Below are 53,023 nucleotides of genomic sequence, written 5' to 3'. Positions count from 1 at the left end.
CAGGATGGCCGTTTCGGCCTCTGTCGGGCTTTTCAGGTCTACCTGACGCTCGTCGGTGTCGCCTTCCATGGCCGGTGCTTCGAGTCGGACCAGCTGGATCATCAGGTGCGTGGTGACCAGCAGTACCAGCGGCGGCGCAGCAGCTGCCAGGGCGGCCACTGTGAAAGTCGAGCTGTAGTCCACCGTCGAGACGTGCACGATGTTGCCCGCGGTCGATGCGATCGACCCGAGAATCAGCAAGGCCCACGCGAACCAGCGGTGTGAGGCGTCGACGACGAGCATGAGTGTTGCGAGGATGACCATTCCGTCGAGCACCAGTGGCAGGACCCATCCCAGTGCTGTCGGGTATCCACTGGCGGTCGCCAGCTGCCACAACGACATTCCGCTCTTGGTGAAGGCGCTGACACCGATCACCGCATTGCCGATTACCGCGCAACGTTTGATGGTCGTCAGATTGGTCATCGGTGTCCTTAGCTGGTGGCGTTCGAGGTGTGGCCGGCTGCTGCCGTCGGGCATGCTCGATCGGAGTGATCGAAGGTGGAAGTGTTTGACAGTCGATAGATCGACCACAGAGCGGTGAACGCGATACACCCGCCGATCACTATCTGAGCCGCGGTGTAGTCACCATTGTTTGCAATGACGAATGCATTCCAAGCTGTATGGGCCAGAACGAGTCCCGTGAGACTGCGGAGTCGATAGTAGACGTAGACGGCCACAGCGCCCCATACGAACGCCGACAACGCTTGCCCTGTTCCCTGGTAGAGATGGATGGAGGCTCGAAACAGAGCTGAGCTCGCGATGACGATGCCGAGCATCCACGGCTGGACGCGCCAGACCAGTCCGACGACCCCGAAGAGCAACAAGACCGGAAGCGCACTGAAGAACGGTTCCTCGGCCGAGCCGGCGACGAGAAGGTGCGCACTGTTCCACCATTGTGCCGGGTTGTCGTAGTCACTGGTGCGCGAGAGGTTTTCGGCATCCTCGGGGGACAGCAACGAGGCCATGCACAGGCCGATGGGGAACAATCCTGCACTCATCAGCGTCCGTGTTCGCCACGTCCCAGGGAAGCTGTTCGGTTCGATCTCGTTCGGTTCGATGAACCGGCGCACCGCCGCGACGAGAGCGAGACCGGCAACTGCGGCGAAGAAGAGAATTAGGAAGCCAATTTGAGCGCCGGGCATCGTCGGTGGGGTCGACTCGGTGACTACCTCGGATCCGGCACCGAGATGCCTCTGAACCGAGACTAGTGCCTCGAAAGGCCAACACACGACTAGGTAGGCGGCAGCAAGCCCGAGCGGAACAGCAGCGATATACAGGCTTGAGTTCCAGTTGTTGTTGCGATTCATCGCGATTCACTCTTTCTTTGACATTCTCTCGTCGCGGCGGCACAGGACAGTCATGGGTGCGGATACGAGTACTGAGCGTGGGTACGGCGGTCGAGGCTGATCAGTTGTCGAGCAGGCCCGCACCGCGGGCAATAGCGGGTAGGTCGATCGGTGGTGCCCATGCGGCCCACACGCGGGTTCGGCCGAGCTCTACGACACGGTCGTCCGGATAGAGACGCCATGGGCCGACGCGGTCGAGCAGTTCACCGACGAGGGCGTCGGCGTGGAAACGGGTGGGAACGGTGACGAAGTCATCGAGCGGGCCCCGCTTGTGTAGTGCCGCGACGGGGCGGGGTGCGCCTCTGGCGATCGCTACCTGCCGCAGGTCCGGAGAGCCGTGGGGACGGAGGATCGCCACGACATGGGGGTCCAGCCAGCGTCGCTCTCGCCATTCCTTGCGGACACCGCGGCCACGGGGAAGATCGAGTCCGGTCAGGACAGTTCGTGCATTGTCGAGGGTCTGCTGTTCGACACGTCGGATTTCAGGAAGGGGAAATTGAAGTTGCTGCAACCGGTGGGCGGGAATCGCTGCTCGAGTACGAGGTGAGCCCTGCAGCCAACGCTGGACGGTTCGGCGAGTAACCCTGAATGCCGCTGCGACATAGTCGATATCGACACCACCGTTGACCGATCGTCCGTAGCACGCGGTGAATGCGACCTCGAGCTGTCGTTTGGTCCACCGCGGTCGCTTCGGGTTCATGTCGCTCTAATTGAGTGGTCCGAGAAAGAAGCTGAATCCCATTTTGGCCTGCACAACCGAGCCGACGAGGATTAGACCCACCAACGCGCCAACGACGCGGGTCTTCCACTGCTGAGACTTGGTCTCGAACATGTCTTTCTGATCCCTCCTGCAGAGCGCTGCCGTGCGCGATTCCACCGATACCGTAGTGGTTGCACCGGACACTCCGAACATCTGAACTCGCAGACTCTTATGGTCAGACCGGGTCGATGGAGATGTTGTCGATGCTCTCGAAGGTCCATCCGTCGACGTACCGGTCGCTGGCGTAGCCGCTGAGCCACTTCGAGAGCTCTTTGTCGCCGCCGCGTTCGTACGCCGACCACATCGACTCGACGTCGGATGGCGACATACCACTCTGATCCGGGGGGATCTGGATGGAACGATTGCGAATGTAGAACCCTCCCCCGCCGGCGACGCCTTGTCGGCCCTTGATCTGTACGCGCGCACCGTATTTGGCGATCGACTTGCCTTGCTTGCTCTCTCGGACAGCTTTGATGGCGGCGCGCCGGCCCTGTTTCGTCGTCGCTGCCTGCCGCGATTTGGTGGTGAGTTTGCTCAGAGTCTCGGCTTTCGGCTTCGAGATTCGCTGGCGTCCCTCGGCGGCGACCCACCGTTCCACCGTACGACGCGAGACTCCGAGATCGCGCGCAGCTGCGGCCGTGTTCACCCCGCCCCGCGTGCCCGGGCCGTACGCGGCGAGGAGCATCCCACGCATGTCAGGGGTGGTACCGGCCTTGCCGGAGACATCGGCACCGCGCCGACCCGTCAAGCCCTGGAACAGTGAGCTGCGTCGGCGTTCGTCTGCTTCCAGGTTCTCTGTGAAGCCGGCATGCTTGCGACCGACCATCGGCTATTCCCCCTTACCTGTCGTGGCATCCCAGTTCATCGTCAACGCTTCCTTGCCCTTGTAGCGGCCGCCGACGAGGAACTCGAGGTGATCGTCGAGCCGAGCGGAGCCCTCCCACTTGTACTGGCCGAACCCCCGACCGAGCTGCTTGTCCTCCCCGGGCCAGGACGCGATCGGATCCGGATCGTTGCTGGTGTAGAGAACCGTGTCGTTCGTGATGGCCACCGGCCACCGGTCGGAGACGGTGCCGATTTTGACGATGCGACGAGTGATGTTCGCCCGCGCTTTGGCGATGATGTGATGGCGTCGCTCCGGCGAGAAACCTGCTCGGCCGGTCATGTGAACCGAGGACCCCATCTGTCCGATCGTGCGCGTGTAGACGCCCTTGAGCAGATCCCTGGCCAACTGAGCGTCGACGTCATCGACGTCCAAAGCTGTTCGTGCGTCACGGATTCGCTCGTACCACGGATCGAGTACTCGGCCATGTTCGTTCCACACGTAGGCCTCGACAGGTTCGAGCTCGTAGCCGAGTTCTCCGGCGACCTGCAGACTCGGTGTGGTCACCCACAGCAGGCCCGGCCGGCCACCGAGAGGCATCAATGGATGTGGGATGCGCCAGTCCCCTGCCTCGGGAACCTCTACCCGCCAATAGCCCGGCAGCTTCTTGTCGAACGCTCGCCCGTCGGGATGATGAGTGGACGATCCGATCGGCATCTCCAAGCCGGCGATTCCCGCAGCGTGCGAGCCGCCACGGTCGTACGCGTGGACGTAGGTCATCGATGTCTCGTCGCTGGTCGGTTTGCGGGACCAGGCGTAATCGTCCTCGAGGGAGCTGATGGTGGCCGGGCCGACGGGGGTCTGCGCCCCGAACATGCGCTCGCGGTCCTTGAATCGAGTCGAGATCATCAGGTCGAAACCGGTGGACTGCGGGGTGATCACCCACGGCATCTTCAACGCGCTGGCGAACAGCGACAGTCGACGCGCGAGTGTGCTCGGGGACGGTCGGTCTCCGAGAATGGGGATATCGCGTGGATCGGCGTTCATGCCTGCAGCCAGAACGACCCACACACCGCGGTGCTCGCCCTGGGTGCGCCACACACGGGTCCAGGCACCGAGCCGGTCACCGGGCTTGCCCAGGGTCCAACCGTCGGCGATGGCATCGGTGACGAACGCTGTGCCGGCAGTGGCCTCGCCGACGTCTTTGCGTCGCTGTGACGGATCCTCGCTCAGCGTGCTCAGATCCACTCCGAACTTCTCGGTCATCGCCGCGGTCACCCAGATCTGTCCCGGTTCGCTCTGCCACGACGAGGTCTGAGTGCCCAGACGCAGCTCCTGCACCAGCTCGGCGACATGCCCGACGTGAGAGATGTTCTGTGGCAGATTGATTCGACTGCCGTCGGGCATCCAAATGCCATCGACGTCGAGGACGGCGGCAGGGGCAGCGAACGGGTCGGCCGCGGTCTTTGCGGGAGCTGAACGCCGAGGCCGCGTGGTCTCGAGCGGCGCACTGGGTTGCTCGACCGTAGGAGTACTCGACTCGGCGGCCTCGGAAGCCGCTCGACGAGCAGGTTCGGTCGACGGCCGCGGGCCAGTGGCGGCGGGTGCAGGCGGCTTCGCTGCGGCTGCGGTATCGGCAACCAGTGCAGCGCGGGAGGCAGCTGTGCTTCCGAACCAGCACTGCGCGTGCAGAACGTGGCCATCGAAGCGAAGGCCCGAGCCCACTCCGCATTTCACGCACGGGACGCTCGGCGAAATATGTTCTGCGACAGCGATATGGCCCTCGGCGTCGGGGTAGCTTCCCACTGGAATGTCCTCCTGTTCGGAGTTGTCAGACGTAGCTTCGGCGTCGTTGGCGCGAGAGCTGTCCGTCGTCGATGAGGTGTCGCTGTTCGATACCGAGAACAACGTCGCGAGGTCGGCCACTGCGGAGGTCGAACCCGGAACGTCGCTCGGTGTCGAACCGTCCGGTGCATCGTCGGGTCCGCCATCAGTGTCGAAGATTCCGATCTGACCGTCGTCGGGACCGTCGCCGAGGATCGCCCATAGACGGAGCGCCGTCATCCGCTGACGGCGTTCCTCACAATGGATGGTGCGTTGGACGGTGTAACGGGGTGTCTTGCCTGCGCGTTCCTCGGCGATCAGAACACCCTCGTCGTAGAGTGCCCGCAGCGCCGTGCCTCGATCGATCTGTGGAGCATCGGACATCGTCGATGCCGCGGCTTTCAGAACCTGTTCGAGGGCAGTCGATTCGATCAACAGCTGCGCTTCGCCGTCGCGTGGCCCGGGGTCGGTGAGCACGTACCCCAACCGGATCCCGCGGGCATCTTCGCGATACTTCTTGACGTCCTGATAGTCCGAGACCAACGTTCGCCGCCACCCCAGCCTGCCGGCGAGCGGGCGGTCGGGTGCTTCACCGGTCCGCACGTCGTCGACGTAGGCCAATCCGGTACGCAGTGCATGCGCAAGGAGCTCGCGCACCCGAGCTCCGGTGCGTGAGGGCAGATCGGGGTCGGCTGCAGCGACGACCGCGTCGTGCAATCCGCCGTCGACGACGTCGAGAACCTGCTCGACCTCATCGGCATCGAGCGCGCCGACATCGAGCAAAAAGGCGGTGAACGCCTGCCATCCTGCCCAGACGGCGCCGACCGCTTCGGCCTGGCGCACGGTTTCGCCCTGCTCACGCAGACCCTCGGCGTAGTGCGCGCCCTCGTTGAACACCTTCTCCCGCAGCTCTTCGAGGCGGGGGCACAACCACTGCAGGAACGAGGCCATCAGCAGGGCGCGCCCATGCCGCGACTGCTCGCTGTCGAGTCGAATCAGCTCGTCGAGTTCGATCTCGTCGGACTGCAACGGCACCACCAACATGCGCTGTGCACCGGACCCTGGTCGAGGCATGACCTCCGAGGTCACCATCGCGGACGAGCGGGGGGCGGTGCCGTCGAGGATGCTCAACCCGTCGCGACTGGAACGGCTCCGTTGTTCGCCGTTGTGGACCATGCGCGCGAACTCTTCGAGCGCTTTCTGTGCAGCTCCCCAGTCTCGTGTGGGCGCGACGTCGTCGGCCCAGTACAGCGCATCTTTCGACGAATTCAGTTTGATCCGAAGCGCATTGAGGGTGTCACCGTTCCCGGACATCGACGATGCCGGTCGTCGTCGATCCCACAGCTCTCCGAAATGATGCATCGCGATCGAGGCGATCGAGGTCTTGTAGGACCCGGGCGAACCGATGAGCGACAGAACCCACGGGTTGGGTCCCAAGGCCGCGCGAAAGACGTGCCCGAGCAACGGAGCCGCGATCCGCACCGGCAGACGCGTCAGCATCGATCCCGAATCGACCATGAAGGCATCACGCAACCGAGGTGCATCGGCGATCGGGCACGGCAGGTCGTAACGCGCGAGCGGGCCACTGAGCAGCACCGGCGCAACACGGGTACCGGCAGCACTGATAGCGCCGCCTGCGTGCACGTAGAACCACTCGTCGTCTCGGTCCTTACGCCAACCGGTGGAACGGAACCGAACCGTCCGGGCGATCGTCACTCCCCCGGCTACTTTCAGAGCGTCGCGAAGTTTGGCGATCCCAGAGGGTTTGGAATCGTACGTCGGTGGCCCGGGAAGAGAATCCACCCAAGTGCAGTCCCGATAGTCCTGGGCGTCCACCCGCATGCGCATGAACTCGCTCGTATCAGGATGGGTGTACCCGATGACGACAGCGGAAAGCTGTTCGGGTGACGGCGGATTGGCTTCCCGTTGCCCGGCGATGTCTTCGCGGCCGAGCAGCGTCGGCGCATCGACGTCGAGGCCGTCGTCCTGCGATTCGAGGTATTCCATCTCGACGATCCGAGCATCGATGCTGAGCACCATTTTGGCGGTCTGCTCGCCATCTCGGTTGGTGACGATTTCGACGAGGCTTCCTTCGACTACCCGATACGTCGGTGCCGAGATGTGAGCGCCGCGAGTGGCCGACCCGACAACGTGCAGTTGGGGTCCTTCGTGGAGCGGAGGGCTCGTTTCGTCGGCATCGACGTGGCTGGATCCAGTCGACGGTGGCGTCGCGGCGTGTTCGTCCTCGTCGTGCAGCAGCGGTGGAATCGGAGTGTGCGAAATATCGTGTGCGGCACGGGCAGCGGTCCGGGCGGTGCGCCAGACGGCGGTAGCGGCGTCCACCGCCTCCTGTGACCACTTCGTGCCTTCGGCGGCAGCGAAACTGCGCACCGTATCGACGGCTTCGCTCAACGGCTCGAACAGGCGCTCCGCCTCGACAGCCCACCGTTGGGCAAGACGCATCTCGTCGGCGCACTCATCCTGGTGACCCGATACTCGCCCGCGCTCGGCGCGTGCGGCCGCTTCCCGCGCTGCCTTCTCGACCTCGGTGGCCTTGCCGCGAAGCTTGGCCAGGGCAGCGTGCGCCGCAACCTCACCGACATGGACGGGGATGAACCCGTTCCATGCATCGTCTGGTTCCCACAGTTGGGCCTCGACATGATCTGTGAAGTCTGATTTGTCGTCTGTGGTGCCGGGTAACAGCAGCTGCACCTCGGCATCGACCGCGCCGAGCAGCGATGCCAATTCGATGCCGCGGTCGTATCCGGCAGCGTCGCGATCGAGAACAACGCGTACGGCGGCACCGGTGAACACCTCGGCGAGCTGTGGCGGAAAGTTCAGGCCACCTTGGGCATTCGTGGTCGCGCAGAGGCCGAGACGCGTTGCGGTCTCGACATCTTTCTCGCCCTCGAGCAGCCATACCGGCTGTCCGGCTGACAGGGCCGCCTGCAGTTGCGGCATCGCGAACAGGACCGGGGTGAACACCGCGGGCTTACGTTTGACATAGGTGCGATTAGGTCCGACGAACAACTGCCGGAATCGTTTGTGTTTGACCCCGCACGAGGTGCACTCCTCGCGGATGACTTCCTGCACCAAGTCGCCGTCGGCATCGGTGTAGGGATAGCGCGTAACTTCCGACCACGAGTGCTCGACTTCGGGCTCTGGTCCCGGGCCGGCTATCCGAGCAGGAAGCCGCCCCAGTCGCCCACGTCGTTTGCCGGCTGCACGTTGTTGCGGGGATCTACCGACACGCGGTGCGCCCGGATCCCGGCTCGGCAACGGCTCGTCGAACAGATCGGACAGGCTGATATCGAGCCGCTCCGCGATTTCCACGGCCGTCGCGGAGCACCCATGGCACCGCAGCAGCACCATTCCGGAACCGCGATGTCCCGGAGTCCACGTGACAGACAGTGAAGCGTGACGGTCGTCGTGAACAGGGCAACGAGCCTGAAACTGGGAACTTGACGTGGCTTTGAAGCCGCCGAGCTGCTCGAGGCGTGGACGGATATTGTCCATCGACCACATGTGGCCGCGGTTGGGAGTCGGTGAGGTCACGACAGGCCACCACGACGAGGTGCGACGCGTGTCCGGTTGGGACCGCAAATCACGGCGAGTCCGGAGTACTGAGCTATGATGTCAATACACCTCCTGTCGTGTTCGTGGTTGTTCCCGGTGGGTGGTTGGAGCGAAGCGATTCGCTCATATGTGAATCTGGAAGACCCCCCTTCTCGCCGCCAAGCACGAGGGGGGTTTTTCGCTGTCTAGGGTTCGGTCATCACGCGCCCAGCTTGTACTGCGCGGGATCGATTCGATCTTGGATGTAGTGCGGGATGGGTAGCTCGTGGTGCATCGCCATGACGTAGACGTAGTAATCGCAGAGGTCGAGGCCAAGGGTGTCTGCCTCGTTCTTGTAATGCAGATATTGCTTTTCGGGAGTGCGCACCATTGCGGGTGTGCGAGGGCCCTTCGACTCTCTTCCCGGTTTGCTTCCAGCCATGCGGCCACGGTAAACGAAATCAGTAACAGAAACAGGGAGGCCGCGACTCCCGGTGTGTCGCCTACCTGTCGTCCGACGTTCACCGTGTCCCTCCCTGCCTCGTCCGTACCGTCGTCATCCCACACATGACAGGTAGATCCATCTCGATCGACCTCTGTGACAGGAGTGGCGAAATCTCCTGACATTCTCTCTGCGGCACCGGACACCACGAACACCCCAACTTGTGGAACGGACTTCCATCGAGCAGCAGTTCTTTCATCTACGCGTGACCTGACCGCAAATTGGTGGGGAGCATGGGGAGCATGGCAATCGACGCAGGTCAAGGCACAAAAATGCTCCCCACCGGAGTGGGGAGCATGGTGGGGAGCATGGTGGGGAGCCAGGAGCAAGACGCCCTGATGGGTCGATCAAGAGGCCAAATAGCTTTCGACCACGGCAGCGATGAGGGCACTTCGCGATGGGATTAGGTGGCTTGCTTCCACCTGCTCGTCGATCCAGCCGGTCTGGGCGACCCACAGATGCGGGCGCACCTCCACTCCCCCACTCGCCACTTTCGGGCGGGCCAGGCGCGGCATCCCACCCCGTGATGATTCGACTGGGCGTGGCGCGAAGAGACGAACCAGGGTCTCGGGGGTGTGCTCGGCGAAGGCGTCCTCGACGATCTCGCCGTAGGACTTCTTCTCCCTCTGGGACCGTGCCTTCCATGCCTCCTTCACCGCTGCGGGAACGTAGACCGCGATCGGACGGACATCCTCGTCGGTGACCACCGCAGCTGCGGCTGCATCCAGGTCGGGTTCGGACTGTTCCGCGGTGATAGCTGCCGTCGCCCGCGTGGCTGGTTCGGGTGTCGGCATGGGCGGGGGCGTGGGTTCTACGACAGCAGCAGCCGTCGTGTCGACGGAAGCGTCGACTGGGGCCACGTGCGGCTCGTCTTTCGAGTTGCCCGCAGCCTCGTCGAGCGAGGCAGGTCCTGTAGGTGCCGGCCGTGTGAGAGCGCCGGTTCCGTTGCGAGGAAAGATATTGGCAAGGCCGGATCCACGTGGAGCGGGCTTCTCGAACTGGTCTGCCAGGCTGGCGCGCTTCTTGCGTTCGACGGCGCTCATGCTGCTCCCCCTTCTTGTGTGCGATTGGTTTCGTCTGCAAGCTCGGCCAGACGATGCAGGACTTCGGCTGCAAGGGCCTCGTAGTCGTCTGCCAGCCCGGTAGCATCCCGCGAAAGTAGCAGGCTTGGCGGCTTTACCTTGTCTCGCAACGCTTTCAGCCGGGCCTTCTTCGCGCTCGCAGTCGCTCCCTCGAGCTCGTGTGCGAGCAAGCCATGCCGCCTCGCATCCGCCGCGGCGCTCTCCATGTACCGGATCGTCGTATTGAAAATGGGTGCGATCGTGTCAGGTATTGCTTGCGTAATACTCTCCCGCACCTGGTCCTGGAGACGTTGCGACCTACTGCCGACCGCAAACAAGAGCATGCCGGCCAATCGCAGCTGCGGATTGTGTTCGCGGGCACGCGCGAAGCGCTCGGCGACACGGTCGAGGCCGTCGAGGCTGCCGTCGTCGGCGCGGGTGGGGATCATGACCGAGGATGTGCAATACAGGACCGCGTCGCCGATGATGACGTCGCCCGGTGGGGTGTCGAAGAGAACGATGTCGTAATCGGGAACGATCGGAGCGAGAACCTTGTCGAGGATCTGTCCCAAGGTCTCTCCCCCGCGGCTGAGCCTGGAGAGCATCATTCCTGCGACGTCAGTAAGAGCAGGACCAGCAGGGATAACGTCGAGACCGTGTCGGACGTCTTTGATGACCGGGGGTCGCCCGCCGGACATCAATGCCATCAGGAGCTCTTCACCGGACTGTTTTTCATAGCCGAAATCGCGGCACAGGTTGCCCTGAGGGTCGAACTCGGCGACCAGAACGCGGTAGCCGGCAGCAGCGAACAGGCCTGCGAGGTTGGCCACGACTGTCGTTTTGCCAACTCCCCCCTTGCCCTGGGTGACTGCAAGTGAATTTGGTATCGCCATCGAATGGAACCTTCCTTCCAGGATTCTGGATCCCGCCATCTGCTCGAGCGCTAAAAGGCGGAGCGGGACCGAAGCGTTCACAGGCCGCATCGCTACGAGTGGCGTGTGTGGCTCGAATCTGCCGCAGCCTTTTACGCGGGTGAATGCGCGGGTTGTCGTGCGTGGTTGTGTGCGCGAGAGTACGCGCAGATAACCGTGTGTGTCAACGCGTATTACACCGGGTGGAGCAACGCGCCCCGGCTCGCGTAGTGGCACGTGTAGTTATCTGCGTAGTTTTACGCGATGAACTACGCGTTGAGCAACGCGAAGTGAACAGTGTTTTGAGGTGCGCTGGAAGACGCAGTATTTGGTGCGTACAACTATGCGGGGAACCACGCATCATGCAACGCGAAGTAATACACGGTGTGAAACACGGTCTGCAACGCGACAGAGTACGCGTACTTAACAGCGAATCAAGACGCGTACCAACACCGGACTACAGGTGCGAAGATCGAAGAGTGCTGACGTACGTACTGGCGTGCGTATTTGCATGGGTTGCAACATCGGGTTTGTAAGGCGAGTTCGGCAGCGCGTTGTGCAACGAAGATCAGTAGGCGTATCGCAACGAGTCAGCGCCGGTAGGAGGGGCGGTATTGGCGTGCGGAGTCTTGTGCGCTTTGACGCACGATTCGGACAGGGATTCGGCCGCTGGCCCGTTATGCGCCGCAGCTCAATGAACAAGCGAGTCACGGACGGTAGGGGAGTGCGAATACGAACGCGTAGTTCAGTGCGAGGACGAGTGCGAGTTCCGTCCAAAGTGCCAGGTCACGGCACTATGCTGCTGCTCCCGATCAGCGTTGAAGTGTGTAGCTTTGACATGGTCGACGGCGGGGATCACCGGGCTCGCCACGGCTCGACCGCTGATCGGATATCCGACGTCTCAATCCGCTTGTCGACGCCATCTGGGTCGCCCACAACAATGCGGCGTTGGGGACTGCTTCCGAGAGCTCGATAGTCAGGTCTACGAGGGTGTCCTCGAGCAGAGTTTCGGCGGCGCGGTAGAGGCTCCACAGATGGCTCAGTTCCCAACTGAGGATGAGGGGACTCCCGAACATCATGCGCTCGCAGGAACGCTGGATGCGCTGGACCTGAGGGTTGCTCATCGCTCTCGGATCGTACGGATCGGCCCAGGTCGCGAGGTAGCTGCTTTGCTCGCATATTCGTGGCGACAGCAAGAGTGCGTCTGATGCGAAGTGCCAGTCTCTCGTGTCCAGAAGGCGTTGTGATTGCTTCAGCGCATGGCCTAGGGCTCGTTGACAGGTCGAGGTGTAGTCGGCGAGAGCTAGCCGCTGTCGTTCCAGGTGCGCGAGGTCGTGCACGGTCTGGAAGTGGTCCTGTCCACGAGTGAATTCTGTGGCGACGAGCGCGGCCTCGGTGTCCCACCAGCGGAACTGGGACTGGCGATGGAACTCGCGATGCCACCGCAGGTCCTCGAGTGCCCGCGCGGCACCCGCGCGGCTCGGCGCGGAGGCAGTGTCGGAGAGGCTCACACGTCGATAGTTGCAGGTAAACGGTGGCATGTCACGACTCCGTTGGCATCAGTTCTATGACTATGCCCACGGCTAGTGCGCCAAACCCGGCAGGGCTCCAATGTCGCACCACAAGGCCTGCCGAGGGCTATCGACAGGGATGCACAGCAATGTTGCCAAGGCACGGCAGAACGAGCACGGCGCAATGCAGAGCACATCAAGGCCACATCAGCCAAATAGCAAGAAGCCATCAGGCCAACATGAGCGCCACACGGTGAGGCACGGATGGCACCGCGATAGTTAGACCACAGGTTCGCAACGTAAAGGTGGTACTGATGCGTCGGTGCGTTGGATGCATGCCGAGAGGCCATAGCAACCGAAGCGTCCGGCTCTCGCCGACAGCGCCGTGAGCGCGATGGGGGATAGATGGTGTGGCACCGACGACCGTTCCATGGAGGACAAGTGCGCAATCGATGATCTTGTTATCGAACTGTTATGTACCGAGCATTGATCGCCACTGCTGTTGCAGTGGAGATAGCCTTTGTGCAGGTCGGGAGGGGGTGGGGTCCTCTCACGTAAGGAACATGGCGTTCGTATTGCGGGGTTCGGTGTGAAACGACGCTGTCCGCGGTGTCCATGAGACCCGGTATATCTCGTACGTCGCACTCAAGGCTGCGACTCATGTGGACGGGGATATCGGAAGGATCGTGAGTGAGGACCGAGAGCGCTGAAGGTGTGGACGTGCCGAAGATTCCACCTGCGCGACCGTCGCTCGGCGCGGCCTTCATGCCACGGCCGCCGGCCGGATCGACAAGTGCTGACTCAGCGGAGGTGGTGGAGTTGGGCTCCAAGGATGAAGAGGAACAGTCTTCTGGCGCAGCAGAATTGGGGCACGACGACACCATTGTGCCGTCCACGGTTCACCTTGCTGTCGCTGTTGCGCAAGGCCTGGTACAGGCGAGTAAGCGGACGGGGAGAACTCACGGAGAGCTGGTCATCACTGCAATCGAAGATGTCCACAGTGACCTCGAAAGCCTGCTGTTCCCCGGCGGCAAGATCGGCGGAAATCTGTTCCGCGCCAGGGGAGTAGGAGGGAAGCCGTCTGAAGGTAAGGCGGAGAAGAAGGGGGTCACGGTCGGGTTGTACGCCGATGACTGGGTCATCATCGATCAACTGAAAGATCAGTTCAAGGCCCGTTCCCGCAGCCATCTCATCGGAACCGCCCTCAAAGCACACCTCGGCCTCGGGGCCACGACACGAACGGAAAGTGATTGAGCATGGCTATGTTCGGCAATCTCAAAGAAAAGACATCGACCGTCGCGGTGGGGGAGACGCGCACCGCAAAAGAGGTGGCCCCCAAGCCCGGCCATGACTTCACCGAAGTCGTATCGACCACCAAAGTTCGTCGCCGACGGTCGTACTGGATCGCTGGAGTAGCGCTCATGGCCGTGGCCATCGTGGGAGCAGTCTTCCTGGTGAACGCCATGCGTGCCACCTCGACAATTCTGGTTCTCGCCCGCGACGTCCCTCAAGGGGAGACGATCACCACCGACGACCTCAAGACCGCAGAGGTCAACAGCGATGCGACGATCGCGACCGTTCCCGCTACAGACAAGGCGTCCGTCGTGGGCCAGAGCGCAGCGGTCCCGCTCCTGAGCGGGTCGGCACTGAACCCATCGTCGGTCACCAACGCCGTAATCCCCAGTGGAGACAACACTTTGGTCGGCATCACCGTAGCAATCGGCAAGCTCCCCGCAGAGCCACTGCTCGCCGGCGACAACGTTCGAATCGTCGACACTCCCCGGGACCAGGATGATTCCCCGGTACAGGGACCCGTCACCGCGAACGCACAGGTCGTTGCTGTCAAGGAGATTCCCGAGACCGGTCAGACGACAGTGGACGTTCTGGTCAAGAACGGAGAGGCCAGCTGGATCGCTGCCCGGGCCGCCACCAACCGCGTCGCCATCGTCCTCGACTCCCGGGAGCGCTGAGCCGATGCTAGTCACACTGACCTCGATCTCGGGCTCGCCAGGCGTCTCGACGACCGGCCTGGGAATCGCTCTCACTGCGGACTCCAGCAAGCTGCTGTACATCGAGGCGGATCCGGTCGGATCGTCACCGACGCTGGCCGGATACTTTCACGCGCGTCGCCGCCACGATCGATCGATCATCCAACTGGTCGAGCCGAACAGGCACGGCCAAATCGGACCGGCCTTCCATAATCAAATAGTCAGGGTCGGCCCCTTCGACCCTGAGAATCCGACAAAGGCGCAGGGATGGTTCGTCCCCGGCCTCGTCAATGCCGCGCAGACGGAATCGATGAAGTCGACGTGGGGCCCGTTGGGGGCGCACCTCGCGTTGCTCTCGAAACAGGGCGGCGGTGACCTACTCGTCGACGCTGGCCGCCTCAATCTACGGTCGGGACATCAAGACCTGATCCGTCACAGTGACGTTATCGGCATCATGCTCAGGCCAACCAGGACCGCAGTGGCGGCAGTTCGCGCTGGGCTGGGCCCACTACAGCAGCATCTGGAGAACACGAAGTCACCGGCCAGCATCGGCCTGATCGTGAGGGGCACCGAGCCGTACAGCGCCGCTGAGGCCGCAGCAGCGACCGGTCTGGACTTGATAGCAGTCGTTCCCGAGTCACCGGTGCACGCGCAAGTCTTCTCCGAAGGTGCCTCGCTCGGTAAATGGCGGCGACGTCGATCGAGCTATCTCCGCGCAATCGACGGAACCTGGCAAAAGATCGAGCGCTTCCAGCAAACCCACCAGCCGGCATGGATCGCCAACTCTCCATACAGCTCACCGCCCGCCTGACGAGCCGATAAGGCCAAAGGGAGACCACCCGCATGACCAACAACGCACCCGACTTCGATGACGACGAGCGACCAGCCCTACCCGACCTACCGATGTTTGCCGCCGACCCGGTCATCCTCGGCGACGGCGACAACGAGATAACTCGTTACAGGAGTGGGCAATACGGTTCCCCTTCTGCAGGGCTGCTCGCCGCAGCAGGCAAGGACGGTCGCCATTCTCATCCGGAACCCGAGCACCTCGAGACGGTCCCGTTCACATCGCCCTCGCCATTTCAGGCGGATCGATCGGACGTCGCGAAGACCGACCATCAATTGGTCAAGCAGCTGACCAAAGAAGCATCCGAGATCCTCTCTCTCCGAAAGACACAACGAGCAGATCAGGCGCTCAACCCTGAGCTGGGCGTGACGGCAATGACGCCGGACGAGGAGCGCGAGTCAGGCAGGCAGATCGTCATCGATCTCGTCAGCAAAGAAGTGCAATCCGCTATTGACACCGGGCACAAACAGTTGAGTGTCCAAGAAGAACAAACACTGGTTAAGGCGGTCTTCGACACGCTGTTCGGACTCGGCCCACTGCAGCCGCTCGTCGACGACCCGAACGTCGAGAACATCCTCATCAACGGCGACAGCGTCATTGTGATGTACCCCGACGGAAGCCTGCAGACACGACCCCCGATCGCGGACAGCGACGAAGAACTCTACGACTGGCTCACCAACCTCGCACAGCGCGCCCCCGGCGGCGGACGACCGTTCTCTCAGGTCAACCCCAACCTCCGCCTCAACCTGCCCGGCGACATCCGCCTATCCGCGATGGGCTACTCGGTCCGCCATCCCAGCATCGCCATCCGCATGCACCGCCACAAGGATGTGACCATCGACAAGATGGTCGACATGGGAGTCATGCCCCAGCTGCTGTCCGAGATCCTCAGCGCCGCAGTCATCGGAGGTGCCTCCGTCGTCATCTCCGGGCCGATGGGATCAGGCAAGACGACCAACCTTCGCGCGCTCGCCAATTGCCTTCCCCTGCAGACGCGAATCGGCACAGCAGAAACAGAGTACGAACTGTTCCTCGACAAACTCGACGGTCGTAGACCGTATGTCGTTGCAGCCGAGGCAATCACCGGCGGCGGAGAGCGAAACGAGTTGACCGGTGCGCTTCGCGGCGCGACGACGCTGTCAGACATCCTGTACCAGTTCGTGCGAATGCAGCTGGACCGTGTCATCGTCGGAGAGGTCGCCGGCGGCGAGATCATCGACATGTTCAAAGCAATGCAGATGGCCAAAGGCTCCCTGAGCACCACGCACGCCGAACACGCCGCCGGCGCGATCGACCGCCTCGTCACCTGCGCCCTCGAAGCAGGAGTGCCGGTCGAGTACGCCTACCGCCAAGTGGCACACCACATCAATCTGATCATCCAGCTGCAAACGGACTACGAATTCACCGACACCGGCGAGAGACGTCAGGTCCGATTCGTCAGCGAGGTCATCCATATCGAGGCCGGCGAAAACGCCATGCCCGCAGTGACCAAAATCTACGAAGGAAGACCAGGCGGCACCGGCGAATACGGAACACTTCCCCCGGCACTGCTCCGCAAGCTCTACGCCGGCGGGTTCACTCCGAGCCAAATCCCCATCAACACGATCACAGGAGGTGAACGCTGATGTACACGATTGCCGCCGTCGGCATCGTCCTCCTCTTTGCTACCGGAATATGGTTCTTTGCCAACGGGATTCGCGATCGACGTGACCCGACAGCACCGACACGGCACCGGACACCCCGCACCCGTATCCCTCGGCAGACCAAAATCGTGTTTGCAGTCGGCACCGCGCTCGGGCTCGCAGCATGGCTGCTCAGCGGTTGGTTCGTTCTGTTTCCCATCATTCCGATCGCAGCAGTAGGCGTCCCGTACCTTCTCGGATCATCCGCCGCTGCAGACGACATCGAACGCCTCAACGCACTCGAAGAATGGGTCCGGAACCTGACCGGCGTACTCGCAGCAGGATCCGGCCTCGAACAAGCCATCATCGCAACCCACAGAGGAATGCCCCAAGCCTTGCGGCCGGAAATCACCAGCCTCATCACCCGCCTGCGCGGCAACGTATCTATCGACGAAGCGCTGCTTCGCTTCGCAGACGACCTCGACGATTCCACCGGCGACTACGTGGTCGGAGCCCTCCGCCAAGCAGCACGCCTGCGCGGATCCGGCCTCACCGCAGCCCTGAAACGACTCTCGGAATCGGTGGCAGAAAACGTGCGCAACCGCAGAACCTCCGAGGCGGAGCGACAGGGACCCCGTACGACCGCTCGATGGGTCACCATCATCACCGTCGCCCTCATCGCCGGGCTGTTCCTGTTCACCAACTACATGGACCCCTACAAACAGCCCCTCTTTCAGCCCGTCCTGTTCCTCGAATTCGTCGGGTTCGGCCTCGTGCTCGGGTGGATGAAGCGATACACCCTGCCCGTCAAATACCCCAGGTTCATCGGCACCAAGGACCGCGACGCAGCAAGCACCGCACGTGCGAGGAGCGCATCATGAACGACTTCGAGCTCTGGGCAATGGCCCTCGCCGCGATCGCCGCTCTCGGCTTAATCCTCCTTGTTCTCCGCATGCTGCCGGCAGACCCTGCCCTCGACGACGCCATGGAACGACTGTCCGGTGCAGCTCCGGACCCGTACACCGTCGACACCAGCGGCGGCGACAACCTTGCCGGCTCGGATGCCCTGTCCTACAGAGTCGGCGCACGCTTCTACCCGCGACTGCGATCGCAGGCATGGTTCAGGATCCCGACCGCGGACCTTGCGATTCTCAGAGAGACCCCACAGAAGTTCATCGGAGACAAAATCCTTTCCGCCGCAATCGGGCTGATCATTGCTCCGGTCTCCCTTGCACTCCTTGCCCTCTTCGGCATCGCAGTGCCGTTCGTGTTCCCCGCAGCCGGTTCGCTCGTCCTGGCGTTGGCGGGTTTCTTCGCGCCTGACGCCGACGTGAAGACTCGTGCGGCCAGTGCTCGACTCGAATTCACGCGAGCACTGGCGGCGTTCATCGACTTCGTCTCGTTGAACCGAAGCGGCGGAGTCGCAGCATTCCAAAGTCTCGAACGCGCTGCCGCCGTTGGTGATAGCTGGGTGTTCCTACGCCTTGATGCCGAGCTGCAGAAGGCGTCCCTTGCAGGACAAGCACCCTGGGCCGCTCTGTCCAATCTTGCAGGCGAACTCGCGCTCCCAGAACTGGGTGACCTCGCGGACATCATGACCTACACCGGCGACCAAGGGGCCAGCGTGGCAGACACTCTCGCCGCCCGGGCCGGGGCACTCCGTAGTGCCCTGCTCTCGAAAGAGCAAGGCGAAGCGGGAGCTCGTACGAAGAAGATGGATGCCCCTCTCGGGGCCTTGGCCGTGCTGTTCATGATCATGCTGCTCGTACCGGCTGCAGTGAACATCATGGGAATTTGAGAACCGAACGCCTCGAATGCGTTGTCATTCAACGATCAACTACCACATGTGAGCTGCACAAACAGTGGCTTGCGCACTTCACCTGCTCGAAGTGTCCGGTGTTGGCGATAGTCTGACCGGCATCCATAGCTCCACGCCCACCAGGGTTTACAGATCGAAGGGAAGCGTCACATGGCAGCAACACGCACCATCGCAAACCGAATCACAGCAACGACGGCGACACTGTTCGCGCTGGCACTGTTCTCGTACACCCGCATGGCAGAGCGCGCCGGCGGACGCAAGAGCGACAAGGGCTACAGCATGGAAACGGTCATCATCACCGCCGGCCTCGTTGTCCTCGCCATCCTCATCGTCGCGGGAATCACAGTGGTCGGCCAGCGATACCTCTCCCAAATCCAGTAACCCCACCACTCGCCCAACGAGATAGGGGAGAACACGCGATGCACACCGAACCACACGCACCACTGCGCGAATGGCTCGGCCGGATACGCCAAGACGACCGCGGAGCAGCCCTCGAAACCGTCGTCGTCTTCGGTGTCGTCCTACTGCTCTTCCTCATCGCAATCCAGGCAGCTCTATACGCCCACGCACGAACCGTAGCGATCTCGACAGGTGAAGAAGCCCTACGACAAGCGCGATCGCAATTCGGCAGCGCTGCAGCCGGCACAGCAGCGGGATACGCATTCGCAGCCACCGCCGGCCCGACAACCCTGCGCGCACCCATCATCCTCGTCAACCGCGGCGTACGGGAAGCCACCGTCCAGATCACCGGACAACCCATCCGGCTCATCCCGTTCTTCCCTCTCGACATCCACGTCAACGAGACGCTTCCCGTCGAACGAGTCACCGCCCCAGGAACCAGATGAACACCGCCGCCCGATTACGCCAGCTAGCAGCCACGGCCAGAGCCGACGATCGTGGATCGGCACTGCAAACAGTCATCGTCGCCCCCGCCACACTATTCCTGATCGCACTCATCGTCACCTTCGGCGTCCTCGCGCAAGCGCACCAAAAAGTAGTCCACGCCGCGAACGAAGCAGCGCGCACCGCCTCGATCGCGCGAACAGCCTTCGCCGCCGCACCAGACGCACAAGCCGCCGCCCGCAACGATCTGGCAGCACGGGGTCTGACCTGCACCGCGCTCAACGTCAACACCGACCTCGGCGGATTCCGAACCCGCCCTGGCGTCACCGCCTCCGTCTCGGCGACCGTCACCTGCATCATCTCGTTGGACGCACTCGGATTCCCGAAAGTCATGGGCTCACGGACCATCACAGCGACCGCGACCTCACCCGTCGACACCTACCGGGAGCGCATCCGATGACCGAAGCACTACGTCGGGCCGTAGCCGCCTGCACACGCCGGGACACGCACAACGACGCCGGAACCATCGCCATGTGGAGTGTCATCACAGCCATGGCGTTGCTGATCATGATGGGCCTCGTCGTCGACGGCGGAGGCAAGGTCCAAGCCAAACAGCGCGCCGAGCAAGTCGCCGAAGAAGCAGCCCGCGGGGCAGGACAAGCCATCATCGAACCACTCGCAGTCCGCGGCACCAACGTCATCGTCAACCCACTGACAGCGCAAGTAAAGGCCACCAAATACCTTGCTGCAGCTGGAATTCCTGGCGTCGTGGTGCCGACCGGACCGACAACGCTGCTGATCACCACCACAACGACCTACCAACCCCGAGTCCTCGGTTTGATCGGCGTCGGCCCACAGCAGATCATCGGAACAGCCACCGTCAACCTCAACCGCACCAACCTCGGAATCCCCGGCACCCCATGACCAATCCACCGCAGAGCAGACGGGCCACAGAACTCCACGACAAGACGGAGAACGTGATTCGACAGCTCGCGGCGGAACGCTGCACGACCCCGGCCACCCTGCAGCCATCGGAAAGGACACACGCATGACCACCATCCGACGGCGCTTGACTGGTTTGCTCTACCTGATCGTCCTACTAGTCCTCGTCGTGGGAATTCCGCTTGCACTGTGGACATTCCGCGGCAACCCCATACCGACGACGCTGCCCGATCTCAACCAGATCGGAACAGCTCTGACCACCCAAGACGACGGATCGCTCTTCCTCGGATTCGTGACCTGGATCGGCTGGCTCGCCTGGGCCACTTTCACCTTCAGCACCGTCATCGAACTCGGCGCAGTACTACGCGGCATCAAAGCACCTCGACTCCGAGGACTTGGTTTCCAGCAGCGAAGCGCCTCCGTTCTCATAGGCGGAGCACTCATGCTGGTGACCGCCGGCACCGCCACTGCCCAACCCCTCACCGCGACAGCACTACCGCTTTTCGAGGCCCCTGCCCACTCGGCACCAATCCAAGTAACGCAACAAAGCCAACCGCATCCAGCAGAAGCCCCTGCGCGCCCCATCAGCGGAGAAACCATCACGGTGCAGCAGGGCGACAGCCTATGGAAGCTCGCAGAACGACACCTTGGCGACGGCTTTCGATACACCGAGATCAAGCAGCTCAATGCCGACGTCCTGACCGACGATGGATGGTTGCAACCAGGCTGGAAACTTCAGCTTCCAGCCGTCGCACCCACAACCGTCGACGGGGCCTACACAGTTCGAGAAGGCGACAGTCTCTGGAGTATCGCTGAGCAACATCTGGGTGACGGACACCGCTACAAGGAAATCATCAACGCCGACGGAACTACACCGTCGACGATCATCCACGTCGGACAGCAGCTCACCGTCAACGAGCAAGCCGCCGAGACCGGCACGCTTGAACCGGCTCCGGCTGTCGCTCCTGAGCCGGCTCCGGTCGTTGCTTCTGAACCGGCTCCGGCTGTCGCTCCTGAGCCGGCTCCGGTCGTTGCTTCTGAACCGGCTCCGGCTGTCGCTCCTGAGCCGGCTCCGGTCGTTGCTTCTGAACCGGCTCCGGCTGTCGCTCCTGAACCGGCTCCGGTCGTTGCTTCTGAACCGGCTCCGGCTGTCGCTCCTGAGCCGGCCGCGGCTGCACCTTTCATAGGTGGCACCGACGTCCCAGAGCAAGAGGAAATGGTTCCGGGCGGTGACGAACAGGCCCAGGCAGAAGCGCAGGCCGCTGCCGCTGCCGCTGCGAAAATCTTCGGGATCGAACTGAACAGCGCTTCGTCGCAGCTACCTGCTCCGGCCGCCGCTCCTGCTCCGGCCGCCGCTCCTGCTCCGGCCGCCGCTCCTGCTCCGGCTGTCGCTCCTGCTCCGGCCGCCGCTCCTGAGCCTGCCGCCGCTCCTGCTCCGGCCGCCGCTCCTGCAGCGGTTCCTGAGCTTGCACCGGCTCCTGCGCAAGCGTCGTCACTCGACACCGCCGCAGCTCAACCAGCCACCCAGATTCCACTGGACACACCGACGACAGATCCAGTGCAGATCACCGCGACGGCGAACCCAAGTGACGTCTCCGAGAATCAGAACAGCACACTGTGGCTCGGGATCTCAGCCTTAGCGGCCATTGGACTCGCCGGTGCTTTTGGCCTGCGCAGGCACCGTCAACAACACGATCGACGCAGAGGCGAGACCCTCCCCGAAACATGGGGCGCTGCAGCAGTTGTGGAAGAACAGATCCATTCTGCAGCGGACACCAACGTCCTCACACGGCTCGACGAAGCACTGAGGACTGTCGCCGAACACGCTCGGACACAGGGCAACGCACTGCCTGCACTACTCGGCGCGTTCATCGGTCCCGATGCGGTGGAACTCGTAATCCTCGATGACTCCGTACTGCCGGACCCATGGCTCAAATCAGAGACCGGTGCCTGGACCCTCCCCGCCGACGCCCAGATCGCCCCAGCGCCCACCACGATCAGCCCGTACCCCACGCTCGTGACGCTTGGTTCCACAGACGACAGCACCCAAGTTCTTCTCAACCTGGAAGAACTTGGCTACCTCGGCGTCTCTGCTTCACCAGACCACGCCCGCGGCGCTCTCCAGGCCCTGGCCCTCGAACTCGTCGAATCCCCGCTCGCAGACAATCTGCACCTGACGCTGATCGGTTTCGGACAGGAGCTCCCCGAACTGTTCGGCAACGGTCGAATCGAGTACACGGACCGACCAGACGAAGTGCTGGCCAGACTCGCCCGACAAGCCGAACGTGACCAAGACACCCTCGTCGAACAACACATCGACAGCATTGCAGCGGCCCGTTCGATCTACGACACAAGCGAAATGACCGCTCCCGAAGTAGTTCTCATCGCGAGCCAATTGACGGCCGACCAACAGCAATCACTCGACCAGATCCTGGCAGCCACACCGCGCGTAGCGTTCGCTGCCGCGAGCACCGCCAGCGAGAACTCGCAGGCCGCGTGGACACTCGACATCGTCGACCGCAACACCGCAAGCCTGGTCAAGCGAGACGCCGACGGCGGCTTCACATTCCAGCCAGCATTCCTCGGGCAGGAACAATATGACGGCATCACCGCCTACCTCGCGACCGCCACACAGCCGGCGATCCCCACAGAGTCGTCCATGCACGACCCCTGGGCTGCAGCCGAAATCGACGCATACCTCACTGACGCCGCAAGCGCTGAGACCTTCCTCGACTCCGTCACCGCGGTCGACCCCACCGACCAGCTGCTGCTGAACGGAACTACCGCATCGGAGACCGCCGCCGTCGTCACAGATGTTCCGACCTACAGCCCGGACGCCGCGCAGTGGACATCCCCAGAATCGATCGGGTTCGACGACCAGGCCCCAGCCATCGCTCCTGTCGCTGGTGACGTACCTGCCTCGGGACATCTCTGGCTCCATCTTCTCGGGAAACCATCAGTCACAACTCTGACCGCGGAGCCACCCAAGGACGGACGTGAAGTACTCCTGACCGAGATCGCAGCCCTCCTCTCCATTCACCCGGGAATCAAACACGACTCCATCGACAGAAAGATCTGGCCTGCAGACAATTTCGACAAACTCCCTCTGGAGGATCAGCCGAAAAAGAAGGCCACACGCCGCCAGAACTACCTCTCGCGACTACGAAATTGGCTGGGAGAGACAGAGAACGGCGAACAAGCATTCCCGAAGCACGGCGACCGCACTGGCCGCACCGGCTACCGACTTCACCCCGATGTCCGATCGGACTGGGACTACTGGCAACAACTGATCGACACCACTCCGCCTGCCGCCACCGATGCGGAATTGCGAACGGCGGCAGAACTGGTAAACGATCAACCGTTCGCCGGGACACGAGCAGACCGTTACGGGTGGGCACGAAACCTGCAGCAGCACATGATCGCGACCCTCGCGGATGCCCTCGAGGAACTTGCGACACGACAGATCAAGACCGGAGATCTGTCCGCAGCGCTCACCACAGCAAACCGCGGCGTCACCGTCGAACCGTTCCGGGAAGGTCTCTGGCGACTGGCGATCATCGCTACCCACGGGAGTGACGAGATCAGCAAGACCCAGGAGCTGATCGACCAACTGCTCGCGAACCTCGCCGACATCGATGTCGATCCAGAACCCGAAACCGACGAACTCTTGCGCGCCCTCGCGCAATTCCACAATGGCGGCAACGCCCTCTACCGGATCGGAGCAATAGCCAGTTGATAGCAGTCGCGTCAATCGAGGTGTCTGAAGTGTCCGGTGAGCAGGTTATGGTCCAAACAGCCGCACCATTATCGTTATCGCAGTACAACGCACAGAACAACGTAGGGGGTCCACGATGATCAGCACACGACGCCGCACCGGTGCGGCAATCCTCGCGGTAGTCGCTGCTGCCAGCATCAGCGTCGCATGCGGGACCGGAGACACTGGAGCGACTCCCGTAACGACCACAGCACGACCGGTTCTCACGGGGCCCGAGGGCGTCGAAAAGTCACCCGAACAACAGGCGACCGAGCAGGCGACAGCTAAGAATGCAGAGTTTTTCGCGGTCCTGGCGAAAGTCGAAGGTGATCCGCTCGTTGATGTCAATACGCTCGATACGGTTGCCAGCGGAACGGTTCTCGACCAGTTGAAGGCAAACATCAATTTTCGCCGGTCGCAGGGCATTGTCGCGAAGGGTGCATTACAGGTTGTGAATGCGGAAGTTACTCAGCTTCAGGCGCCCAAGGACGAGGACGGGAATCCCATACCTGGCAAAGCGTCAGCAAGGATGAGAGTTTGCGTTGACAACTCCAACTACGACACTGTTCGTCCAGATGGGACCAGCACATTGGATCCTGCGAGAATTCAGCAAGAGCTTGGTAAGCCGACTTTGGAGAACCCGTCGTGGCCGGACTCGTCCGGTTGGCGAGTCGTCTCCGACTCCGTGACTGCGGGTGGAACACCATGCGATGCACCATGATTAGCGAATATTCGCGCAGCAAGAGCGTAGTACGAAGTGGAGGAGTGCCGCGGGGACTGGCAGTCTTCGTAGTTGCTTCGGTCTGCTCGATTCTGCCAGCTGTGAGCGGAATTGCTAACGCGCAGCCTGGCATTGGCGGCGGTGGGGCTGGCATTTACGGCGGTGGCGGTGGCGGGCAGTCAGTGGTTGTGACTGGTACATACACGAGTGTGCCGGCAGGGGGTGGGACGACTGGATCGGCACCGGCCGCCGTGAGCGGGGGAGGTGGCGGAAGCGCCGCACCGTCCGGACCGCCACTGGAGTTCGTTCCGACGACTGACTCCGGTATGACGTTTGTCCGGAATGCTGATACCGGTGCCCCGATGGCGATGAACGTAGTCAACGATGACGGCACAACATGGTCCTGCGAAGCGGTGGGGCCATGTGTACAAATTCCGGACGTCGGGCTTCCAGCGACACCTCCCGTGGTCGATGTTATGACCGTGGTCGGCCAAGCGGTCACCGCAATGCAGTTGGACCCACCGGGAATAGGGATTACCCCGAACCCCGCCAGCACAGGTGCTGTAGGCCTGGTTGGTCTACCCGGCTGGTTCTGGGTCTCTGACCCACGGGAATCCACAGTCGGCCCCGTGACCAGAACAGCGGCTGGACCCGGCGTTGTCGTCAACGCCACGGCTGTCAATACTTCCGTGGTCGTCAATTGGGGGGATGGATCCTTGCCATCGGTCTGCCCGGGCGCGCTCCTGCCATTCACGCCGTATACCGATGTCGCGCAGGGGCTTCCGAGCCCGACGTGTGGGAATATCGTCTACCACAAGACGTCGACTACAGAGCCGGGTGGGACGTTCAAGGTCTCCGCGACATCGAACTGGCTCGTCACGTGGACTGCAACGACTCCCAATGGGACCGTCGGTGGAGTTATTCCCACGCCGCTGACCTCGCGTACCGAAGTTCGGATAGGTGAACTGCAGGTTTTGGTCACCAACTAGAGCCGTTCGCCGCGTTCCGGGTGCTCGAAATTGGGGACGAATCCGGCTTGACGGTTTGTAGGCTGGCGTCCATGTTTGATCGGTTGACTGTCGATGTCACGATTCCACCTGAGCTGGCCGGGGGACAGGTGCAGGCCTATTTGGAGGACCTGGGTTTCGACGTCGCCCGCACGTCCGCGCCGGACGTGTGGGCGTTGACGGAGCCGGCTGTTGGCATGGACTCTGTTGATTTCATGACGGTCCGCACCTTGTTCGGTTCTGACGATGTGGTCGACGACGTGCTCGTTGATCTTCCGCAGGACAGCTATGCCTCCCGTTTGGACGAGTCTCGAATCGAGAAGGAACGACTTCGCGCGATCACGCAGATCGGCGCGGGGGGTATGGGGTCGCTTCTGTATGCCTTGCAGTTGCCGGTCATCACCGCCCCCGATAAGTCTTTGTCCGCAGCAGTGCAGGACGTGCGTCGCGATTTGGCCGGAATTATGGACGACGACGATGAGCATCCGTTCGACGAGCACGCTACGCATGTTGTTCGCTATGGCGACTCTACGCACCGTCGGATGAGGTTCCCTGGGTTCGTGTTGCGTCTGAACCAGGACCCCGAACTCCTCGACGACATACGACGCGGGCCGATCAACGTCGACGAGATCGTTTTCGCGTCGGGGTCGTCGATATTGAGCAGTGTTCTGATTCCCGCGAGCCATCTAGGTCCGTTGTTGGCCGCTCGGTCGCCTTGGGTGTGGGCGTTTCAGGCGAACAGGGTGTCCGGTGCGGTGATTTTTACCCTCGGCAGAGATATTTCGGGGCGCTCCAGTATTCCGTTCGAGGCACATCAGGTGCTTCCCCGATCACCAGTGGACCGCCTTCCTCAGCGGCAGGAGCCCCCGCCACGTCCGGAGGCGTGGGGTGTCGCTGTCGCCTGGTGGGTTTCTCAGATGAATACAGTGCTCGGGCACCTCCTGAACCCCTGCTTGTTCGGAAATGCCAACGGCAATTATCTCCCCTATGTGCAGCAGAACCGGTTGATGGAATTCGCGGATCTTCTACAACGAGTCACCTCGACGCTGCTGTCGCTGCACGACGATTACGCATCCGGAGTTCTGATGTGGTCAGCAATGGACCTGATCGAGTCGACCTGGCTTTCATGGGATCTCACAACACTCTGCAAGCCCTCGATCGCCGCGAAAGCGCTGCAGGAAGTCCGAGATCGTATGCCTGCTGATGTTCAGGCGGTACTGCTTCCGTACGCCGCTTACGGTGTGGAGGCGTTGACCGAAGTGGGAGAAGGGTTCTTCATCAAGAACTATCGCGGATCGGAGAAGGTGATTCTGAGGCTCCCTGGTGGAGCGGAGAAAGCCCTGTCGCTCGACGACGCAGTGAGTCAGCTCATGCGTGCGCGCAGAAACACTACACACGGGTTCGACAAACCTGATCCCGTCCGCGACCGACTGTTCGCGCAGCATGACGGCCGGCGGCCAGAGACGCTGATGTACCTGCCGCTGCTGTATTTGATGTACATCATGTCCGATCCTGATGACCTGAGACGTCGTCTGCTCCGCCGATCCGCTCGAAGAGACAGGACGCATTGAGGGGTGTTCACATACGTTGCCGGTGGTGTGCTGAGAGAATGTTGCGGTGAGCGGCATGGCGCGCCGGGTGATGAGTGAAGTGTGGCCGAGGAGGTTCGGCGCAGCCAAAAATGATGTCGAAGAAGAGGCGCTAGCAGTGGAATCGAACGACCGGGGTCCGCGCGAGAACGCTTCACCGGACGCCGCTGCTGGTCAAGAGGTCGCGCCCGAGCTCGACCCGGTAGGTGTCGAGCTGAGTCCGGCGGCAATCGAGATGGTGCATGCGAGCATCGAACGGACGCTGGATTCTCAGGAACGCCGAGTGACGAGCATCGATCAGCGCGGGGGTGTGTTGCTGGGCTTCGCAGGCATTCTGGTGGGGATCGTGTTGCGCAATCCCGCGGGGATCGGTGTGTGGGAGGTTGCCGGTGCTGCGCTGGCCGGTGCAGCGGCAATTATGGCGGCATTTGTGATTGCACCCAATACCGCGTCGGGGCTCAACCCGGAAGTGGTGTTGGAGGAGTATTCGACCGTCGATGAGACGACGGGCCGGTTCGAGATCGCGTCAACTCTGGTGTCGATCTATCAGGTGACCGAGATGCGGCTTCGGAGCAAGCTGATGCGGTTGCGGATCACGACGGGTCTGTTGGCTGGATCTGTGCTGGTGTTGCTCGTGGCGGCTATCATTCGGATGTAGGAGGACCATCATGGCTACGGTGAACGAGCAGCAGAAACCTGATCGACCGGTGGGCTCGGCGAGCCCGGCGACGGCGTCGCGGCGTCGCAAGGTGGCTTTGCGTCCCAATCCTCGGCTGGTGGGTAACTACGAGGGCAGTTCCCGCACGATCGACGAAGTGCGACGCCAGATAGAGAAGCAGCAGGGGGCGTCGGCGTGACGGCCTCGAAAGATCAGAACCCACCATCGGGGTCGTCGGGTCCACGTGCCAGCGCGCGCCCTGTGGTGGTGGTCCCGACATCGGCTGCGGGTGATCGCACCATTGTTCGGGCAGCACCCAACGAGAGAGCTATCCGCAGCATCACTGCGGGCGCTGTGGTTCAAGTTGAGAGGCCTGCAGTCCGCCGCGAGCGCTGACTTCGCTCACACCCTCACCTGGCGCTCTGCGTCGACTCCGATCCGCGACAAGTGGCAACGGTAGATCGCCGTCTCGGCCGAACACCGGATGTTCCGGACAATCTCTGAGACGGTGAAGGTATGACACCGAAACGCACCGCCGCAGGTGACAAACGCGCCCGCAAGGTCCAGCAACGTCGAAAGCGACTCGCGCAACAAGGCATCTCACGTGAGCAGCACGCTTCGCTGGTGCTCGCGCGCAGCGGCGATCCCTCGTTCGTGCAACGGCGCACCAACGCCGACGGTGGGCGCACCCTGTCGTGGAGCAATGACACGGTGGGTGGTGCGGAGCTCAACGACGCTCTCGAAGAGCAGCGACAGGCGTTTCGGGACAAGTTCGGCCGAGATCTCGGGCCCAACGATCCGTTGTTCTTCGACCCAGCTGCTGACACGCCGCAGGAGATCAGTGAGGAGACCTTGTTGGCAGACGTGGACTCCCTGATCGACAAGGCCCGCGAAGCAGGGGAGAACCCCGCCTACTTCCAAGCATGGCGCGACACCGGGTTCTTACTCACCGAACACAACATGCATCTGTTCTCCGCGTCGGACATCGACGAATGGAATGCTGCACTCGAACGGCATTGGGACGAAGCGGGATTCGGGCCGTTCGACGATGGACATTAGGACCGACTATCGGTGTACACCCTCACGTGATGGTCCCCGTACAACCTCATATGTAGGTGCTCGGCGAGTCCTGTCGTAACTCGCCCACGACAAGGGCCACCCTTCGAATCGTCTACCGCCAAAGTTGACGAACCCGAAGGGTGGCCCTTGCCATGATCCTAGATGGAGAGTCTTGGATGAACATCCGACGTTTCAAAGCCCTGCACGAGGCCGGCGCGACCTATGCCGACATCGCCCGCGAATGCGGCTGCGATTGGCGCACTGTCCGCCGATACCTCGCCGACGATGCACCCACGCATCCACCGCAGGGAACCTCGAGAGCAGGAACACAACCCCGAGCGATCACCGACGACATCGCCGCACTGATCGAAGAGATGCTCCGCGCCGACATCACCATCGCAGCCTCGGTCATCCACGAACGCCTCACCAACGAAAAGTCCGTGACCGTGAACTACCAACGAGTCAAAATCTATTGCAGCACAGCCAGACCCATCATCCGAGACGAACTCGGCGCAGAAGAATCCGGGCTCGGCAATCTACACCGCCGATTCGAAACCATCCCCGGCGCCCAAGCACAAGTCGACTGGGGCGATGAAGGCGATCTCTTCGGCACCGGACGCAAGGTCTACTCCTTCCACATGGTCCTCTCGTTCTCCCGTGACCCATTCTGCTGCTACACCCACTCGATGGACGCCGCCGCGTTCTGGGGCAGCCACATCCGAGCCTTCGCGCACTTCGGTGGCGTCCCGGGTTCGATCGTCTACGACCGCACCAAAACCATTGTCCGCAAACATGTCCGTCCCGGACATGCTGTCCCGTTGCATCCAGCAGCCGTCGCATTCTCCGGGCACTACGGCTTCGACATCGACGTCCTCGCCGCGTACCGGCCCACCGGCAAAGGCCGTGTAGAACGGCAAGTGAAGATCGTTCGGGATCACGTCCTGGCCGGTCGCACGTTCACCGATCTCGCTAGCACCGACCGCACCTTCATGGACTGGGTTCCGATCCGCCGGACTCAGGTGCACCGTACTCACCGTGAGGTCATCGGGACCCGCGCCGTCGTCGATCACGCGGCGCTACGTCCTGCCCCGGCCGAGCCGTATCTTGTCGCCGAAGCCCACCTACGGCGCATCGGAAACGACGCGCTGATCTCGTTCGAGGCATCGCTCTACTCCGTACCCGCCGACCGCGTCCGGGCAGGTCAACGAGTACAGGTACGCGCCGGTGCCGACAACATCGCCATCGCCACCCTCGACAGTGCCGGCGGTACCGTCCTGGCCGTCCACGCTCGCTCGCAGGTCCGCGGCGCCTGGGTCGTCGACCAGGCGCACTGGGCGTCACTGCCCGACGGTCACACCCGTGCCACCACCGACGGACGCGTCGATACAAACCCCGCGGAGGGCACACCGTCACCTTCGGTCGACGCAGGCGACCCGTTGACCGCCAAAGTCATCTCACTCGTCGGACACGTCCACGTCGAACATCGACCACTGTCCGCCTACGCCGTCTGACCGTGAACCACTATCCCACAGCATCTTCCACGACAGGACACCGTTCATGAGTTCACTGACCACCCAACGGATCATCGACAACGCCCTCCGGCTCGGCCTCGGTCACACCGCCGAATCGGTCACCGAATCCGCCGCCCGCGCAGATTCCGCGCGGATGGGATACCTCGACTTCGTCGACCACCTCCTCGCCGAAGAAGTCGCAGTCCGAGAATCCCGGCGGTTCCGCAACGCCCTCAAACTCTCCGGGCTTCCCCATCACAAAACCCTCGACGACTTCGACTACACCTTCCAACCCGGACTCGAACCGCGCCGCATCCGAGACCTTGCCACCCTCGAATTCCTCACCGGCGCAGGGAACATCGCGATACTTGGACCACCGGGAGTAGGGAAAACGCATATCGCGATCGGGCTGGCGGTCGCTGCCTGCCAAGCCGGAAAGTCGATCTACTTCACCACCCTCGACGACCTCGTTCGAAAGCTCAAAGCCGCCGACGCAGCAAACCGGCTCCCCCGGCAACTCGCGAACCTCATGCGCCCATCTCTGCTGGTCATAGACGAGGTCGGATACCTCGCCCTCGACCGCGACGAAGCCAACATGTTCTTCCAGCTGATCAGCCGCAGATACGAGAAGGGCTCCACGATCATCACAAGCAACAAGCATTTCACCGAATGGGGAACCGTCCTCGGCGACGACGTCCTCGCCACCGCGATCCTCGACCGACTCCTTCATCACTGCGACGTCCTGGCCATCAACGGCCCCAGCTACCGGCTCAAAGACCGGCAAGGGCTTGTCACACCAGTGGAGGCACCGGCATCATGAACCTGCCGGACACCGACACGTCAGGTCGTACACAGACCGACACGTGAGGTCGTCCACCGATACCGACGGCATGATCTGGCGGCTGCAGCAAGTCCGAGAGTGGTGGTGAAATTCCCACGCCGCTGACCGCGCGCACGGAAGTCCGGATGGGCGAACTTCAGGTTTGGTCAGATTGGTGCTGTATCGCGCCGAACGGCAATTGCACCCTCGCGCGCTATTTGCGCCGCGCAGCGCACGGTGCAGGTCACCGCGATTTCACATCGCTCGGATGCCTACCGCTGAGCAGATTGCACAGCTACCGGACTATTTTGCGGAGATCAAACCTCGCTCACGTAGCGCTTCCACCAATGGTGGGTGGGTCGCGGTCTCCATCCAACGCGCTTTCCGGTCTGTCTTGCTTTTGAGCGAGTCAGCTACAGCTCCTCGCAGAATTCGGAGGGCATCTTCGATCGCCTCGCGATCGGCGTGATCGCGATCGAACCAACTCATGTCCGCACCGATGACCCGTTGGTACTGCACCAGCGCACCGTCCTTGTTCACTCCCGCTGTCTCCAGCAGGTCGAGCGAACCGATCGAGAAGACCAGAGCCCGAGTGATCGTGGTCGGCATCCCGCGCCGGTTTGCTTGATAGACGGTCGGATCGACAATCCGGCCCATCGCCGGAATCCACAACACCAGGTGCCCGGTCCACCATGTGTCCGACTCCCACTTCGGTGTGCGGCTCCCCAGCTCCACCCACTGCTCGTCCGACCACGCCACCTGCCCGTACACGACCAGCGGCTCGGCCTCGATCCCGTAGTCACGCAATGCCGGAATCAAGCATCGCACCGCAGCAATGCAGGTGCCCGAAAAACCGCCCTCGGTGTAGGCCTGCCAGATCTGGCAATGCCGGTCGATGATCTGCACCTCTGCCGGTGCGGTCACGCCAGGATTCGCAGGGGGACGGATCCCCGCTACCGGTGGTGTGACGTACCCGGCCCGCTGCGCCCATTCCGGCATTGCAGCAGCTCCTGGACCGCCGCGCGATCGCCCTGGCCCCTTGCCTGCGCCTTTGCGTTTCTTGCTCACCGGTGACATCTCGACGCTCCCAACTCGACTCGACTCTCTGCCCCGACGCAGAAGTTCCGCTTCAGACCGTATCGGCGAGGTACGACACTCTCCGCACGCAAGCCAAGACCCTCCATCACTTCGGGTTGACATGGTTGACATGACGGGGGCGGCCGAGGATGATCGGGGTATGTCCACTGTCGAGAAGGATTTCGAGGTCATGGCGCACCGGCTGGTCGAGGCCAGTGGCGCACCAGACGAGCGTGATCTGGCGTATGCGATAGCGGGTCTGAGTGGCATCGTCGACGGTTTGAAGGCACGTCGCGCGTGGAGTGAGCACGTAGGGGAGATCTTGACCCCGAGTCAGGCCCTCGACGTTGCGGGGTGGACGCGTGCTGCCTTGAGCAAGGCTGTGAAAGAGAACCGCGTTCTTCGGTTGACGGGCAGCAACGGCAAGTACGGCTACGCCGCGGCGGGCTTCACCGATGCACAACCGGCGAAGCCGATTCTCGGTATCCAGGAGGTGCTGCGTGTGTGGGCGGGGCAGGATCCACGCGGCTGGTTGGTGGTTGCGTGGCTGACGACCGAACAGCCAGAGCTCGACGGCCGCACACCGCGGCAAGCCCTTCTCGACGGGGACGTGCCTACCGTGGCTCGCGCCGCCCGGGCTGCGGTCAGTCGGCTTGCGGCGTGAGCGCTGAACGCGCCGTCGTTCATCTGTTCGAGCCCAAGCCCGTCGGTGAATTGGCAGAGCGATTTCCGTCGTGCGTCTACCCGGCTGGGACCGAGCTGTTTCGATCGCATCAGGCCAGTCTGGGGCCGTGGTGGTACTCATCGAATGGCGGCGGCAGGTTCGACCTCGAAGCCCCTGATGGGACGTGCTACCTGGCCGAAGACGAAGTGGTCACTCTTCTGGAGATTTTCGGTGGCCAACAGGTCGTGCCGAGATACGAGGTCGATGCGCGCGCAGCGTCGACGATCACGTTGGATGCTGATATCAGGCTCGCTGATCTGACTTCGAACACCGGTGTTGCGCTCGGTGTTACGGCAGAAATCTTTACTACCGCCGACTATCCGCTGACGCAGCGGTGGGCGGCCGCGTTACGGATGGCCGGGTTCGAGGGTCTGCGGTACTGGGCCCGCCACGACCTCGAACATGCCCGGCGGTGCATTGCACTGTTCGGGCAAGCGGGGGTGGCCGGCAAGGAGCATCGTCATACCGTCCAGGCCACGGTCACCCTGTCCGAGCGAGCGGATCTGCTTGAGCGGTGGCGTGAAGAAACCGGTGTCACGATCTTGGATGTTCCGGACCTGCTGTAGCGCCCGCCGGAGGATCAACCGGCTGGAACGTTGCTAACGAAACTTACAGTAAGTACTGTAAGTCCTATGAAGATCAGCGCGCGTCCTCTGCTCGACAATCCCGTCGACGCCGAACTGTTCGTCGGACGGCAAAGTGAACTCACTGCGATCTGGGGCGGGTTGAATGCAGAGCTCAACGTTCTGGTGACGGGCGACCGCGGCGTAGGCCGAACGTCGCTCCTTCGACAGTTGCAGCTCGACAGCCGAGCGCCGCTCAGCGGTGCCCGGCGCGAAGGCGACTTCCCGATGAGCTTCGTTCGGGTCGAGGGGATCTCGGACGGCCGTGACATGCTCGCTCGCATAGTTGAACAGGTCACCGGCGAACCAACAGTCGACAGTGACGGGCCCGACGTCCTGCTGCGGCAATTGAGCGACTTTCGCCTGCAGTTCATCGACGACACGCTTCGGCGATGGGCAGCAGAAAGCGACGACGGCACTACTCCGACCGGAACGCGCCTGTATCCGGTGATCATCGTCGACGACGTCACCGCCTCGGCCGGACACGCACTGTTCGGGCGGTACCGCGACGAGGTGTGGGCGACGGGATACCTGTGGACGGTGTCGGTGCGTGAAAGTGACCGCCAAGGTCTCATGACTCCGCCGGCAGACGCATTCTTCGAGAAGGTCGTCGACGTGGCTCCGCTCTCGACGGCGGAGAGCATCGAGTTCATCAATCGCCGCGGCGGGATCGACATGGAATCGATAGCAGACACGCTTACTGGCGCAGTCGGTGGAAATCCTCGGGATCTGGTGGGCGCTCTGCGGGGTCTCCTGCAGGACCCTGGGTCGTACGAGAACAACGCTCGGGCCATCGGAGCCAGAGACGATGCCATATTCGAATTGGGCCGCCCAGCGTCGATGCTGGCCGCCGAGATGAAGGCGCGGGGACCGGTAAGCGCATCGGACTATGAGCTGCTGAGAGCGCTGGGCTGGACACGTCCGCGCGCTGTGCAGGTCTTCAAGCAGCTCTACGAGAAGGGGCTGGTCCGAAGCAGCGAAGTTTCATCGGGTCAGGGACGTCCGCGGCGTGTGTATGAGCTGACTCCGCCGGCGGAATGGCTGCGGACCGAACACGCTGATCCGGAGGCCCAGAAATGAGTGGAGACCTACTGCATCAATTGCGGGACTCGAGAGCCTTCGACCCGTCGCCGGATCCGGATCGTATGTGGCAGGTCCATGTGCCGTTCGATGTCCTCGCTGGGCCCATGGGTGGGGATTACGAGCAGGCCTTCATGGATGCTGTTCGGCGTCGTGAGCGTGTGGCACTGATCGGTGCGAGCGGTTCGGGAAAGTCCTCGATCACCGAGTACGTCATGGGTGTGCTGCAATCCGAAAAGGTTGCGGCACTGAGGATCAGGATGGGGATTCAGGGCGACTCTCTCGTCTCCGACCCGGCTGAGTTTCCGCGTTTGTTGGTCAACACCGTAGCCAGACAGCTCGAACAGAATCGCGCGGTCCAGAAGGTTGCTCGGGAAATGCGCGGAGGTTCCGCACATCGACCGGTCAAATTCTCGGTCGGTCTCCCGTGGTTGGCCGGCAATCTCGCGATCGAGCTCGGCAGCGTGGTGAACGAACCATCGCAAGGTGAGGACGTCGTGGATCAGGCCATCGGGGTCCTGGAACTGATTTCACGCAGCGGCGTGAGTCCGACCCTCGTGCTCGATGACACAGACCAGTGGATACGTCGTCCAGGGATCGCCGTCGATCCAGAGCCGCGGATCGCGATGTTCTTCGGCTCGACCTTGAGAATGATCGCCGAACGACTTCCAGCGGCATGCGTCGTCGCCGTCCATGACGACTACATCAACAGTCCCCACTACGAACAGGCCCGCGAATACCTGAACACTCGAATCACGTTGCCTGCCCTGGCTAATTCAGCCGCACTGGGCTCGATAGTCGGTAAACGGGCTCGCAACGCCGTGGGAAATCCGAACCTCGGCGCGATCGACGTCATCGACGATGACGCCCTCCAGCATCTCTTCGACCACTACGTGGCCGGGCGTAGTGTCCGCCGAGAGCTGGTCGTATTGCAGGATGCGTTGGTACGAGCGTGTTCCGTAACAAGCGAAACCATCGAAGCCGCTCACATCGTCACGGCGATCGCTGCAGCTTAGGACACGAACAGCGGCGGAGATGGGCCTCGAATACTCAGCGTGAACTGCAATCCGGGTTCCCAATCCCCTTGCAGCTTCAGTAGTAGGTGTGAAACTGCTTGGCCTTATCCACCGCAGAGACGACCTCCTCATCGAGGCCTTGAACTTCTCGTTCGATCGCGCTTGCTCGTCGCTTCATGCCAGCTCTGGCGAGCCACGGTGACCACATCAGGCGACTGAGCTGTGCTGCTGACAAGCGCACGGATCGACCTAAGACGGTGTTGATTCCACCTGCCTCTTCCTGGCCGTCTTTCTGCTCTACGTCGTCGTCGCTCATCAGGCGCGCCGCAGTGGCCAGTTGGATGTACAGACGCAGTGGTCGTCGCGGAACCCGTGCGATGATCGCGGCCGTCTCGAGCTCGCGGATACTGTCCTTGAACTGCTGAAACGATGAATCGGAGGACGACGCCCCTGCCCACCGGGTGCGCTCGGTGATCGCCAAGTACCGGAGAACATCGCTGCGCAGTTGACGGCGTTGCTGACTGCCGATCAGGTACTGGCCTGCAAAGGATCCGATACCGAGAGCTCCGATGATCGAGGCCACACCGCTGATATCCATTTCGTCAGAGTATTCGGGTCCAGAACAGAGGGTCGCTCGATGCAACGTGAGAGGTGAATCGGTCATTTTGCCGACCGCACCTATTGCGTGAGTTGTCGTTCCTGTTTCGTGAATTTTGTCGCTGCTCGAAGTGTCCACCTCCGCAGGCATAATCATGGCCTGATGTAGCTGATCAAACTTTGTAGAATGGCGAATTCCCAGTCAGGGCCGTAGTCAATCTGCGATCAATGGAATGTCCGAATCCGCGCGGTGCGATCGGAGTGCAAAGCAGTCCCATGCGGCTACGGAGCGGAGAAAGTGTGACATGACGGTTGTCGACCAGAAGGCTTCGGAGCAGGAGAATGTCGAGCATCGCGCCCGCCAGCCGCAGAAACGCGCGCAACGGACCCGCGCCGCGCTGATCACAGGTGCGGCTCGAACTATTGCATGTGAGGGCAGCGGGGTCACGGTGAACGATCTGATACAGGCTGCAGGGGTGACCAAAGGAAGCATGTACTTCCATTTCCCATCGAAGGACGCTGTTGTTCATGCAGTGATCGATGAGGCTGCTCGACGATGCGATTTCCTTCGCACTCCCCGCACGTCCGCGGGACACACAGTGGCCGATGTTCAGGGCTTGCTCGGCGACTACTTCACCCATGCGAGGCGGTACTGGTCTTTGCGGGCAACAGCGGTGTTGTGGACCGATCTCCACTACGAGGCCGCGGCACGAGCCGCGACCTACGACCCTCTCAAGGCCGCGGTCCTGGCGTTGCTGGCCGGCGACGGCAGCGTGCCGTCGCCGGCATCGGTCGACGCTGCCGAGGCTGTCATGGCCATCGTGTGTGGCGTGACAACCACCGCCGGTCCGGGAAGTTTCGGCAACGGCGGTGATCTCGACACCGTCCTACGGTTGACAGGCCCCGTGCTCGCCGGCGGTGCAGTAACGGCATGAACAGCGGTGGTGCGGAGATCCGAGAGGCATTGATCGCTGCCGGGTATCCGGAGCCCGATGTCTTCGACGAGCCGGGCCAGCTCACGTTGTCATGGGGAGCTGGTGTCGGAGTCCGAGAGATATGTGTGAGCCCTTCAGGTCTGGTCACAGTGTGGGTCGCCCACACGCCCGACGCGGTCTTTGCGTTGGGACCGTCACGCCAGTCAGCAGCGGAGTGGGTGTCGCTTCTGCACCCGCTGATTGCGGAACCGATCGCGCGCACATCCGAATCGATCTCCCGGGTGGTCGAGCCTGCGGCCGAGGTCGTTCGGAGCGCATCGGTAGTGCGGCTCGAGCACGATGCAGACAGTGCAACGAGCTACGCGATCTACACCGACAGTGCTCGGGTCTGGGTTTCGGCGATGAGCGGGCCAGAGACTGTGGCCTCGCTGTCGGGTACAGCTCGCGGTCTGCAACTGGGGATCTCGTCGGACACCCTGATGGCCATACCGTCGGCGTACAGCGGAACCGTGATGGTCAACCCCGGCCTCGCTGCAGCAGCTGCGATAGCGGACCGGGGGCTGTGGTCGCCGGCCGTTGCGTTCCGGCGAAACCGCGTGGTCTCCGATCGAGAGGTGCCGAACGATGAAGGCCGAGCGATGCGGCCTGCCCTTCTCTGTTCGCTGCCTCGAATTTGCGCGCCGACCATCAGATTGAAGACAGGCGAGTGCGGTACGTACAACGATGCGATCGCCGTTTCGGAGATGCTGCTGCGCGAAGCAATAGCAGCGAATCGAGTTGCAGCGTTCGAGAAATGAATCCAGGAACCCCATGTCCATGGCGGGGAGCATCACCTGCGACGACTGCAGACTCGCTGTCGAGTGCGGCACGGACCACGACTCGTGATGCAACGAAATCGTAGGGGCCTCGAGGGCGGGTGGTTGTACGAATCCAGCGGAGACCTTGCCCGCGGTGTGCTCGCAAAAAGACGCGAAATACCACCTGGTCAGGCCGACAACTTAGGCCTGACAACATGTCCTTGGCCGTTAGTGCGCGGCGTTGTACGCCTCTTCGACGTCGGCGGGTATACGGCCGCGCTGACTGACCTTGTAGCCCTTGTCGATCGCCCACTTGCGGATCGCTCGGGTTTGCGCAGCATCACGCTTGGCAGGTGAGCCGCCAGAGGTGGCCGGATCCGTAGTGGCCGTGGGGGAGGGCTTGCGCTTACGTCCGCCTACGCGAGTGCCATGGTCGATGTAATAGTCCAACTTTCGGTGAAACTCGTTGGCGTTCTTGGTTTTCAGGTCAATTACGTAGTCGACACCGCTGACAGAGAATTCGATTGTCTCGCCTCCATTCTCGTCGATGACAGATCCATCGATGTCGTCGACCAGCTGGACGGATACGTGTTTGGCCATAGTGAAGAAACCCTCTCGTAGAAATCTAGCGAAGACAGTGAGTGAGCGTATAACGGCTCTAGTTGGTTGCGATAACTGTGGCGCGCCCGCGCGAGTGGTTCGGATGCAGGATCGAGGGAGTGCAGTTATGGGCAGCGCTCTATTCGTTGGCGACGGTGAAGCCCAGGTCGGGGCGAGAAAGCTGGAAATGGGGCCGGTGGTGGAATCGAAGCTGTTGGATGGGTGGATGATTCTGGATTGGCGGCGCGCTCCGTCCCCCTCCTATCGGGAGTTCAAGCAGATGGTTCGGCGGTATCGGCCGTCGAGTTTGATTCCGGTCCTGGCGCGGTTCTCGGCGGAGCGTTACGGAGAAGGTGAGTGGTCGGGCGACGTGCGTTTGTGCCCGCCTTGGGGAGTGGCCGCGATCGCGCGTGAGTCGATCTTGTACGGAAACGAGCACCGTCACAGGGAGGTGGACCAGGGCGCTGTGGCTCGGCTTCTGTTGGAATTAAATGGTTCTCACGACAGGATCGAGGGTGCGGCCACGATCTTGACGCCCATAATTTACGAACAGTTCCCGTACCAGGAATCCGAGTTCGAGGAACTGTCACGTATCTACGCGCTGTTCGAAGATCCGACTCTGGGCCCGGAGCTCGACTGGACCGAGGTGTTCGGAATGCAACTGAACGAGGCTGTGCGGGCAGCGTTGGTCTTACGTGTGTGGGTGACCAAGAATGGCGGCAGGTTCGACCCGTCGATCATGGACCTGGACTACATGCAGGAAATATTCGACACCGTCGCGCCACGCGAGCAAATCGAAACGCTCGCTCAGGTTCTCACCGCCACAGTCTCCCAGGCCAAAAGCGCGAACGACGCTGCCCCCTCGCTCGAACCAGCGCGGCGGCGCTACGGTTTCAACCCGCTGTCCGCCCTTCCGCTCGTCGATCTGGGCGAGTACGGGATCTGGGCACCACAGGTGATGTTGGTCGACCGCGCCTTGTATCCCAGCAATCTCTACTACCGCGGAATCAGCACCTGGGGGAAACGATTCGCGGACATCCTCGGCACCCGGACCGAGGCATATGTCGGACGACAACTGAAAGTTATCGCCGACGAGAGCGACCTTCACGGTGAGATCACATACAACGAAGGCAAGAACCAGAAGAAAAGCGTCGACTACATCTGGGTGACACCGAAAGCCGTAATCTTGGTCGAGGTCAAATCCGCGCGGATGAAACTCGGTGCACGAGCCGGAGACGCTTCTCTTCCCGCCAATACAGAGCAGTACCTGTCCAAGGCCCGCGAGCAGCTCGACACGACAGCGGATCTGATCACCTCCCGAACGCCGCCGTTCGACCAGTTCCCGACAGATCGCCCTATCGTCGGACTCGCCGTTACCTGCGAACCGTTCTACCTGGCCAACTCCACCTTCGATGAGTACGGAAGGGCCTCGACCATCCCGTCGATGGTGCTCTCCCTGAGAGAGCTCGAGCACTGGGTCTGTCAGCCGGCTGCCGAGGCCGTCGACGTGCTGCTCGCGATACTGCGCGACCCCGAGCGCCGTACGTATCCGTTCGGTGTTGCGCTCGGCGCGCTGCCCAGTGTCCACAACCCGATCCTCGCCGAGGCGTGGAAACAGTACGACTTCCTCGAGAATCAGATCCCGTTGTCGCCATCGGACTGGTGACGCCCGGCAATAGCAGGAACACACTACGAACTGAAGACCTACGACATCGACTCTGGAATTCGGTGCAGGCGCATATTCTGATCGGGTGATTCGTTACGTGCGGTTCGTCGCTGAAGCCGCGTGGTGGCTGCTGCAGGTGGGATTGCTGTTGCTGATCGAGATCGTGTCGGTGGGTTTCGCCGATCCTCGCTACCCTTCTGCGCCACGGCTGGACCGTAATCTCCGTGGGCACGTCCCTAAGCCCGAACGAATCGGTCATCGATCGAAGTGAAGATTGTCGTGCACTAACGCGTTCGAGTCGGGAGTCGGCTCGGAAACTTGGACTGTTCGTGGTGTCCGGTCCCGACGCTAATGTGCAGCGGTAGAGACGATTCAATGATCACCTCGGCTTGGGCGGAGGTGAAGTCCCATAGTCGGAGGGGGTCAGAAAACGTGAACATTGACAGTGGCAGTGACTCCGGAGGTCGGGTGCTGGACAGGTTCGGCGCGATGATGACCGAATTCGAGGTCGGGATGTCTGGCGTGAATACTTCGCAGGTCGATGTGGTGTGGCCTTCGGAGCCACGGGAATGAAGGGCCGCCAGCTGATCGTCGTCGATGTCCACACCACAGGCCCCTCTTTCGAGGCCCACGATGTTTTCGAGCTCGCAGCGATCGATGTCGCCTCAGGTCGCGTATGGGATCTCGCGCTTCCGATCGAGGCGCGACAGCTCGAGCGGGCGGATCCGACGTTTCTTCAGCTCAGTGGGTACCACCGTCGACGGTTGGAGGAAAAGGCACAACAGGATCTGCCCGCCATCGCCGTCGAGCTCGCAGCGCTCGGTGATGCACTGGCAGGAAACACTCTCGGTGGTGCGGATCCGGAGATCCACGCTGCCTTTCTGAGCAAGCTCCTGCACCGGCACGGTGTCCGTGCGCGGTGGCATCACCTACCTGCAGACATCGCGGCGTTGACCGCTGGTGCCCACGGAATCTCGGCAACCAACATCCCTCGCCTGGAAGTGTGCTGCGAACTGTGGAATGTTGCGCTTCCGGAGTTCCCGTCGGCGATGGAGCGCGCGCAGGCCGTTGCGGAGTGTTTCGCTGCGTTCGACCGCAGTAGTGGCCGAGAGTCGATGATGGCAACTCTGGGATGGGACTAGACCGAATGAGCAGGGACGTTGTGGACGGCGTGGCAGCGACAGATAGGTGAGGACCTCCGGGTATCGGCTCAGGTGTCAAGGACGTTGCTCGAGGGAGTGCAGTCGGGCGGTACCGCCGGTAGTCCTTCACTGGCGCGGAGCTTTTCGGCCATCGAGATCAACAACATCTGCGATTCCTCGGGAAGATCGAACGCTCGCGTCGACAACCGCCGCAGACCAGTGTTTCGGAGTTGGGTGAGTGTCAACTTCAGAAGACGGCTGCACTCTTTGCAGGCGTTTCGAGGGTGAGTGCACGTGTCTTCTGACATTCTGATGTCAGAAGTGCGGTGCACGGTCGCACGTTCGGCTCTCGGTGACAGGGAGGCTTGAGATGGACCCCGACAAGCTCGACGTCGTGGAGACCGGTGTGCTGACAGCGTCGGGGGAGCGGTGGTCCCAGGCCGAGGCCCGTTTCGCTGTCCTGGCTCCCTTGCTGGAGATGCATCCGGTGCGTTCGGAAGCGGTCGACGATGCGGCCGAACGACTGGGGTTGTCGCGCCGTCGGGTCTATGCGTTGCTTGGCAAACTCAGGGACGGGACAGGTACGGTCACCGATCTTCTGACGAAGGTCTCGCCGGGTGGGCGTGGCCGCAGCCGAGTAGCGGCTGAGGTCGAAGAGGTGATCGGCGATCATCTCACCCGATATTTTCTTCACCGCCAGAAGCTGAGTGTCGCTGCGCTGCATCGACGTATCGCGTTGGCGTGTCACCGCGCGGGTCTGCCAGTGCCGGCCAGAAACACCGTCACCGCACGAATCGCCGCGCTCCATCCGGCATCGGTGGCCAGGTCACGCGGAGGACCCGATGCCGCCCGCCCACGTCAGTCCGCCGGCGACGATCCACCGACAGTTGCGGGGATTCTCGATCAGGTCCAGATCGACCACACCGTCGTCGATCTGATGGTCGTCGACGAGTACGAGCGTCAACCGATCGGTCGCCCCTACCTGACGATCGCCATCGATGTCCTCAGCCGTTCCGTACTCGGGTTCGTCGTCACTTTGGAGCCGCCGTCGTCGATATCGGTCGGGTTGTGCCTGGGCCGCGTGTGCTGCGAGAAGCAGACATGGCTGGAGGCATGCGAGCTCGCGGAACAGGTGCAGTGGCCGATGGCAGGGAAACCGAAACAGTTGTATCTCGACAACGCCTCCGAGTTCAAAAGCGAAGCGCTGCGCCGCGGATGCGCCCAGCACGCCATCACACTCGAATACCGTCCTCCGGGCCGACCGCACTACGGCGGGATCGTCGAACGCATCATCGGAACGGCGATGACGGCGGTGCACGAGCTGCCTGGGACCACCTTCTCGAACCCAGCGGACCGAGGAAGTTACGACTCGGACAAGCATGCGGCGTTGACATTGCGTGAGTTGGAACGCTGGCTGGTCCTGGCCATAGCCTCGTATCACGCGAGCGTTCACGCAGGGATCGGGAACACTCCGGCCGCGGTGTGGGCCGGCGGGGTCGCCGCAGTTGGTCATGCCCCTCGTGTGGTGCTCGGCGAAACCGCGTTCCTGGTGGACTTTCTTCCCGTCATCCGGCGACGTCTGACGCGCACGGGCTTCGTCCTCGATCACGTGCACTACTTCTCGAACGCGCTCAAACCGTGGGTTGCGCGGCGAGAGGATCTGGGGCGGTTCGTGATACGACGTGACCCACGCGATTTGAGCAGAATCTGGGTCCTCGAACCAGACGGTGCCGGCTATGTCGAGGTGCCGTACCGGACGATGTCACATCCCGCGGTGACACTGTGGGAGCACAGAGCTGCTATCACCCGTCTCCGCGAACAAGGTCGGTCGAACGTCGATGAGGGCGCACTGTTTTCGATGATCGAGCAGATGCGCGAGGTCACCGACCGCTCGCAGAAAGCCACCCGCAAAGCCCGGCGCAACCGTGCCCGCCGCATGCATCTCACCGGCGCCGCGTCTGCGCCGATCCCGGCGATCCACCCGCCGGTGGAGCCTCGAGCGGACGGCGGCACCGCAACGCCGGTCTTCAGCGATATCGAGGAATGGTGAGCCGATGACCGCATCGACAGGAAGCAGCGACGAAGCCACCGAGTCGTCCGGTGAGGATTTGGGGCACCTGCGGGAGTCGGTTCGTCCGCTCGCCGCACTCGACGACGCGGACCGGATCCGGTTGATCCGGTCGGAGAGGTGGATTGGGTATCCGCAGGCCCGTACGGTCATCGACCATCTGGAGACGTTGTTGTCGTGGCCGGACCGACAGCGTATGCCGAACTTACTGTTGCTCGGTCCGACGAACAACGGCAAGTCGATGATCATCGTAAAGTTCCGGCGTACTCATCCGCCGATCAGCTTGTCCGACCGCGAGCAGCTACCGGTGTTGTGCGTGCAGATGCCCCCGGACCCGTCACCCGGCCGGTTCTACCTCGCACTGCTCACAGCGTTGGGAACACCGACCCGACCACGCAATCGGGTCCACGAACTCGAACAGCAAGCATTGATGCTGCTCCGCGCCACCGGCGTACGGATGTTGATCATCGACGAGCTCCACAATGTTCTCGCTGGCCGCGACAACGTCCGCCGCGAATTCTTGAACGTGCTGCGGTTCCTGGGCAACGAACTACGCATTCCTCTTGTCGCTGTCGGAACCCGCGACGCCTACCTCGCCATCCGGACCGATCCCCAGTTGGAGAACCGATTCCATCCCATGACTTTGCCGGTCTGGACCAACACTGCCGACACCAGATCACTGCTGGCCAGCTTCACCACGAGCTTCCCCCTCCGTAAACCCTCGCACCTGACATCACCGGAGATGACCGACTACCTCCTTACTCGCTCCGAGGGCACCATCGGTGAACTGACAACGCTGCTCACTGCCGCAGCAGTGACCGCCGTCGACAGCGGAGAGGAAGCGATGACCTCATCGGTGCTCACGCGCACTCCGTACCTCGGTCCCACGGAGCGACGCCGCCAGTTCGAGCGCCACCTCGCGTGAACGCGCGGCTCGCGGCGATGCCCGGTGATGCGTACGTTCGCCCGTGGCCGCTGCACCCGCCGCCACTGCCAGGTGAGGTCCTCTCGTCCTGGTTGGCCCGGATATGCGAGCTGTATCCGCACATCAGGCCCTCTGACCTTCTTGCAGACCTCGATATCGATTGTGCTGTCGAGGATCTCGACCGCTACACACCGGAGCCGATACTTGCCGAGCTGGCCGGTCGCGGCGCAGTCCCGGTAGAGAGGGTGCGGATGATGACGTTGGCGGGGTGGACACCGTGGTTGCTCGACAGCACCGACCCCGCCGACTGCGACTTCGACACCTACGTCCACCAATTCTCGATCCTGCTACCGGCCGACCTCGCGAGGGAGGATCGACGACGTCGCACACCCACGAGCGAGGCATGGTTGCCGTGGGCGAGCACTCCGCGCAGTCGTGCATGCCCGGCATGTCTCGACAGCCTCGAATCCACTGCTGATATCAACATGACTCTGCTGCAGCAATATCCGGTGCTGAGCAGCTGCCTCGACCACCGTTGTCGACTCGAACCCTGCTCTGCTTTCCCTGGTCATGCAATCTTCTGGGATCAGGTCCGGTTCGGTTCGGACGAACGGGTCTCGCCCGTTCCGGTTCCCTCAGCGGTCACGGACCTCGATCGGCGCAGTACCGAGGCTCTGACGACGGGATGGGTGGAACTCGGCCCAGGCCGGGTGCACGCCGCAGTGTGGTTCCGGCTTCTGCGCACCGTCGTCGACGAAGTGTCCACACCACTGGTTCGCACCGGACGGTGGGCGACGAGACTCGTTGCGATCTGGAAGGCCGCCGGTCGTTCTCGCCCGCTCCGGACCGCGTGGGTTCCGTTCGAGGACCTGCACTGGGACGAGCAGGCGACAGTCCTCGAGGCCGCAGCGATCGGCATCGCAATGGTCGAGAGCAGTGAGATCGACGCCGGCGGTGCACACGCATCTCTGCTGCGCCCACGACCCTACGAGCCGGTCGATCCCGGGACACCTCCGACGCGCTCGTCTTATCCCGCACCCGAGCGCGATTTATGGGCCGACGCGCACGCTGCGGCCGAGGCCGCCATCGCGGCAGCGCGCGTCGATCCCGCATCCGCCAGGTCGTTGTACAACTTCCTGCGCTGGGGGTGCCGCACCGCGGCGGAGCTGGATGAGACGGTGCAACTGTTCCTCGACCACGGGATCCCGCTGCAACATCCGCCGACATAGCTATCGCCCGATGGAGCGGGGTTGTCCGCGACGATGCATACGCGGCGTCAGCCGAGAAGTCCGTTTTCGCGCCGGGGTCATAGTCACCAACGTTATGTGTGCGGTGACCGACGAGAATTTTCCTTCCCGCACCATCATCGCTGAAACGCCTGTTCAGCGTGTTTTGGACTCGAAAAAGCTGTCGGGGGTGCTCGCTACAGTCCCTGTCATGGCAGAACGGCAGCTCGATGAGGTCCTGGACACGTATTCGGTCGTTTCAGTGAGTGGTGCGGCGGTGTTTCCGGACCTGCCGGTCGAGATCGCGGCTCGGATAGAACGGTCGATGGCGTCGGCACGGTCTCCTGCTACCCGCCGCGCCTACGATTCGGCGTGGCGACGATTCGAGACCTGGTGCATCGCCGCCGGACAGATCCCGCTACCGGCGCACCCCGCGACGGTGGCGGCATACCTCGTCGCCGCGGCCGACACACTCACCGTCGACGGCACGCGGGCGTACGCGCCGTCGACATTCGGCAAATGGGTCGCGGCGATCACCGACCGCCACCGCGCTACCGGCCACGACAACCCGTGCAGCCACGAGATGGTGCGCGCCACCCTCGCAGGCATTCGCCGTGATTACGCGTCTGCGGGGGAGCGGCCCCGCAACCGGCGTGCCCCGCTGCTGACTACTGACATCACCACGATCGTCGACTACGCACGCCGCAGTGCGTCCGGGTGGGCATCGGAGGTACTCGAACGTCGCGACACCGCGCTGCTGCTGATGGGCTACACCGGCGCATTTCGTCGTAGCGAACTCGTCGCGTTGGAATGTCGCGATGTCCGCCGTGACCGCCTCGACGGCGCACACGTACGGATCCGGAAGTCCAAGACCGACCAAGACGGCACCGGAACCGTCAAAGCCCTACCGTTCACCGACCGCCACGAATCATGCCCTGTCTGTGCGTGGATCCGTTGGCTGCAGGTCGTCGCTGCGTTCGACACCGGCGGTAGAGTCGCCGTCATTCGGTTACTTTCCCGCGCAGCAGAATTCGATTCTCACGTCTGTCGCGGCATCCTGCCCACTGCCGAGAAGCGATCGCCGCTCTTCCGATCCATCCGCAAGAACGGCAACCTCTCCGACACGCCACTGTCCGGGGCTGCGGTACATGCGGCGATCCGCCGCCGCGCCGCCGGTGCCGGATACGACCCCGACGTTGTCGCCCAGCTCGGCGGGCATTCCCTGCGGGCAGGATTCGTCACCCAAGCCTTCCGCAACGGCGCGGACGCGCATGCGATCATGCGGCAAACCGGGCACGCCACACCCGGCATGGTCGAAATCTACGCCCGAGAGAACGCGCCGCTGGTCGGCAACGGCGTCACTGACCTCGGATTGTGAGCACACGCGAAGATCGGGGGTCACGTGCGCCGGCGAGCCGACCGGAGTCGGGGGCGACATCTGCAGCCGTCGTCGCCAATCCTGATTCGGTGCATGCGGCACGTAGCGTGAAAGCGTCTGTGGCGGAGCGGGATCGGCACACCTGGTCAATTTTCGAGGACTGGTGCGCCGCTCTCGACCAGCCGGTTTTGCCGACTTCGCCGGAATCGCTTGCTTGGTTCCTACGAGCGCATCCTGCAGCGCCAGGGACGCAACGCCGCCGGATCGCGGTCATCGACGCTGCCCACTACCGCCACGACCTACCCCCACCGGGACGCGCAGAGACCGTCCGGGCTGCCCTCGACGTGGCCCGCGCAGAACGACTGCACGATCTCACTACCCTCATCGGCGGCATCATCGGGCGTCTCCCGGAATCGGGTTGGCCGACAGCGTTGTTCGCGCGACGAGACGCCCTGATGCTTGTGTTGGCTTCGACGGGTCTGCCGTATACGCAGATCGCGGCGGTGCGGATGTGCGATGTCACTGTAGATCTGCAGGCAGATGCTCTACACGTCGAGACAGCCAACGGCGCTCACGCCGTCACCTCGCCCAGATTGGTGAGATCGGGTGTATCCCCGGAGAGTGTGTATCGACGTTGGTGCGAGGTACTCGGGCACTACGAGCGGTACCCGAGCAACGGCATGCTCGCTGATGCCATCGAGGAGGTAGGCGTTACCGAACTCACCGGATGCGACCGGCATTTCAATCCGGCCAGCGAACAGCTACTGCTCACTCCGATCGACCGGTGGGGCCACACCCCGCTGATTGAAGCCCCGCTCACCCCGCGTGCGGTGGCCGACATCGTGCGTATGCACCTGAACGGGCGAGCGCCTACCCACCCACGCCATCGAACTCGGGCTCAGCGCCCCGAACCGGGTCTAGCACCGGAACCCGCATCGACGACGACCTCGTTCGACTCTGGCTACTACGAACGCGGAACACTCGCACGCAGACAAGCCCACGACTTGCTCTGCGACATCGAGTCCGTCTTCGCCGACGTCGAAAGCCGCGCTGAGAAAATGCTGAACGATCTTCTCGAGTTCCTCGACCCGGACGCGGCGGGAGAGTTGACCGATGTCGTCGAGTAGCGAACAACTCTCTGCTGGAACCCAGCTGAGTGAGAGGGTAGAGGCACGCTGGTCGGTCGTTGCACAAGATCCCGCACAGCCTCGTGCGATTGCTGTCGGGGTTGTGGTGTGTCGGTTCCGTCGTACCGCCGCGACGACGGAACCGACACGCCGCATACTGAACCTACCGGGAGCGCACAGACCTCTCGTCGTCCGTATCCGCCACCCATTGGTACCGAAACAGTGGTGACGCTTGCTTTTTCTTCACTATTCGCCGACGCGGCGCGCGCTCATCCCGGCGTCGCGAATACTCGACCAACCGATCCCGTAACGCCGGGTCGAGGCAATCTCGATCATGTGCGTCCAGTCAGTTCCCTCAACCGGGCAGCGATACTCACCCACCCCGAGTCCGAACTCGACGAATACATCCGATGCCGACGCTCCCCCGAACGGCTCCCACAACACGGCAAACGCAACCAACGATCACATTGCTGCTCGGGCGCCACCGCTCACCGTTTCTTTCCGTCGATCTCGGTCAGCAAATCACCGTCGTCGACGAAGGCGAGTTCTCCCGAGTTCAACGCGACAGCCCATCGATGCGGGTGCGCCCAGTCGCGACCCAACGCGGGACCGGAGACAAGTTGATCGGAGTAGTCCTCGACGACGATCCCCGACACCACTTCCCCGCCCCTCCGGAGCTGGACCTCATCACCAATAGCGGGTCCAGAATTTGTGTTACTTCCTGCAGCAACCATGGATGAATTCAAACAAAGTTCGTCACGTATCGGGCACGCAGAGAACCAGACACACCCGCTGGATGGCGAGAGCGAGAGCAGCGCAAGAACTCGACAACGATCGTGTTCCCGATGGGTGCGGATTAGCCCGCAGCCCTTCGTGTGCGGCGAAGAAACCGTAGTCTCGCTCCGCCGTAGGACGACCTGTGCCTGAGCGACATCCGGAGCGAACCGAAGTCGTTGACCGACACATCCTCGCTGAAAACCGGCTCCACGCAACCAGGTGATGTGATGAATCATGAACTGTGCGACTTCCACGCGCTCAATTCAGTGCCATAACACATTTGAGCCGCCGTTAACAGACTGAAAGGATGTTTTGAAGCATTCCTCCGGTCCGTAGGCTTGTTTGTTGCACAATAGCTGTGTTAGCTGTTCCACACCGACTACTCGCTCGACATGCCCCAGAAGGGTTATCGGGCACCACCCCCTCAGGAGCCTCATCGATGACGATTCCCATACTTTCGAGCTCGCACTCGGCCGATGCCATCGAGTCCGCAGCCGATCGGCACGCTACGCGCAACTCGTCGGCCAGCCGACAGAGCACACAGACAGACAGGCTCGTCCGTCCCGTCGGTCACGGGCTCGACGTCGGTTCCCGGTCGACGCGCTGCGCCGGTGGAACCATGACATTGACGGCCGCGACACCATCGGGATCCCCGGAACTGTGGTCCCGCTATGTCGAAGGAGCGTGGGAATCGTACTCACGCCATGGTGTCACCGCTGCGCTCGATCTGGACGAAGTCGCCTCCGGCGCCACGACAACCCTGTTCTACGTGGTGCTCGACAGGGCAGGACAGATGCTCGGCGGAGTCAGGGCACAAGGCCCCTACACGATGATCGAGCAGTCCCACGTGTTCACCGAATGGCAGGACTCGCCTGGACTGCCTCTGGTCACCGAACTGTTGCACGCCCGGATCCCCCACGGGATCGTAGAAATGAAAAGCGCGTGGGTCGATGCGGGTGCCGCAGGGCGGACGGTGTCGAATGTGCTGGCTCGGACAGCATTGCCGACGCTCGAACTGACCGGCAGCCGGTACCTGTTCGCCAGCGCGGCCGATCACGTCCTGCGCCTGTGGGAAAGCTCCGGCGGGCGGATCGACCACGCCATCCCGGCCGCGGCGTACCCGAGCGAGCAATACCGGACCGTCATGATGTGGTGGGACATGCACACGCTGGCCCGCAGCGCGAGACCCGAGGTGTGGGAGTCGATGGTCCGCGAGGCCCGCTCATTGTGTGGAAACGCTCAGCGCGTCCCGTCGGCGGCGTGACGGCTGGTCGAGAGTTCGGGGCGGCTCGTTCTCATCTGACCGGACCTGGGGCTGCCCGACCATGTGATCGTGAGTGTGCCCGCGTGGTACGCGCGATCTCGTCCGTCGGCTTTGGCGCGGTAGAGCGCGGCGTCGGCGGCGCGGACGGCGGCGTCGAGCACGTGATCGAGACCGCCCGATTCGCTCGAAGCAACGTCTGCGGAGGGTAACGCCGGGTCACCGGGTGCGATGGGCCGGACGTCGAGCGTCACCGTTCCGATGCTCACGGTCACCCTGCAGTCGGACCGGACTCGATCGAGTATCCGCTCAGTGAGTTCGCGGCCGTCTCGGTGCGGGGCGAGAATCAGGAACTCCTCGCCACCGGTTCGAGCGACGATCGCATCGTTTTCGCCGACCGCTGCGTGCACAGCGCACGCCAGAGTGTCTGCGACTGCAGCGAGCGTTCGATCCCCGGCTGTATGACCGTCGGTGTCGTTGACGGTCTTGAAATGGTCGACATCGACGACGAAAGCAGCCAGTAGTTCTTTCCGCTCGCACGCCTGGTGCACGAGAACCTGTGCACTCGAAAGCAATCCACGGCGATTGAGAAGACCGGTCAACGGGTCCGTGTCGGCCAACCGTTGCAGTTTTTCGTTCACCAACGTCAGGGTTCGGCGCAGGCCGCCGATGAGCGCAACCGGCACCAGCACCGTGGTCGCGGCGGCACCGATCGCAACGGCGGTCACCGCCCAACCGGAGGAACCCACACTGACCACCGACAATGCCGTGACCATGACCACCGAGGCCGCAGACAGGCGCGCGGTGACCCGCGGCGGTGAACTCGACGCAGCGATAGCCGGAACGATCGCCAGCATCGAGGTGACCGCGCGCGTCCCGGACGGATCCGCGACCAGGTAGGCGCTGATAGCGACTCCGGTCATACCCCCGAAACCCAGGACCGCGAACTGACGTTCGCTCAACCGCCCCACCTTGGCAGCGAAGAGCACGGTTACCGCGGTGAACGTCAGCACCACGATGAGAACCGGAAGCGCATTCGGCCGCAAAAACGTCGGAGACAACAGGGCAATGGCCAACAGCGGTACAGCGCCGGTAGCGCTGACAATGACCGCGGTAGTACGGGTATCGAGCCGTGACCGCCACGGGTTTGGATGCCGACGAGACGACTTGTCGATCACGTTCATCCGATGATTCCTCGAATCAGTGTTGGGCGCGATCCCGGCACAGAATGTTTGGCGGCCCTTGTTGTCGTGGCGTGCCCGTTCATCCCCCTGCCGGTCCAACCGTCGGATCGACTCCGGTGCGCACCAACGAATCCAGGTCGATTCGCCGTCGACCGGACGGGAGCGGTTCACCGCGGCCGAATGCCCTCACAGCGGCGGTCACAGCGGCACCACCGAGCGCGACGTCTCCGCCGAGCTGCGGCCAGGTCGAGAGCGTGCGCCCGATTTCCGGCACCGACGCAATCATTCTCGGGGTCAGTTTGGTCGGCTCGAGCAACGTCGCTGCGATCGTGCTCTTCTGCTCGACGGTCATGTCGGCCACATCCGCGGTTTCCATCTCGCCGAGCAGTCCGTGGAACACCGGTCTGTCGGGTTCGAGATCGAAGCGTTCGACATCGAGGACGCCGCCATCGCTGGTCTCCATCACCACGGGGATGCCTCGGGCGCGGGCGTGTTGGCGGACCAGCAGCTTGGTGTCGATCGAGTCGCATTCCTCCACCACGAGATCGAGCCCGTCCAGAAAGCCATCGAGCGTCGCAGCATTCACACCGTCCGGGAACACCTGCACCCTCAGGTACGGGTCGAGCTCGGCGATCCGTCGGGCCGCGACGACCGCCTTGTTCACGCCCAAGTCGAACACCGAGGACGGGACTCGGTTGAGGTTCGAGAGATCGAGCTCGTCGAAGTCGGCCAGACGCAACTCGCCGCACAGTCCTTCCAGCGCAAGGGTGTGAGCGACGGCGTGGCCGACGCTCAACCCGACCACTCCCACCCGTAGGTCTCTGAAGCGAGCTTGTTCCTCGGAGGTGATCTTGTTTCTGTTGCGGTCCAGCCGTAGCTGATCGAAGCCGCGTGGACCGAGGACGCGAACCACTGTGCGCCGCCACGGGTAATGCACCCACCGCATCTCCTCGGAATCACCGGCCGTCGTTGGAAGCAACCGACGAAGCGAGGCCAGCTGTTCGTCTGTCGTGTCGACGACATCGACGTGGGGATCATCGAGCAGAGCACGGACAACCGAGTCCTGTTCACGCTCGGAGGGGTCGAACACGCTGTGCTCTGACATTGCTGATGCTCCGCATCTTTCGGATGACTGTCGACGACAAAGCAACGCCGATCATGTCCGACGGCCGGGAGGGATATCAGACTGCTTCATGTTACTGAAGACTCGTCGACAGTGCGGCTGCGCACAGCCATTCAGGAGCATCGCCGTCGTCGGAATCGGCACCTGTGGCAAAGTGGCTCATCCCAATCGGGGGTGTAGGAGTT

The 53,023-nt window shown here is 62.5% G+C and carries 50 protein-coding genes; 34 read left to right on the top strand and 16 right to left on the bottom strand.

What is annotated here, in order from left to right:
* The 10 genes from RHODMAR_RS26190 to RHODMAR_RS26145 all read right to left on the bottom strand — a co-directional run.
* Nucleotides 1-462 (bottom strand): DUF2637 domain-containing protein (locus RHODMAR_RS26190; protein WP_008720827.1); only part of this gene is annotated, 462 nt, incomplete at its 3' end.
* 8 nt (nt 463-470) lie between these two features.
* Nucleotides 471-1,346 (bottom strand): CPBP family intramembrane glutamic endopeptidase, encoded by an 876-nt coding sequence (locus RHODMAR_RS26185; protein ID WP_008720825.1) that lies wholly within the window; start codon nt 1,344-1,346, stop codon nt 471-473.
* Between the two features lie 100 nt (nt 1,347-1,446).
* A complete protein-coding gene (locus tag RHODMAR_RS26180; RefSeq protein ID WP_008720824.1) occupies nt 1,447-2,085 on the bottom strand; it encodes a hypothetical protein in 639 nt (212 codons plus the stop codon).
* Between the two features lie 6 nt (nt 2,086-2,091).
* Entirely contained in the window at nt 2,092-2,217 is a 126-nt protein-coding gene (locus tag RHODMAR_RS29485; protein WP_269419367.1) for a hypothetical protein, read from the bottom strand.
* A gap of 103 nt (nt 2,218-2,320) precedes the next feature.
* Nucleotides 2,321-2,971 (bottom strand): helix-turn-helix domain-containing protein, encoded by a 651-nt coding sequence (locus RHODMAR_RS26170; protein WP_008720822.1) that lies wholly within the window; start codon nt 2,969-2,971, stop codon nt 2,321-2,323.
* A 3-nt stretch (nt 2,972-2,974) separates the two neighbouring features.
* Complete coding sequence (locus RHODMAR_RS26165; protein ID WP_008720820.1) at nt 2,975-8,125, bottom strand: hypothetical protein; 5,151 nt, start codon at nt 8,123-8,125, stop codon at nt 2,975-2,977.
* A gap of 442 nt (nt 8,126-8,567) precedes the next feature.
* Entirely contained in the window at nt 8,568-8,789 is a 222-nt protein-coding gene (locus tag RHODMAR_RS28510) for a hypothetical protein (protein WP_157226241.1), read from the bottom strand.
* A 407-nt stretch (nt 8,790-9,196) separates the two neighbouring features.
* The gene (locus RHODMAR_RS26155; protein WP_008720816.1) at nt 9,197-9,892 is read right to left on the bottom strand and encodes a hypothetical protein; all 696 of its coding nucleotides are present in this window, start codon (nt 9,890-9,892) and stop codon (nt 9,197-9,199) included.
* On the bottom strand, nt 9,889-10,884 hold the full coding sequence (locus RHODMAR_RS26150; RefSeq protein WP_198289543.1) for a ParA family protein: 996 nt from the start codon (nt 10,882-10,884) through the stop codon (nt 9,889-9,891). The genes RHODMAR_RS26155 and RHODMAR_RS26150 overlap by 4 nt, the downstream gene beginning before the upstream one ends.
* A gap of 749 nt (nt 10,885-11,633) precedes the next feature.
* Nucleotides 11,634-12,332 (bottom strand): hypothetical protein, encoded by a 699-nt coding sequence (locus RHODMAR_RS26145; protein ID WP_051048292.1) that lies wholly within the window; start codon nt 12,330-12,332, stop codon nt 11,634-11,636.
* 720 nt (nt 12,333-13,052) lie between these two features.
* Here RHODMAR_RS26145 and RHODMAR_RS26140 point away from each other — a divergent pair.
* The 19 genes from RHODMAR_RS26140 (at nt 13,053) to istB (ending at nt 31,512) form a co-directional block, all read left to right on the top strand.
* The gene (locus tag RHODMAR_RS26140; RefSeq protein ID WP_157226240.1) at nt 13,053-13,586 is read left to right on the top strand and encodes a hypothetical protein; all 534 of its coding nucleotides are present in this window, start codon (nt 13,053-13,055) and stop codon (nt 13,584-13,586) included.
* A 2-nt stretch (nt 13,587-13,588) separates the two neighbouring features.
* Nucleotides 13,589-14,302, top strand: coding sequence for an SAF domain-containing protein (locus RHODMAR_RS26135; protein WP_008720806.1), 714 nt, complete (start codon nt 13,589-13,591; stop codon nt 14,300-14,302).
* Nucleotides 14,303-14,306: 4 nt separating this feature from the next.
* Nucleotides 14,307-15,131, top strand: a complete 825-nt coding sequence (locus RHODMAR_RS26130; RefSeq protein ID WP_008720803.1) for a hypothetical protein — start codon at nt 14,307-14,309, stop codon at nt 15,129-15,131.
* Nucleotides 15,132-15,163: 32 nt separating this feature from the next.
* Nucleotides 15,164-16,792: a CpaF family protein gene (locus RHODMAR_RS26125; RefSeq protein WP_008720801.1), complete on the top strand. Its 1,629-nt coding sequence runs from the start codon at nt 15,164-15,166 to the stop codon at nt 16,790-16,792.
* The gene (locus tag RHODMAR_RS26120) at nt 16,792-17,670 is read left to right on the top strand and encodes a type II secretion system F family protein (protein WP_008720799.1); all 879 of its coding nucleotides are present in this window, start codon (nt 16,792-16,794) and stop codon (nt 17,668-17,670) included. Before RHODMAR_RS26125 ends, RHODMAR_RS26120 begins: the two co-directional genes overlap by 1 nt.
* The gene (locus tag RHODMAR_RS26115; protein WP_008720797.1) at nt 17,667-18,587 is read left to right on the top strand and encodes a type II secretion system F family protein; all 921 of its coding nucleotides are present in this window, start codon (nt 17,667-17,669) and stop codon (nt 18,585-18,587) included. The genes RHODMAR_RS26120 and RHODMAR_RS26115 overlap by 4 nt, the downstream gene beginning before the upstream one ends.
* A gap of 171 nt (nt 18,588-18,758) precedes the next feature.
* Entirely contained in the window at nt 18,759-18,989 is a 231-nt protein-coding gene (locus RHODMAR_RS26110) for a hypothetical protein (protein WP_042940448.1), read from the top strand.
* A gap of 38 nt (nt 18,990-19,027) precedes the next feature.
* Nucleotides 19,028-19,453: a hypothetical protein gene (locus tag RHODMAR_RS26105; RefSeq protein ID WP_042940446.1), complete on the top strand. Its 426-nt coding sequence runs from the start codon at nt 19,028-19,030 to the stop codon at nt 19,451-19,453.
* Nucleotides 19,450-19,911: a TadE/TadG family type IV pilus assembly protein gene (locus RHODMAR_RS26100; RefSeq protein ID WP_008720792.1), complete on the top strand. Its 462-nt coding sequence runs from the start codon at nt 19,450-19,452 to the stop codon at nt 19,909-19,911. Before RHODMAR_RS26105 ends, RHODMAR_RS26100 begins: the two co-directional genes overlap by 4 nt.
* On the top strand, nt 19,908-20,375 hold the full coding sequence (locus tag RHODMAR_RS26095; RefSeq protein WP_008720790.1) for a pilus assembly protein TadG-related protein: 468 nt from the start codon (nt 19,908-19,910) through the stop codon (nt 20,373-20,375). Before RHODMAR_RS26100 ends, RHODMAR_RS26095 begins: the two co-directional genes overlap by 4 nt.
* Nucleotides 20,376-20,499: 124 nt before the next feature.
* The gene (locus tag RHODMAR_RS26085; RefSeq protein WP_008720788.1) at nt 20,500-24,129 is read left to right on the top strand and encodes a LysM peptidoglycan-binding domain-containing protein; all 3,630 of its coding nucleotides are present in this window, start codon (nt 20,500-20,502) and stop codon (nt 24,127-24,129) included.
* 115 nt (nt 24,130-24,244) lie between these two features.
* Entirely contained in the window at nt 24,245-24,868 is a 624-nt protein-coding gene (locus tag RHODMAR_RS26080) for a hypothetical protein (RefSeq protein WP_008720785.1), read from the top strand.
* 629 nt (nt 24,869-25,497) lie between these two features.
* Nucleotides 25,498-25,857 (top strand): hypothetical protein, encoded by a 360-nt coding sequence (locus RHODMAR_RS28505; protein ID WP_157226238.1) that lies wholly within the window; start codon nt 25,498-25,500, stop codon nt 25,855-25,857.
* Between the two features lie 71 nt (nt 25,858-25,928).
* Nucleotides 25,929-27,446 carry a hypothetical protein gene (locus RHODMAR_RS26075; RefSeq protein WP_008720782.1) on the top strand — a complete coding sequence of 506 codons (1,518 nt, stop codon included), beginning with the start codon at nt 25,929-25,931 and terminating at the stop codon, nt 27,444-27,446.
* A gap of 136 nt (nt 27,447-27,582) precedes the next feature.
* Nucleotides 27,583-28,122: a hypothetical protein gene (locus RHODMAR_RS26070; RefSeq protein ID WP_042940445.1), complete on the top strand. Its 540-nt coding sequence runs from the start codon at nt 27,583-27,585 to the stop codon at nt 28,120-28,122.
* 10 nt (nt 28,123-28,132) lie between these two features.
* Nucleotides 28,133-28,321 (top strand): hypothetical protein, encoded by a 189-nt coding sequence (locus RHODMAR_RS26065; RefSeq protein ID WP_015586087.1) that lies wholly within the window; start codon nt 28,133-28,135, stop codon nt 28,319-28,321.
* Between the two features lie 317 nt (nt 28,322-28,638).
* Nucleotides 28,639-29,181: a hypothetical protein gene (locus tag RHODMAR_RS26060; RefSeq protein ID WP_008720777.1), complete on the top strand. Its 543-nt coding sequence runs from the start codon at nt 28,639-28,641 to the stop codon at nt 29,179-29,181.
* A 176-nt stretch (nt 29,182-29,357) separates the two neighbouring features.
* Nucleotides 29,358-30,692 carry an IS21 family transposase gene (gene istA / locus RHODMAR_RS26055; RefSeq protein ID WP_008720775.1) on the top strand — a complete coding sequence of 445 codons (1,335 nt, stop codon included), beginning with the start codon at nt 29,358-29,360 and terminating at the stop codon, nt 30,690-30,692.
* A gap of 46 nt (nt 30,693-30,738) precedes the next feature.
* Nucleotides 30,739-31,512: an IS21-like element helper ATPase IstB gene (istB, locus tag RHODMAR_RS26050; protein WP_008720773.1), complete on the top strand. Its 774-nt coding sequence runs from the start codon at nt 30,739-30,741 to the stop codon at nt 31,510-31,512.
* 303 nt (nt 31,513-31,815) lie between these two features.
* Here istB and RHODMAR_RS26045 read toward each other — a convergent pair whose 3' ends face one another.
* Nucleotides 31,816-32,580, bottom strand: a complete 765-nt coding sequence (locus tag RHODMAR_RS26045; RefSeq protein WP_157226237.1) for a hypothetical protein — start codon at nt 32,578-32,580, stop codon at nt 31,816-31,818.
* Nucleotides 32,581-32,749: 169 nt separating this feature from the next.
* Here RHODMAR_RS26045 and RHODMAR_RS26040 point away from each other — a divergent pair, with 169 nt between their 5' ends.
* The 4 genes from RHODMAR_RS26040 to RHODMAR_RS26025 all read left to right on the top strand — a co-directional run bounded on the left by RHODMAR_RS26040 (nt 32,750) and on the right by RHODMAR_RS26025 (nt 36,032).
* Entirely contained in the window at nt 32,750-33,253 is a 504-nt protein-coding gene (locus tag RHODMAR_RS26040; protein ID WP_042940440.1) for a hypothetical protein, read from the top strand.
* The gene (locus RHODMAR_RS26035; RefSeq protein ID WP_008720766.1) at nt 33,250-33,879 is read left to right on the top strand and encodes an RES family NAD+ phosphorylase; all 630 of its coding nucleotides are present in this window, start codon (nt 33,250-33,252) and stop codon (nt 33,877-33,879) included. Before RHODMAR_RS26040 ends, RHODMAR_RS26035 begins: the two co-directional genes overlap by 4 nt.
* A gap of 66 nt (nt 33,880-33,945) precedes the next feature.
* A complete protein-coding gene (locus tag RHODMAR_RS26030) occupies nt 33,946-35,016 on the top strand; it encodes a helix-turn-helix transcriptional regulator (protein ID WP_008720764.1) in 1,071 nt (356 codons plus the stop codon).
* Nucleotides 35,013-36,032, top strand: coding sequence for an ABC transporter (locus RHODMAR_RS26025; RefSeq protein WP_008720762.1), 1,020 nt, complete (start codon nt 35,013-35,015; stop codon nt 36,030-36,032). The genes RHODMAR_RS26030 and RHODMAR_RS26025 overlap by 4 nt, the downstream gene beginning before the upstream one ends.
* Nucleotides 36,033-36,108: 76 nt before the next feature.
* On the opposite strand, the gene RHODMAR_RS26020 is transcribed toward RHODMAR_RS26025, so the two are convergent.
* Nucleotides 36,109-36,630, bottom strand: coding sequence for a hypothetical protein (locus RHODMAR_RS26020; RefSeq protein ID WP_042940438.1), 522 nt, complete (start codon nt 36,628-36,630; stop codon nt 36,109-36,111).
* Between the two features lie 304 nt (nt 36,631-36,934).
* On the opposite strand from RHODMAR_RS26020, the gene RHODMAR_RS26015 reads away from it, so the two are divergent.
* Both RHODMAR_RS26015 and RHODMAR_RS26010 read left to right on the top strand, forming a co-directional pair.
* The gene (locus RHODMAR_RS26015; protein ID WP_008720759.1) at nt 36,935-37,564 is read left to right on the top strand and encodes a TetR/AcrR family transcriptional regulator; all 630 of its coding nucleotides are present in this window, start codon (nt 36,935-36,937) and stop codon (nt 37,562-37,564) included.
* Nucleotides 37,561-38,361 (top strand): hypothetical protein, encoded by an 801-nt coding sequence (locus tag RHODMAR_RS26010; RefSeq protein ID WP_042940437.1) that lies wholly within the window; start codon nt 37,561-37,563, stop codon nt 38,359-38,361. Before RHODMAR_RS26015 ends, RHODMAR_RS26010 begins: the two co-directional genes overlap by 4 nt.
* Nucleotides 38,362-38,589: 228 nt before the next feature.
* Here the strand turns inward: RHODMAR_RS26010 and RHODMAR_RS26005 are convergent, their stop codons facing one another.
* A complete protein-coding gene (locus RHODMAR_RS26005; RefSeq protein ID WP_008720757.1) occupies nt 38,590-38,961 on the bottom strand; it encodes a histone-like nucleoid-structuring protein Lsr2 in 372 nt (123 codons plus the stop codon).
* A 127-nt stretch (nt 38,962-39,088) separates the two neighbouring features.
* Between RHODMAR_RS26005 and RHODMAR_RS26000 the strand changes: the two genes are divergently transcribed.
* The 8 genes from RHODMAR_RS26000 to RHODMAR_RS25955 all read left to right on the top strand — a co-directional run bounded on the left by RHODMAR_RS26000 (nt 39,089) and on the right by RHODMAR_RS25955 (nt 48,493).
* Nucleotides 39,089-40,627 carry a hypothetical protein gene (locus tag RHODMAR_RS26000; RefSeq protein ID WP_008720755.1) on the top strand — a complete coding sequence of 513 codons (1,539 nt, stop codon included), beginning with the start codon at nt 39,089-39,091 and terminating at the stop codon, nt 40,625-40,627.
* A gap of 85 nt (nt 40,628-40,712) precedes the next feature.
* Nucleotides 40,713-40,898, top strand: coding sequence for a hypothetical protein (locus tag RHODMAR_RS25995; protein ID WP_042940435.1), 186 nt, complete (start codon nt 40,713-40,715; stop codon nt 40,896-40,898).
* Between the two features lie 298 nt (nt 40,899-41,196).
* On the top strand, nt 41,197-41,769 hold the full coding sequence (locus RHODMAR_RS25985) for a hypothetical protein (protein ID WP_008720754.1): 573 nt from the start codon (nt 41,197-41,199) through the stop codon (nt 41,767-41,769).
* A gap of 370 nt (nt 41,770-42,139) precedes the next feature.
* Nucleotides 42,140-43,819, top strand: coding sequence for a Mu transposase C-terminal domain-containing protein (locus RHODMAR_RS25975; protein ID WP_008720752.1), 1,680 nt, complete (start codon nt 42,140-42,142; stop codon nt 43,817-43,819).
* A 4-nt stretch (nt 43,820-43,823) separates the two neighbouring features.
* Nucleotides 43,824-44,762, top strand: coding sequence for a TniB family NTP-binding protein (locus RHODMAR_RS25970; RefSeq protein ID WP_051048290.1), 939 nt, complete (start codon nt 43,824-43,826; stop codon nt 44,760-44,762).
* On the top strand, nt 44,759-45,991 hold the full coding sequence (locus tag RHODMAR_RS25965; protein WP_008720750.1) for a TniQ family protein: 1,233 nt from the start codon (nt 44,759-44,761) through the stop codon (nt 45,989-45,991). Before RHODMAR_RS25970 ends, RHODMAR_RS25965 begins: the two co-directional genes overlap by 4 nt.
* 208 nt (nt 45,992-46,199) lie before the next feature.
* Nucleotides 46,200-47,366 carry a site-specific integrase gene (locus tag RHODMAR_RS25960; protein ID WP_042940431.1) on the top strand — a complete coding sequence of 389 codons (1,167 nt, stop codon included), beginning with the start codon at nt 46,200-46,202 and terminating at the stop codon, nt 47,364-47,366.
* Nucleotides 47,363-48,493, top strand: coding sequence for a recombinase (locus tag RHODMAR_RS25955; protein ID WP_157226236.1), 1,131 nt, complete (start codon nt 47,363-47,365; stop codon nt 48,491-48,493). Before RHODMAR_RS25960 ends, RHODMAR_RS25955 begins: the two co-directional genes overlap by 4 nt.
* 488 nt (nt 48,494-48,981) lie before the next feature.
* On the opposite strand, the gene RHODMAR_RS28010 is transcribed toward RHODMAR_RS25955, so the two are convergent.
* Nucleotides 48,982-49,152, bottom strand: coding sequence for a hypothetical protein (locus RHODMAR_RS28010; protein ID WP_232433770.1), 171 nt, complete (start codon nt 49,150-49,152; stop codon nt 48,982-48,984).
* Between the two features lie 557 nt (nt 49,153-49,709).
* On the opposite strand from RHODMAR_RS28010, the gene RHODMAR_RS25940 reads away from it, so the two are divergent.
* The gene (locus tag RHODMAR_RS25940; protein WP_008720742.1) at nt 49,710-50,534 is read left to right on the top strand and encodes a hypothetical protein; all 825 of its coding nucleotides are present in this window, start codon (nt 49,710-49,712) and stop codon (nt 50,532-50,534) included.
* On the opposite strand, the gene RHODMAR_RS25935 is transcribed toward RHODMAR_RS25940, so the two are convergent.
* On the bottom strand, nt 50,510-51,715 hold the full coding sequence (locus RHODMAR_RS25935; protein WP_008720740.1) for a GGDEF domain-containing protein: 1,206 nt from the start codon (nt 51,713-51,715) through the stop codon (nt 50,510-50,512). The two genes, RHODMAR_RS25940 and RHODMAR_RS25935, sit on opposite strands and share 25 nt — an antisense overlap.
* Before the next feature lie 79 nt (nt 51,716-51,794).
* Nucleotides 51,795-52,820 carry an Rv1355c family protein gene (locus RHODMAR_RS25930; RefSeq protein ID WP_008720739.1) on the bottom strand — a complete coding sequence of 342 codons (1,026 nt, stop codon included), beginning with the start codon at nt 52,818-52,820 and terminating at the stop codon, nt 51,795-51,797.
* Nucleotides 52,821-53,023 lie beyond the last annotated feature (203 nt).

The organism is Rhodococcus sp. AW25M09, from assembly GCF_000333955.1.
Classification (GTDB): domain Bacteria; phylum Actinomycetota; class Actinomycetes; order Mycobacteriales; family Mycobacteriaceae; genus Rhodococcoides.
Note: the sequence above shows the minus strand (reverse complement) of the source record. Positions and strands in the feature narration are given on the sequence as shown.

Excerpts from the sequence above, each read along its gene's own strand:
- RHODMAR_RS26185 (WP_008720825.1), bottom strand. The coding sequence starts at position 1,346 with ATGAATCGCAACAACAACTGGAACTCAAGCCTGTATATCGCTGCTGTT.
- RHODMAR_RS26180 (WP_008720824.1), bottom strand. The coding sequence starts at position 2,085 with ATGAACCCGAAGCGACCGCGGTGGACCAAACGACAGCTCGAGGTCGCA.
- RHODMAR_RS29485 (WP_269419367.1), bottom strand. The coding sequence starts at position 2,217 with ATGTTCGAGACCAAGTCTCAGCAGTGGAAGACCCGCGTCGTTGGCGCG.
- RHODMAR_RS26170 (WP_008720822.1), bottom strand. The coding sequence starts at position 2,971 with ATGGTCGGTCGCAAGCATGCCGGCTTCACAGAGAACCTGGAAGCAGAC.
- RHODMAR_RS28510 (WP_157226241.1), bottom strand. The coding sequence starts at position 8,789 with ATGGCTGGAAGCAAACCGGGAAGAGAGTCGAAGGGCCCTCGCACACCC.
- RHODMAR_RS26155 (WP_008720816.1), bottom strand. The coding sequence starts at position 9,892 with ATGAGCGCCGTCGAACGCAAGAAGCGCGCCAGCCTGGCAGACCAGTTC.
- RHODMAR_RS26135 (WP_008720806.1), top strand. The coding sequence starts at position 13,589 with ATGGCTATGTTCGGCAATCTCAAAGAAAAGACATCGACCGTCGCGGTG.
- RHODMAR_RS26130 (WP_008720803.1), top strand. The coding sequence starts at position 14,307 with ATGCTAGTCACACTGACCTCGATCTCGGGCTCGCCAGGCGTCTCGACG.
- RHODMAR_RS26125 (WP_008720801.1), top strand. The coding sequence starts at position 15,164 with ATGACCAACAACGCACCCGACTTCGATGACGACGAGCGACCAGCCCTA.
- RHODMAR_RS26120 (WP_008720799.1), top strand. The coding sequence starts at position 16,792 with ATGTACACGATTGCCGCCGTCGGCATCGTCCTCCTCTTTGCTACCGGA.
- RHODMAR_RS26115 (WP_008720797.1), top strand. The coding sequence starts at position 17,667 with ATGAACGACTTCGAGCTCTGGGCAATGGCCCTCGCCGCGATCGCCGCT.
- RHODMAR_RS26110 (WP_042940448.1), top strand. The coding sequence starts at position 18,759 with ATGGCAGCAACACGCACCATCGCAAACCGAATCACAGCAACGACGGCG.
- RHODMAR_RS26105 (WP_042940446.1), top strand. The coding sequence starts at position 19,028 with ATGCACACCGAACCACACGCACCACTGCGCGAATGGCTCGGCCGGATA.
- RHODMAR_RS26100 (WP_008720792.1), top strand. The coding sequence starts at position 19,450 with ATGAACACCGCCGCCCGATTACGCCAGCTAGCAGCCACGGCCAGAGCC.
- RHODMAR_RS26095 (WP_008720790.1), top strand. The coding sequence starts at position 19,908 with ATGACCGAAGCACTACGTCGGGCCGTAGCCGCCTGCACACGCCGGGAC.
- RHODMAR_RS26085 (WP_008720788.1), top strand. The coding sequence starts at position 20,500 with ATGACCACCATCCGACGGCGCTTGACTGGTTTGCTCTACCTGATCGTC.
- RHODMAR_RS26080 (WP_008720785.1), top strand. The coding sequence starts at position 24,245 with ATGATCAGCACACGACGCCGCACCGGTGCGGCAATCCTCGCGGTAGTC.
- RHODMAR_RS26075 (WP_008720782.1), top strand. The coding sequence starts at position 25,929 with ATGTTTGATCGGTTGACTGTCGATGTCACGATTCCACCTGAGCTGGCC.
- RHODMAR_RS26065 (WP_015586087.1), top strand. The coding sequence starts at position 28,133 with ATGGCTACGGTGAACGAGCAGCAGAAACCTGATCGACCGGTGGGCTCG.
- RHODMAR_RS26060 (WP_008720777.1), top strand. The coding sequence starts at position 28,639 with ATGACACCGAAACGCACCGCCGCAGGTGACAAACGCGCCCGCAAGGTC.
- istA (WP_008720775.1), top strand. The coding sequence starts at position 29,358 with ATGAACATCCGACGTTTCAAAGCCCTGCACGAGGCCGGCGCGACCTAT.
- istB (WP_008720773.1), top strand. The coding sequence starts at position 30,739 with ATGAGTTCACTGACCACCCAACGGATCATCGACAACGCCCTCCGGCTC.
- RHODMAR_RS26040 (WP_042940440.1), top strand. The coding sequence starts at position 32,750 with ATGTCCACTGTCGAGAAGGATTTCGAGGTCATGGCGCACCGGCTGGTC.
- RHODMAR_RS26030 (WP_008720764.1), top strand. The coding sequence starts at position 33,946 with ATGAAGATCAGCGCGCGTCCTCTGCTCGACAATCCCGTCGACGCCGAA.
- RHODMAR_RS26025 (WP_008720762.1), top strand. The coding sequence starts at position 35,013 with ATGAGTGGAGACCTACTGCATCAATTGCGGGACTCGAGAGCCTTCGAC.
- RHODMAR_RS26020 (WP_042940438.1), bottom strand. The coding sequence starts at position 36,630 with ATGGATATCAGCGGTGTGGCCTCGATCATCGGAGCTCTCGGTATCGGA.
- RHODMAR_RS26015 (WP_008720759.1), top strand. The coding sequence starts at position 36,935 with ATGACGGTTGTCGACCAGAAGGCTTCGGAGCAGGAGAATGTCGAGCAT.
- RHODMAR_RS26010 (WP_042940437.1), top strand. The coding sequence starts at position 37,561 with ATGAACAGCGGTGGTGCGGAGATCCGAGAGGCATTGATCGCTGCCGGG.
- RHODMAR_RS26005 (WP_008720757.1), bottom strand. The coding sequence starts at position 38,961 with ATGGCCAAACACGTATCCGTCCAGCTGGTCGACGACATCGATGGATCT.
- RHODMAR_RS26000 (WP_008720755.1), top strand. The coding sequence starts at position 39,089 with ATGGGCAGCGCTCTATTCGTTGGCGACGGTGAAGCCCAGGTCGGGGCG.
- RHODMAR_RS25985 (WP_008720754.1), top strand. The coding sequence starts at position 41,197 with ATGAAGGGCCGCCAGCTGATCGTCGTCGATGTCCACACCACAGGCCCC.
- RHODMAR_RS25975 (WP_008720752.1), top strand. The coding sequence starts at position 42,140 with ATGGACCCCGACAAGCTCGACGTCGTGGAGACCGGTGTGCTGACAGCG.
- RHODMAR_RS25970 (WP_051048290.1), top strand. The coding sequence starts at position 43,824 with ATGACCGCATCGACAGGAAGCAGCGACGAAGCCACCGAGTCGTCCGGT.
- RHODMAR_RS25960 (WP_042940431.1), top strand. The coding sequence starts at position 46,200 with ATGGCAGAACGGCAGCTCGATGAGGTCCTGGACACGTATTCGGTCGTT.
- RHODMAR_RS25940 (WP_008720742.1), top strand. The coding sequence starts at position 49,710 with ATGACGATTCCCATACTTTCGAGCTCGCACTCGGCCGATGCCATCGAG.
- RHODMAR_RS25935 (WP_008720740.1), bottom strand. The coding sequence starts at position 51,715 with ATGAACGTGATCGACAAGTCGTCTCGTCGGCATCCAAACCCGTGGCGG.
- RHODMAR_RS25930 (WP_008720739.1), bottom strand. The coding sequence starts at position 52,820 with ATGTCAGAGCACAGCGTGTTCGACCCCTCCGAGCGTGAACAGGACTCG.